Source organism: Sphingobacterium sp. IITKGP-BTPF85 (assembly GCF_001006065.1).
Classification (GTDB): domain Bacteria; phylum Bacteroidota; class Bacteroidia; order Sphingobacteriales; family Sphingobacteriaceae; genus Sphingobacterium; species Sphingobacterium anhuiense.
Map to the genome: position 1 here is coordinate 1 of NZ_ASZT02000001.1, position 57,671 is coordinate 57,671.

54 protein-coding genes and 1 pseudogene (1 of these 55 running past the window's edge) are annotated in these 57,671 nt (G+C 35.4%); 39 read left to right on the top strand and 16 right to left on the bottom strand.

Features of this window, described 5'->3' with window-relative positions; all coding sequences use genetic code 11:
* Window positions 1-419 (top strand): family 43 glycosylhydrolase (locus tag L950_RS00005; protein WP_021190013.1); only part of this gene is annotated, 419 nt, incomplete at its 5' end.
* 635 nt (window positions 420-1,054) lie between these two features.
* On the opposite strand, the gene L950_RS00010 is transcribed toward L950_RS00005, so the two are convergent.
* The 3 genes from L950_RS00010 to L950_RS00020 form a co-directional block, all read right to left on the bottom strand.
* Window positions 1,055-1,708 carry a TetR/AcrR family transcriptional regulator gene (locus tag L950_RS00010; protein ID WP_021190014.1) on the bottom strand — a complete coding sequence of 218 codons (654 nt, stop codon included), beginning with the start codon at window positions 1,706-1,708 and terminating at the stop codon, window positions 1,055-1,057.
* A gap of 1,348 nt (window positions 1,709-3,056) precedes the next feature.
* Complete coding sequence (locus L950_RS00015) at window positions 3,057-3,443, bottom strand: carboxymuconolactone decarboxylase family protein (protein WP_021190015.1); 387 nt, start codon at window positions 3,441-3,443, stop codon at window positions 3,057-3,059.
* A gap of 75 nt (window positions 3,444-3,518) precedes the next feature.
* Window positions 3,519-4,094, bottom strand: coding sequence for a Crp/Fnr family transcriptional regulator (locus L950_RS00020; RefSeq protein WP_021190016.1), 576 nt, complete (start codon window positions 4,092-4,094; stop codon window positions 3,519-3,521).
* 506 nt (window positions 4,095-4,600) lie between these two features.
* Between L950_RS00020 and L950_RS31260 the strand changes: the two genes are divergently transcribed.
* The 3 genes from L950_RS31260 (at window position 4,601) to L950_RS28285 (ending at window position 7,380) form a co-directional block, all read left to right on the top strand.
* Complete coding sequence (locus tag L950_RS31260) at window positions 4,601-5,320, top strand: hypothetical protein (RefSeq protein WP_084825324.1); 720 nt, start codon at window positions 4,601-4,603, stop codon at window positions 5,318-5,320.
* Window positions 5,321-5,361: 41 nt separating this feature from the next.
* On the top strand, window positions 5,362-6,774 hold the full coding sequence (locus L950_RS31265) for a glycoside hydrolase family 92 protein (RefSeq protein ID WP_231576726.1): 1,413 nt from the start codon (window positions 5,362-5,364) through the stop codon (window positions 6,772-6,774).
* A gap of 429 nt (window positions 6,775-7,203) precedes the next feature.
* Window positions 7,204-7,380 (top strand): hypothetical protein, encoded by a 177-nt coding sequence (locus L950_RS28285; protein WP_156169464.1) that lies wholly within the window; start codon window positions 7,204-7,206, stop codon window positions 7,378-7,380.
* Between the two features lie 12 nt (window positions 7,381-7,392).
* Here L950_RS28285 and L950_RS00030 read toward each other — a convergent pair whose 3' ends face one another.
* The 3 genes from L950_RS00030 to L950_RS29115 are packed head-to-tail and all read right to left on the bottom strand — an operon-like array spanning window position 7,393 to window position 8,986.
* Window positions 7,393-8,106 (bottom strand): LytR/AlgR family response regulator transcription factor, encoded by a 714-nt coding sequence (locus L950_RS00030; protein ID WP_021190018.1) that lies wholly within the window; start codon window positions 8,104-8,106, stop codon window positions 7,393-7,395.
* Window positions 8,103-8,402, bottom strand: coding sequence for a GHKL domain-containing protein (locus tag L950_RS36940; protein WP_197086153.1), 300 nt, complete (start codon window positions 8,400-8,402; stop codon window positions 8,103-8,105). Before L950_RS36940 ends, L950_RS00030 begins: the two co-directional genes overlap by 4 nt.
* Complete coding sequence (locus L950_RS29115; RefSeq protein WP_197086141.1) at window positions 8,354-8,986, bottom strand: histidine kinase; 633 nt, start codon at window positions 8,984-8,986, stop codon at window positions 8,354-8,356. Before L950_RS29115 ends, L950_RS36940 begins: the two co-directional genes overlap by 49 nt.
* Before the next feature lie 426 nt (window positions 8,987-9,412).
* Between L950_RS29115 and L950_RS00040 the strand changes: the two genes are divergently transcribed.
* Window positions 9,413-10,393, top strand: coding sequence for a DUF6268 family outer membrane beta-barrel protein (locus L950_RS00040; protein ID WP_021190019.1), 981 nt, complete (start codon window positions 9,413-9,415; stop codon window positions 10,391-10,393).
* A gap of 70 nt (window positions 10,394-10,463) precedes the next feature.
* Here the strand turns inward: L950_RS00040 and L950_RS00045 are convergent, their stop codons facing one another.
* From L950_RS00045 to L950_RS00055, 3 genes are all read right to left on the bottom strand, one after another.
* Complete coding sequence (locus L950_RS00045) at window positions 10,464-11,174, bottom strand: DUF2490 domain-containing protein (RefSeq protein WP_021190020.1); 711 nt, start codon at window positions 11,172-11,174, stop codon at window positions 10,464-10,466.
* Between the two features lie 194 nt (window positions 11,175-11,368).
* Window positions 11,369-11,950, bottom strand: a complete 582-nt coding sequence (locus L950_RS00050) for an outer membrane beta-barrel protein (RefSeq protein WP_084825327.1) — start codon at window positions 11,948-11,950, stop codon at window positions 11,369-11,371.
* A gap of 308 nt (window positions 11,951-12,258) precedes the next feature.
* On the bottom strand, window positions 12,259-13,311 hold the full coding sequence (locus tag L950_RS00055; RefSeq protein ID WP_156169465.1) for a hypothetical protein: 1,053 nt from the start codon (window positions 13,309-13,311) through the stop codon (window positions 12,259-12,261).
* A gap of 211 nt (window positions 13,312-13,522) precedes the next feature.
* Here L950_RS00055 and L950_RS00060 point away from each other — a divergent pair, with 211 nt between their 5' ends.
* The 15 genes from L950_RS00060 (at window position 13,523) to L950_RS00110 (ending at window position 27,503) form a co-directional block, all read left to right on the top strand.
* The gene (locus L950_RS00060) at window positions 13,523-13,903 is read left to right on the top strand and encodes a DoxX family protein (protein ID WP_021190023.1); all 381 of its coding nucleotides are present in this window, start codon (window positions 13,523-13,525) and stop codon (window positions 13,901-13,903) included.
* 245 nt (window positions 13,904-14,148) lie between these two features.
* On the top strand, window positions 14,149-15,246 hold the full coding sequence (locus tag L950_RS00065; RefSeq protein WP_021190024.1) for a mechanosensitive ion channel family protein: 1,098 nt from the start codon (window positions 14,149-14,151) through the stop codon (window positions 15,244-15,246).
* Between the two features lie 315 nt (window positions 15,247-15,561).
* Window positions 15,562-15,987 (top strand): carboxypeptidase-like regulatory domain-containing protein, encoded by a 426-nt coding sequence (locus tag L950_RS00070; RefSeq protein ID WP_021190025.1) that lies wholly within the window; start codon window positions 15,562-15,564, stop codon window positions 15,985-15,987.
* Complete coding sequence (locus tag L950_RS00075) at window positions 15,984-17,993, top strand: outer membrane beta-barrel family protein (protein WP_262506923.1); 2,010 nt, start codon at window positions 15,984-15,986, stop codon at window positions 17,991-17,993. Before L950_RS00070 ends, L950_RS00075 begins: the two co-directional genes overlap by 4 nt.
* 339 nt (window positions 17,994-18,332) lie before the next feature.
* Entirely contained in the window at window positions 18,333-19,364 is a 1,032-nt protein-coding gene (locus tag L950_RS25545) for a tetratricopeptide repeat protein (protein ID WP_052764262.1), read from the top strand.
* Window positions 19,365-19,426: 62 nt separating this feature from the next.
* The gene (locus L950_RS25550; protein WP_197086142.1) at window positions 19,427-19,954 is read left to right on the top strand and encodes a helix-turn-helix transcriptional regulator; all 528 of its coding nucleotides are present in this window, start codon (window positions 19,427-19,429) and stop codon (window positions 19,952-19,954) included.
* A 206-nt stretch (window positions 19,955-20,160) separates the two neighbouring features.
* Window positions 20,161-20,340, top strand: a complete 180-nt coding sequence (locus tag L950_RS31270) for a hypothetical protein (RefSeq protein ID WP_021190027.1) — start codon at window positions 20,161-20,163, stop codon at window positions 20,338-20,340.
* Window positions 20,319-20,924 carry a TonB-dependent receptor plug domain-containing protein gene (locus tag L950_RS31275; protein ID WP_231576715.1) on the top strand — a complete coding sequence of 202 codons (606 nt, stop codon included), beginning with the start codon at window positions 20,319-20,321 and terminating at the stop codon, window positions 20,922-20,924. Before L950_RS31270 ends, L950_RS31275 begins: the two co-directional genes overlap by 22 nt.
* Before the next feature lie 211 nt (window positions 20,925-21,135).
* A complete protein-coding gene (locus tag L950_RS31280; protein ID WP_231576716.1) occupies window positions 21,136-22,317 on the top strand; it encodes a TonB-dependent receptor domain-containing protein in 1,182 nt (393 codons plus the stop codon).
* Between the two features lie 49 nt (window positions 22,318-22,366).
* On the top strand, window positions 22,367-22,942 hold the full coding sequence (locus L950_RS31285) for a TonB-dependent receptor domain-containing protein (RefSeq protein ID WP_231576717.1): 576 nt from the start codon (window positions 22,367-22,369) through the stop codon (window positions 22,940-22,942).
* A gap of 131 nt (window positions 22,943-23,073) precedes the next feature.
* Window positions 23,074-24,291 carry a right-handed parallel beta-helix repeat-containing protein gene (locus tag L950_RS00090; RefSeq protein ID WP_021190028.1) on the top strand — a complete coding sequence of 406 codons (1,218 nt, stop codon included), beginning with the start codon at window positions 23,074-23,076 and terminating at the stop codon, window positions 24,289-24,291.
* A gap of 9 nt (window positions 24,292-24,300) precedes the next feature.
* Window positions 24,301-24,867, top strand: a complete 567-nt coding sequence (locus tag L950_RS34745) for a phytase (RefSeq protein WP_031288297.1) — start codon at window positions 24,301-24,303, stop codon at window positions 24,865-24,867.
* On the top strand, window positions 24,768-25,211 hold the full coding sequence (locus L950_RS34750; RefSeq protein ID WP_262506922.1) for a phytase: 444 nt from the start codon (window positions 24,768-24,770) through the stop codon (window positions 25,209-25,211). The genes L950_RS34745 and L950_RS34750 overlap by 100 nt, the downstream gene beginning before the upstream one ends.
* A 14-nt stretch (window positions 25,212-25,225) precedes the next feature.
* Window positions 25,226-25,375 carry a hypothetical protein gene (locus L950_RS31290; RefSeq protein ID WP_031288301.1) on the top strand — a complete coding sequence of 50 codons (150 nt, stop codon included), beginning with the start codon at window positions 25,226-25,228 and terminating at the stop codon, window positions 25,373-25,375.
* 1,519 nt (window positions 25,376-26,894) lie between these two features.
* A complete protein-coding gene (locus L950_RS00110) occupies window positions 26,895-27,503 on the top strand; it encodes an SGNH hydrolase domain-containing protein (protein ID WP_021190029.1) in 609 nt (202 codons plus the stop codon).
* 77 nt (window positions 27,504-27,580) lie between these two features.
* Here the strand turns inward: L950_RS00110 and L950_RS00115 are convergent, their stop codons facing one another.
* Complete coding sequence (locus tag L950_RS00115; RefSeq protein WP_021190030.1) at window positions 27,581-28,177, bottom strand: tyrosine-protein phosphatase; 597 nt, start codon at window positions 28,175-28,177, stop codon at window positions 27,581-27,583.
* 793 nt (window positions 28,178-28,970) lie between these two features.
* On the opposite strand from L950_RS00115, the gene L950_RS00120 reads away from it, so the two are divergent.
* Complete coding sequence (locus L950_RS00120) at window positions 28,971-30,764, top strand: nucleoside-diphosphate sugar epimerase/dehydratase (protein WP_231576718.1); 1,794 nt, start codon at window positions 28,971-28,973, stop codon at window positions 30,762-30,764.
* A 287-nt stretch (window positions 30,765-31,051) separates the two neighbouring features.
* On the opposite strand, the gene L950_RS00125 is transcribed toward L950_RS00120, so the two are convergent.
* Window positions 31,052-31,462 carry a copper resistance protein NlpE N-terminal domain-containing protein gene (locus L950_RS00125; protein ID WP_021190032.1) on the bottom strand — a complete coding sequence of 137 codons (411 nt, stop codon included), beginning with the start codon at window positions 31,460-31,462 and terminating at the stop codon, window positions 31,052-31,054.
* A gap of 453 nt (window positions 31,463-31,915) precedes the next feature.
* Between L950_RS00125 and L950_RS00130 the strand changes: the two genes are divergently transcribed.
* Window positions 31,916-34,054: a hybrid sensor histidine kinase/response regulator gene (locus tag L950_RS00130; RefSeq protein WP_021190033.1), complete on the top strand. Its 2,139-nt coding sequence runs from the start codon at window positions 31,916-31,918 to the stop codon at window positions 34,052-34,054.
* Window positions 34,055-34,111: 57 nt separating this feature from the next.
* Here L950_RS00130 and L950_RS00135 read toward each other — a convergent pair whose 3' ends face one another.
* The gene (locus tag L950_RS00135; RefSeq protein WP_021190034.1) at window positions 34,112-34,444 is read right to left on the bottom strand and encodes an anti-sigma factor; all 333 of its coding nucleotides are present in this window, start codon (window positions 34,442-34,444) and stop codon (window positions 34,112-34,114) included.
* A 326-nt stretch (window positions 34,445-34,770) separates the two neighbouring features.
* On the opposite strand from L950_RS00135, the gene L950_RS31295 reads away from it, so the two are divergent.
* From L950_RS31295 to L950_RS00180, 12 genes are all read left to right on the top strand, one after another.
* Complete coding sequence (locus L950_RS31295; RefSeq protein ID WP_231576719.1) at window positions 34,771-35,175, top strand: hypothetical protein; 405 nt, start codon at window positions 34,771-34,773, stop codon at window positions 35,173-35,175.
* A gap of 80 nt (window positions 35,176-35,255) precedes the next feature.
* Window positions 35,256-35,438, top strand: coding sequence for a hypothetical protein (locus L950_RS31300; RefSeq protein WP_231576720.1), 183 nt, complete (start codon window positions 35,256-35,258; stop codon window positions 35,436-35,438).
* A gap of 669 nt (window positions 35,439-36,107) precedes the next feature.
* A complete protein-coding gene (locus tag L950_RS00145) occupies window positions 36,108-37,397 on the top strand; it encodes a cryptochrome/photolyase family protein (protein ID WP_031288307.1) in 1,290 nt (429 codons plus the stop codon).
* 20 nt (window positions 37,398-37,417) lie between these two features.
* Entirely contained in the window at window positions 37,418-37,930 is a 513-nt protein-coding gene (idi, locus tag L950_RS00150) for an isopentenyl-diphosphate Delta-isomerase (RefSeq protein WP_021190036.1), read from the top strand.
* A 397-nt stretch (window positions 37,931-38,327) separates the two neighbouring features.
* The gene (locus L950_RS29120) at window positions 38,328-39,065 is read left to right on the top strand and encodes a TonB-dependent receptor plug domain-containing protein (RefSeq protein WP_052764264.1); all 738 of its coding nucleotides are present in this window, start codon (window positions 38,328-38,330) and stop codon (window positions 39,063-39,065) included.
* A 15-nt stretch (window positions 39,066-39,080) separates the two neighbouring features.
* A complete protein-coding gene (locus L950_RS00160) occupies window positions 39,081-41,306 on the top strand; it encodes a SusC/RagA family TonB-linked outer membrane protein (protein ID WP_262506924.1) in 2,226 nt (741 codons plus the stop codon).
* Window positions 41,303-41,545: a hypothetical protein gene (locus tag L950_RS29125; RefSeq protein WP_052764266.1), complete on the top strand. Its 243-nt coding sequence runs from the start codon at window positions 41,303-41,305 to the stop codon at window positions 41,543-41,545. The genes L950_RS00160 and L950_RS29125 overlap by 4 nt, the downstream gene beginning before the upstream one ends.
* Before the next feature lie 14 nt (window positions 41,546-41,559).
* Window positions 41,560-41,874, top strand: a complete 315-nt coding sequence (locus L950_RS29130; protein WP_197086143.1) for a hypothetical protein — start codon at window positions 41,560-41,562, stop codon at window positions 41,872-41,874.
* Between the two features lie 38 nt (window positions 41,875-41,912).
* Window positions 41,913-43,292 (top strand): RagB/SusD family nutrient uptake outer membrane protein, encoded by a 1,380-nt coding sequence (locus tag L950_RS00165; protein ID WP_231576727.1) that lies wholly within the window; start codon window positions 41,913-41,915, stop codon window positions 43,290-43,292.
* Window positions 43,293-43,671: 379 nt separating this feature from the next.
* Window positions 43,672-44,565 carry a hypothetical protein gene (locus tag L950_RS00170; RefSeq protein ID WP_021190038.1) on the top strand — a complete coding sequence of 298 codons (894 nt, stop codon included), beginning with the start codon at window positions 43,672-43,674 and terminating at the stop codon, window positions 44,563-44,565.
* Window positions 44,550-45,542, top strand: coding sequence for a hypothetical protein (locus L950_RS00175; RefSeq protein WP_021190039.1), 993 nt, complete (start codon window positions 44,550-44,552; stop codon window positions 45,540-45,542). Before L950_RS00170 ends, L950_RS00175 begins: the two co-directional genes overlap by 16 nt.
* The gene (locus tag L950_RS00180) at window positions 45,539-46,000 is read left to right on the top strand and encodes a hypothetical protein (RefSeq protein WP_021190040.1); all 462 of its coding nucleotides are present in this window, start codon (window positions 45,539-45,541) and stop codon (window positions 45,998-46,000) included. Before L950_RS00175 ends, L950_RS00180 begins: the two co-directional genes overlap by 4 nt.
* A 129-nt stretch (window positions 46,001-46,129) precedes the next feature.
* Here L950_RS00180 and gmd read toward each other — a convergent pair whose 3' ends face one another.
* From gmd to L950_RS00195, 3 genes are all read right to left on the bottom strand, one after another.
* The gene (gmd, locus tag L950_RS00185) at window positions 46,130-47,227 is read right to left on the bottom strand and encodes a GDP-mannose 4,6-dehydratase (protein ID WP_021190041.1); all 1,098 of its coding nucleotides are present in this window, start codon (window positions 47,225-47,227) and stop codon (window positions 46,130-46,132) included.
* Between the two features lie 36 nt (window positions 47,228-47,263).
* The gene (locus L950_RS00190; protein WP_021190042.1) at window positions 47,264-48,211 is read right to left on the bottom strand and encodes a GDP-L-fucose synthase family protein; all 948 of its coding nucleotides are present in this window, start codon (window positions 48,209-48,211) and stop codon (window positions 47,264-47,266) included.
* Window positions 48,212-48,616: 405 nt separating this feature from the next.
* Window positions 48,617-50,563, bottom strand: a complete 1,947-nt coding sequence (locus tag L950_RS00195; protein WP_021190043.1) for a polysaccharide biosynthesis protein — start codon at window positions 50,561-50,563, stop codon at window positions 48,617-48,619.
* A gap of 709 nt (window positions 50,564-51,272) precedes the next feature.
* On the opposite strand from L950_RS00195, the gene L950_RS00200 reads away from it, so the two are divergent.
* The 4 genes from L950_RS00200 to L950_RS00210 all read left to right on the top strand — a co-directional run bounded on the left by L950_RS00200 (window position 51,273) and on the right by L950_RS00210 (window position 55,379).
* Window positions 51,273-52,460: a chloride channel protein gene (locus L950_RS00200; RefSeq protein ID WP_197086145.1), complete on the top strand. Its 1,188-nt coding sequence runs from the start codon at window positions 51,273-51,275 to the stop codon at window positions 52,458-52,460.
* Between the two features lie 221 nt (window positions 52,461-52,681).
* The gene (gene hmpA / locus L950_RS00205; RefSeq protein WP_197086146.1) at window positions 52,682-53,719 is read left to right on the top strand and encodes an NO-inducible flavohemoprotein; all 1,038 of its coding nucleotides are present in this window, start codon (window positions 52,682-52,684) and stop codon (window positions 53,717-53,719) included.
* A gap of 413 nt (window positions 53,720-54,132) precedes the next feature.
* Entirely contained in the window at window positions 54,133-54,540 is a 408-nt protein-coding gene (locus L950_RS31305; RefSeq protein WP_231576721.1) for a glycoside hydrolase family 88 protein, read from the top strand.
* Window positions 54,541-54,560: 20 nt separating this feature from the next.
* Window positions 54,561-55,379: a glycoside hydrolase family 88 protein gene (locus L950_RS00210; RefSeq protein ID WP_231576728.1), complete on the top strand. Its 819-nt coding sequence runs from the start codon at window positions 54,561-54,563 to the stop codon at window positions 55,377-55,379.
* A 229-nt stretch (window positions 55,380-55,608) separates the two neighbouring features.
* On the opposite strand, the gene L950_RS00215 is transcribed toward L950_RS00210, so the two are convergent.
* Window positions 55,609-55,800, bottom strand: coding sequence for a cold-shock protein (locus L950_RS00215; protein WP_021190047.1), 192 nt, complete (start codon window positions 55,798-55,800; stop codon window positions 55,609-55,611).
* A gap of 256 nt (window positions 55,801-56,056) precedes the next feature.
* On the opposite strand from L950_RS00215, the pseudogene L950_RS00220 reads away from it, so the two are divergent.
* Window positions 56,057-57,671 (top strand): annotated as a pseudogene (locus tag L950_RS00220) (GH92 family glycosyl hydrolase); it runs 714 nt beyond the window's last position.

Sequence of the window (57,671 nt, forward strand, 5' to 3'; positions counted from 1 at the left end):
AAAGTTTAGTTCCTTTTGATGATGGAACGATCTATAAGGAGGTAACTCCTGAAAATTATGTAGAAGGTCCGTTTATGTTTATTCGCAATAATAAATACTACTTTATGTGGTCTGAGGGAGGTTGGGGTCTTCCGAATTATAAGGTAGCCTACGCTATTGCGGATTCTCCTTTTGGTCCCTTTAAACGAATCGGTACCATTTTGGAACAGGATCCTACAATCGCAACTGGGGCGGGACATCATTCGGTAATTAAAATTCCAAATAAAGATCAATATTATATCGTTTATCACCGCAGACCATTGGGAAAAACGGGCGCGAATGAAAGAGAAACTTGTATCGATGTGATGACATTTGATGCGAATGGTCATATTAATCCCGTAAAAATGACTTTCGAAGGTGTGAAGCATAAATTGAAGTAAGTTCAAGCAACCTCATTAAGAAATTTCTGATATAGAATTCCGGTAGTGCCTAACAACGCTATTGGGATTCTGCATTTATACACTTTTTTGTCTCTTTTTTGTAATAATTAATGTTTTTTATCAAATAGTAGAACGATATAGACACAGTCAGCAAATAGAAATTACATTTTTTCTGTCCAAATCAACGATTTGCATATGTCGAATTCCGATGTGAGGTCCGGCTTCTTAATGCAATAATTGCAATGTTGCGGGCTCACATTTCAGCAATATTAAATTATAAGGACATCTGTAATTGACATAAATTTCAATAAATTAAATGCCAGTGGTGACGAAAAATTTTTAATATGTTCCTTAGAAATATATGCTGCTTGAAAATATCAGTGATGGGACTATAAAAGTTAAATTGCACAATTATTGATTATTTTTGATGATTCGTCCTATTTTTTAAAATTTACCACTGTAAAAGAATTTGCTAAATTAATGAAATCTTAAAGTTGTAGGTCACATCGTAATGTTATAAAGAAGTTAGTAACTGCGAAGACGAGCACTTTCTTTTATTTCGTTAAGTGATTATTATGTGTCTTTTCATCCTTTGGAAGTGTGTCAAGTCAGTGATACATCTTTCTTCTATTTGTTCACATTTTCACTTTGCTGTTAACTGTATTATAGGTATTTTCTAAAATTTTTTTAAGTGTCGTTTTAATTCTTCCCATTCCTTGGTCTGTTGTAAGGTCTATTTCGCAAAATGTGCTATTAGTTGTTTTGGTATGCAGGACAAGATAATAAATACCGGCAATCAAGATACTGGAAATCGCTCTTAGATCTACATGTTGATCTTTGAGTTCCTGATCGGCTTTCGGAAAAAGCAAGGGGTAAATTTCCTCTCTGTTTGCTGTTAGGTGAGCCATGAGCTCTGCATTTTCACTAATCTGCCAGAGCACAACTTTTTGCATTTCTTCGTCGTTCGTGAAATGTTCAAGTTGAGTCAATAATAGATTTTCAAGAATGAGGCGTGTACTTGTTTCAGGAGCAGTAGTTAAGAGGTTTATCGCACTTTCGTTAATAGTATCCCAATAGTTTTTACTTTTAATATAGGTTTCAATGAGATTGTTTACGGAACCAAAATAAACAGAGACGAGTTTTCTATCTACACCAGCTTCGGCTGTAATATTACTGACCGTTAATCCGGTATATCTTTTATTTTTTAGAACAATTCCAACAGCCTGAATCAGCTTATTCATCGTTCTACTTTTATTGTTTTTTTCTCCTTGGTAAGTTTTTCTAGCCATTGAAATATCTTAGGTCCTCATCATATAGCTATGCAATATAAGTATTTTATCTGTACAAAAGTTAACCAATGGCTAATATTTTTTGGCTTAAAGCGTTTAAATTCTCGTAAAAGCGTCTATAGGTTCAAATAAGGCGGTTTATATGTGGCAACATGAATCTTGATGTTTTTAAAAATTATTGTAATTCAATCAGAATTATCCTTTATTTGAGATAATTTCGATTGTCGACCCCGATCCATAAGCACAATAAATTCTTTTTACCGACCTGTTTTTTTAGTGATTGCTTATTTTATCTCGATCATCATGCTTTAAAAAAAATGCATTCGATTTTATTTTTGGATTATACTAACCTTATATCGGGTATACGTTGCTATTAGTTGAAAATTTCTTTTTTAAATTTTATACATCTTATAGCTGGGCAGAATACACTATTTAGTAATGTTAATTACTTTTTCCACATGCTGTTCACAAAATGGTTAATTGACCCCTAATTTTCATTTTTTTGAATACCGTTATTTTTGTTTTATAAAGGATGTTTATAAAATGTGGATAACATGTTAATATAAGTGGAAAAATTGTACGATACAGGTGATAAATAATTTTGAGAACCTTTAATTGTAAATGATAAATGCCAAGATATCCACATATTGTGAGTAATAGTTGTTTTTATGTGAATGAAATTGGATGTTGAATAGGTGTGGATTACTTTTTCCACATAATATGCACAATGTTCGATTTTAGTGTTATTTGCGCATATTTTTGACGAATTCAAATTTTTCAGTAATTAGATATCGCTAATGTGTGGATAACATGTTGATAACTCAATAAATTGAAGTTTGGTGTTCGGTGTAAATAGTTTGAATCTCGTCTTTTATCTGCGTTTTATGTTCATAAGTGCATATCTTGTTGATAGAAATTGAATTTTTGTTAATTAACATTATTGAACTAACAATGTTAATTACTTTCTCCACATATTGTCAGTAAAACTGTGGAAAGCGGTTTTTTGAGTTTGTTTTAGTGCAAATTTCCATTTTGTCTTTCTGTGTTGTTAACAAAATGTGGAAAACGTGTTTAAATGTGTGAATAAGTGTTTCGAAGGAGACTGTATACTTGTTTAAATGTTTGAAACTTATGTGGTGAGTAGGTTTTAACAATTTACTACGTCGCTGGATTATTGTGTCACTTGCTAAGAGGTTAGCAAGTTAAGATGTTAGTAGTTGAGAAGGTAAGTGAGTTGAAAAGAAACCGTAGATAAGAAAATATACGGTTTCTTTTAAAGAGCTTTATCCGTGGGCTTCTTCGATTTTTAGATGGCCACTGATTGCAATTCTATTCCAGGCATTAATCACTACAACTGCATGATGATTTGAGCAATCTGATTATCGGAAAAGAACTTTAAAGCTTTGTCGTAGGTTTCGTCAGTTAATCCGTTTTTATGGATTAGTGTTACTTCTTCTGTAATTTTTAGCACTACCTTTTCCTCTTTGGTAAAAATATCATGTGTTTCATGCCATGCACTTAGCAGAAAAATACGTTGGTTTGTTTCTCCGTTTTTCAACGCATCCTTGGTGTGCATATCGATGCAATAAGCACATCCATTAATTTGAGAAGCACGAATTTTAATAAGCTCTTTTAGCGATTTTGAAATCGGAGCTTGAGAGATATACGTTTCAAGGCCCATCATTGCCTTTAATGCATTGGGTTCTACCGAACCGATATTAATACGATTTTGCATAGTTTTATTTTTTTTAATATTTATTGTTAACAGTACAAAAATGGGTATTGTAAAATTTTAAAAAGTTAAACTGGTTTAAGAAACACTTTTCTTCCGGATTTCACTTAAATATTCTGGCGTAAAACCAAGAAAAGAGGCAATAAGATATTGAGGTACTCTTTGTACAAATTCAGGGTGTTTATGCGCCAAACTTAAATAAAACTCCTCTTTAGATAATGAAAAAAGATAGTGTACGCGCAACTGTGCGGCGGCATATGCTCTTTGATAGATAAATCGAAAATAGCGTTCCATAACCGGAAATGCAGCTAAAAGTTTTTCTTGACTTTCCTGATCTATATATAGCACTTGCGTTTTTTCTACTGCTTGAATGTAACAGGACGTCGTTTGTTTATGCTCATATGCAATATTATCGGTGAGCCACCAGGTTTCGATAGCAAATTCTGTCGTTTGTTCGGTACCTTTTTCATTGATAAAGAATTTACGGAGTAAACCATAAACAACAAAATAATGGTGCTTGCAAACTTGGCCTTCCTGCAGTAAATTTTCTTTTTTGGCGACCTGTTTTGTGTGAAAATATTTCAATATTTCATGAAACGTCTCATCATCAATCGTAACGAATTTTTCTAAATGTTTTCTGAATAACTCCGACATGGTATGCTTATAGATTTTATATCTAAAGTTAGGAATTTAAATATGTACTCTTGCTCCCCGATAGAAGTGAATATATTATGATGTTTAACGCTAGTGGTTCTTTTAATAATCATGAAAATGTTAAACTCATTTGCGTGTTTATTGAGGAAGTTACAGCTATTCTATGGTAGGTATGTTTCTGGACAAGATGAATATTGATTGACCGTACCATACTCTGAAAGTTAGCAAATTTAATAATTGGTTACGATGAATAGCTATGGATAAGCTGGAATATATAAGGACGGCAGTTTAAAAAAGTAAAACAAACGGGACAGATCACAGTTTCTAAATAATACTGCTATAAATAGACCCTATATTGTCAAAATAAATTATCTTTAAGATCTTAAATGTTATTTTTCCTTAAACCGTTGATTCCTTAATTGTTTACCATGTTAAAAAAGATTATTAAACATAAATCGAATACATTATTACGAACAATATATTGCTGTTCTTTTCTTTCGATTTTTATGCTAAAAGGTTTTTCTCAGACCCAAGGCCCCAAAGAGTATGTGGATTATGTCAATCCTTATATGGGAAACATCAGTCATTTATTGGTGCCGACTTACCCGACCGTTCATCTACCAAATAGTATGTTGCGGGTTTATCCTGAGCGAGCGGACTTCACTTCAGATCGCTTATTTGGTCTTCCGCTTATTGTTACGAGTCACCGTGGAAAATCGGCTTTTAACTTGAGTCCGATGATAAAATTACCATCCGATCTGAAACCTGTGCAACTGTACAGTTATGATCAAGAAGAAATAAATCCCTATTCTTATTCGGTACAGTTGGATCAGGAGGATATCAAAGTCGATTATGCGGTATCACATCAGTCGGGTATGTACACCTTTACTTTTCCTACCAAATCAAACAAGTATCTGCAGTTCAATTCACATGAAGGAAAATTGCAGTGGGATGGTCAGGGGCTTTCCGGTTCCCAGGATATCGGTAACGGTACCCGTGTCTATATCTATGCTGTGCCTGAATCAAAACCAGTAGCGGTTAGTGGTTTGAAAGGCTCGAAATTGGAAAAAAGTACTGAAGTTGCAGGTAAAAATGCCTGTATCGTATTGCAATTTGACCAATCTGGATCAGCCTTACGGATGAAGTACGGTATTTCTTTTATCGACGTTGCACAGGCAAAAGCCAATCTGAAACGTGAGATACGGATTTTAACCAAGAGAAATTAGCCGCCAATGGACGAAAGATCTGGAATGAGGCTTTAGGGAAAATTGCTGTAGAAGGTGAAAATGAATCGGATAAAAAAGTGTTTTATACCTCTTTATATAGAACTTATGAGCGTCCTGTTAATATTTCTGAGGATAATCGCTATTACAGTGCATTTGACGGAAAAGTACATGATGATCAAGGGAAAGCATTTTTACAGATGATTGGATCTGGGACTCGTACAGGCGCATCATCGCTTCGGGTATTGCTCGATTCGGATAATGAAGCCTTGATTTTGAATTCATTTGTTCGGATGTCCGAACAAATGAAGGAACCTTGGTTGCCTACTTTTCCTGAAATAACTGGCGATAGCAGGCGAATGAATTCCAATCATGGTGTCGCCACATTGCTAGATGCTTACCGAAAAGGAATACGTAATTTCGATATTAAGAAAGCTTATCTGGCGGCGAAAGGTGCTATAACTGAAAAGACTTTAGCACCATGGTCAGGTAAACCTGCCGGAAAATTGGATGATTTTTTTAAAGAAAAAGGCTATATACCGGCACTATACCCTAATGAGAAAGAAACAATACCTGAGGTTAATGGTTTTGAAAAAAGACAACCTGTAGCAGTAACTTTGGGCACGTCCTATGATCTTTGGTGTTTGGCTCAATTAGCCAACGAGCTTGGTATGAAAGCGGATTATGAACTGTTTATGAAACAGTCATTCAACTATAGGAATCTATTCAATGAGCAAACTAAATTTTTCCATCCAAAGGACGATAAAGGAAAATTTATTATGCCTTTTGATTATGTGTTTTCAGGAGGACAGGGGGCGCGTGAATATTATGGCGAAAATAATGCCTGGATATACCGCTGGGATGTACAGCATAATATTCCGGATCTTATCAAATTGATGGGTGGTAATGAACTGTTTATTCAATATTTAGACGATATGTTCCAGCAACCTTTGGGCAGATCTAAATTTGATTTTTATGCGCAGCTTCCTGACCATACCGGAAATGTAGGACAATTCTCTATGGCCAATGAACCTTCGCTCCATATTCCATATCTATACAACTATGCGGGACAGCCTTGGATGACACAAAAACGGATTCACAAATTGGTAGGAGAATGGTTTAGAAACGACTTGATGGGAGTACCTGGAGATGAGGACGGAGGGGGTATGTCAGCGTTTGTTGTTTTTTCACAGATGGGATTCTATCCGGTAACTCCTGGACTTACTTCTTATAGCATAGGTTCTCCATTCTTCTCAAAAGCGAGTATACAACTTCCCAATGGCAAGTCTTTTGTTATTATCGGAAAAAATGCTTCGGAAAAAAATAAATATATTCAGTCGGCCAAATTGAATGGCCAACCTTTGAATACAGCACAATTAGATCATGCGGATATTCTTAAAGGGGGGATACTTGAATTTGTTATGGGTGATAAAGCCAATAAAAACTGGGGTAACTAAATCATCACATTTAAATATTTTCTGCATACAATTAGTACAAGAAAGCGTGGTCATTTATGCAGTGCTTTTCTGGTACTAATTGTATCTAACAAAAACTGCTTCCATCTTATTTCAGGCTGATATCGGATATTGGGGTGCTTGTCAAATTATATTTATACTCAGTATTAAATCTAATACTCTTAAAGCTAGCTGGAGCAGGTACTGGAGTATATTGCGGTTATTCTGCTGATATGACTATTTTCGTATAATAATCTAACCTTTTGGTATAAAATTCAAATCTGGTAAGTCCATATCGAGTAGATTTGTTTAACAATGCTCTATTCCGGTTTGATAGAGTCAGAATAATTTGGTTAAAACTAATTCAAAGAACATGGTTAAGCAGGTATTAATTTTTAAGAGTTCAATAAAAACAGTAGAGAGCAAAATTTTTTGATGCAATTATTGCAATTGAATATGCCGGAAGTGTTTTCCCCTACAGTAGATCTTGACGATGAAGATTCGATTTTTCGAGTAGAAACAGCTGACTGTTCTATTGACCGGTTAACCAATTTGTTGGACAGCCATAATATTCGAGTTGATTTATTGGAACGCTTTGATGTTGCCTAATCGAATGAACTCTTATAAAAGACCGCTTGTATATTTTTGGAAAAAATCGTTGCGATAGATTTCTCCTATTGGTATCTCTGCGTCGTCTATGTAAATGGTATGACTATCAAAAGAATCGATAAATGACATATTGATCAGGTAAGATTTACTTACCCGGATAAAGAGTTCGGAGTTCAGTTTTTGATGGATTGTTTTTAAGTTCATGGCTGTGATCAGTTTGTTGTTGCGAGTATAGATCACGACATAATCTTTTAGGGCTTCAATGAATTTGATTTCATCAAAGGTGATTTTATAATATTTTCGATCTGATTTTATCAGTATAGAATTGTCATTGCTGGCTTCAAATGTGTTTTTCTGTTCATGAAATGTCAACAGTTTTTGGTAAGCGATTGCTTTCGTTATCGCTTTTGCTAGTCGCTCCTTTTTGATCGGTTTTAAGAGATAGTCAATTGCGTCAAGTTCATACCCCTGCAATGCATACTGACTATATGCTGTCGTTAAAATCACTAATTTATCTGTAGGCAATGACTGTGCAAAATCAAGACCATTGATGGTCGGCATTTCAATATCCAGAAATAGCAGATCAACAGCATTATTTTTTAAAAATTCCATTGCCCCAATAGCGCTGGAAAATTCCCCTACAATCTCAAGGGCTGAAATTTCTTGTACCAGATTGCTCATTTCTTCACGAGCGAGAGGTTCATCATCAACTATAATACACTTCATATTGGGATCGTTAATTTTACGCTATATTCCGTTTCTTGAACAGTAATATTTAACTGATAATCATCTTGATATAACAATTCTAACCTACGTTTAGTATTGGTGAGGCCCAGCCCGCTATATTTTTTGTTAGGATTGAGGGCTAGTTTTGGATCTTTGGAATTGCGGCATTCAAAGTGAAGCTGCCCATCACTTGCCATAAAGGAAATATGAATAAAGGACGTTCCTTCTGTCGCACTTAAACTGTATTTTATAGCATTTTCGATAAAGGCCGTAAAAATATGCGGAGGTAAGAAAATATTTTTTTAACGAGTTCAGCTTCGCATTGTATGGTCGTTTTCAAATGATCTCTTCTTATTTCTTCCAATTTTAGAAAATTGGTTATAAAGTTTATTTCTCCAGTTAAAAGTGTTTTATCGTTATCATTTTCGTAAAGCTGGTATCTTAAAAAATCCGATAGTTTGATAATGACTTCCGTTGCCATTTCAGGATCTTTCCGTATCAGTGCTTTGACATTATTCAACATATTAAACAAAAAGTGTGGCTGTATCTGGTTTCTTAGGGAAGTTAACTCAGATGTTAGGGCCAGGTTTTTGAGTTCAGATATTCTCTTATTGTCTTTGATCCAACGATTAAAAAGTTTCAGTGTTGTGGTTGTCAAAATAATGGGAATACTGACTAAGATCCCGTTGAAAAAATTCATGTTTTGCCGCTTATCAACTTTTAAATTTGCAGCCGTTATAACATGCATATAATTGGAAACATACATGACGATCAGTAAACTTCCAATAACCAATAAGATTAATAATATTATATAGATCTCATACCTTCCCTTGAAAAAAAACGTGGTATCAGCAGATACATGTTGATGTAGAACATACATACAAAAACGATCCATACTGATAAATGTAGATAGGTTTTATATGGATCAGATAGCTCTGTCTTCATGTCTGAATTGAAAAAAAGCAAAAGGAGCCCCACTACAAATACGCTGTGGCGGAGGACCCTATATTTTTTTTCGGTCAAGTAACGTATGATTATTCCATTTTTAAAATCTTGCATCAGTTCTTAGTAATAATGTTACTGTATAGGAACAAAAGTAATTTTTTTTGAGCCTACTCTAATTTCTTTTATACCAAGAGTGCTTTTTTTATACCAAAGTAATTGAAAGTAGTATGGTGTGCGTTCTATATTATTCTAAGAAAGGATCTTTTGTATAAAATAAAGGGTGTTTCGTCTAAAATGTATTTTTCATATCCACATTTAGGATATTCTTGTACCGTTTTATCAACCATTTATCCATTGTTATATGTTAAAAAAGATTTTGCTCATATTTGGAATAGGCATTTACACTTTTGTTACCAAAGCCCAGACAAAAGACAGTATCCCAGACAAAGTCCGTGCTATTATTGCGGATAAATTTCCGGCGATCCGCGTACTGAATCTGGAGTACGAAATTGTTGGTGGGTTTAAATATGCTTCAAAGTATTTAAAGAATCCACTTCCTAAGGGAGAGGTTCAAAATATGCATCAAGCGAATGCCAGTATGAATGTCAACTTGATGAAGAGAAAAAATTGGACTTTAGGAACGCTTGTGGGTTATCGGCATCTTTCTGTAGAGCTGCTGCAACCTGATTTGAGTACACGGCAAATATATCAGGAGAAGCAAGATTATCACTATCACCATGAATCATTAAATTTTACTTACTACTCAAGATTATTTGGGAAAATGGCTATTTATAGCGCGAGTTTGATGACTGATGGAAGTGAGAAAGGCTTTGAACGTGTTCGTGGTATGCTGATGGGAAACTTGGTTCTAAAAGCTACCCGTGAGGTGCAGATGACCTTAGGTGTGGTCGGTTTATTGGACCAAGTGCTTGTACCTGTGATACCTACTTTTACATATAAGAGACAGTATCAACAGGGCTGGGTGGTCGATGTCGTGTTGCCGAAAGCCGTTTATCTTCGTAAAACTATTTTGGGTAATGGACGTGCATCTTTTGGATCGGAGCTTGATAATAACACCTTCTATATCTATGATTTTGCTGGATTATCGAGCGTCCAGATCTTCAATCAGATGAATTTGAATTCAGGGCTGCTTTATGAACACAATCTGGGCCGTTCTTTTATAGCTATGGTCAAAACCGGGATGAGAAATTCGTTAAGATCTCGAATATCAGAGAAAAACAAATCTCAGAATGATTTTATTTATGAAGCATCTACGGATCCATCTTTTTATTTTAATGCTGGTTTATCGTTTAATCCTTTTGCAAAAAAACGCGTTAATTAACGCGAATAATCCGTGAATGATATAAATGGAGCATCATATGCTACCTTTTTAAATCAAAGAGCACTATCGTTTATAATCTGAGATAAGCTGCGACCTGTATGATATTATTTACAGTCTTATTATTTCTGCCTAGGCTATATTGATTCATGTAACCTGCTTCTATATCAAATTTTGGATTTACCCGCCATCCTAATGCTAGGTAAGCTCTGTTTTGGTCAAATAACTTACCATTGGGGGCATTTTGAATATGTGCAAAAATTTCATTTTGCAGTGCAATGAAAGCACCATCAGTAAAACTAGTGGTTTCGGAAACAGGGACAATGGCACGGGTGAAATAGCGCAGTCTTTGGGCAAAATCGTCACGGTCCGTAACCAGCTCGTTTTGCTCAACAGTAGGTTGGCCCATAAAGCGCTGTTCTAATCTAAAACGGTGCTGCAGTGTGAAAGGTCGATTTAGAACGGTAAATTTTTGGTTTATAATAAATTGCTCCCATATGCGGTGTTCTGGTACCCAGCCATGGATAGCGCTAATATTTCTTTGGTTCCCGATGTAGGCATACCCTAAAGTGGCAATCATATTGTTCTTGATATGATAATTCAATCCCGGTCGGATAATAAAGGATTGTATGTCTTTGAGTTGATCTGTACTTCGAGCTTGTCCATCAAAATGTATGCTGAACATGGGATTTATTTTGTAAGTGAAAAATGCGGCACTCCAACCTGTAAATGTCTGCTGTGTCTGTGCTTTTAAAGGAACACTAAATATGAACAGGAAGATCATGCAACTCTGAAGAAGAAATAATTTAGATAGCATTATTATAAAAGTTTGAATTGGTTTATTAAGTTTAAAATTTAAATCTGTTAAGTATCCTTATCCTGAATGGAAAAATAAACAAATTTATTTTACATCCGATTGAAAACAATCACATTTAGATGAACTTTAACCGAGAATTTAGACACTTCTTTTTATAGCTTCTAGAAAAGGTTCCATTTAACGCCTATTTGATATTGCGAAATACTCGTATTCCAGTTGTGGTATACACCGGTTTTTCTTTCTACACTTCGATATCGGAAATACAATTTTCCCAATTCTAATCCAAAAGTGTAACCCATTCGGAAGCCTCTATTAAATGCCTCTTCTCCATTATTCAGTAGATATTTATCTTCATTCAATAGTTTATTGAATTCGAGGCCACCTAATAATGCAAAATTTGATGTCAGGTCTAACTTAAATAATACAGGGAAATCAAAGAACTGGAGGGCCTTGTTTCCTTTTGCAATACCGTTAACCTGATCCACAGTTTCAGCATTTGTTCTGACACGTGTTACATTATACGTGGGCTCTACTTGGATAGCCATGTTAGGTCTAAAATGATAACTTAGTATGCCTCCGACTTGAAAACCTATCCGATTTGCTGAACGGAATGATAGTCCATCTGCATGAGATAAATTTCCACCTAATTTTATTCCTGCTCCAATTTGGGAAAAAACCTTCTCAGTAGGTACTAAAAGTATTAATAGAAGCACTAGTAAAGTTAATCGTATATTTTTACACATATACAAAAGTACCTTTTCTAGATAGCTCAGCTTACTGACTTTTGTAAAGATTTGGTCAATAAGTTGGGTTTTTAATAGGTTATTTTCATTTTTTACAGTTAATAAAACGACAGGAATACCAGTTTAGTCACATGGAAAAACAACTGGATGACTTTGGATAACTGTTGGCGCTTTAGGCATTAATTTACTTCCCTTATAATCAATATAGTCTTATTGATAGGTATCACTTTTGTCAATAGGAGACCAGATCATGTTTAAACTTTCCAATTATGTGCTCATCCTTATTTAATTTCAATAATTAGTATTGTTTATTTCTTTCGTATTAAATACATACTCTGACTATTGGAAGAATAGAATGCGAACCCATGGGGTGAAATATAAAATGTTGGTTTAAAATGTAGTGCTGAATAATTTGCTTCTAACACCGTATAGAATCGATTTTTGTAATCGTCAAATCTTTCTTTCTCTACAGCGATATGGGGCTCAAAAAAATTAAAATCACGATCTCCAATCTTTGTTTTAAAGAAAGCTTTCCCGCGCCAGTTTTTAACACTATATCCTGGACTTCCACCACCGATATTGTGGCTGTATTTTAATTTTTCCTCAGGGTGAAAATGTAAAAAAGTAACGTTTTCGGGTAAATAAGGATCTTGCTCGCCGGTCCAAAAAACATCGTCACGGTAACGGCCGGCATCTTCACTGCTATCAATGCTTCTGTATGCTGGTATTTCTTGCCATAGTATCTGCCATTGTTCATTCTGGTAAAAGAAAAACTGCATGTAATAATGATCATTTCTAGTTACATTTTTTAAAAACCAATATTTGCCATCTTTTTTCGCGCTTGCAATTTTTTGATTTATTTTTTCTCCAGTCCAACTCAAATCTTCATTTAAAACTTTAAAAGCATGTGTGGTGGTATCGCCATCTTGTGGCCAAGTGGTGTAATAGGCTTTTTCGTCATTGGTGAAAATGATGAAATCATCAATAAATTCTGGCCAATATTTATTTTGGGACAAGTGTAATGTATCTTCTGTAATTCCTTTACTATTTATTTTATAATAAAGCATATCACCTTGGGTCTCATCATTTTTTTCTGCATCGCAGGATACGATCAGTTGGTCATTCACAGATGGAAAGATGCGAATGGGATTAGGTGAACTGGAACGAGTGACTTCAGTTTCACAGAACAGTTTCACTTCGAAAATATCGGAATGATACTTTTCGTTAATTTCTTCAAAATTAGCATATGCCGCATCTAAGGGGTCGTTGTTGCGCTCTATAATTCCGTCGCAGGAAGTTAAACTGGATATGAAAAGGATCATCGTGGTTAAAACTGAAGTGAAAAGGGTTGTTTTATTCATGTGATTTAATTTAATCATTATACCTGTCATTTAAAATGAAGCAAATCGTAGAAAAGAATTTTTTGGTTTTGTAAATTCGTTGTTCCCACTGTCGCAACTCACCCCTTATAATGTCGTTTTTGTAATCTGTTAATTTAAGCAAACCCTTGCATCTTTGTCATATCAATATAAACAATTTTGCAATATAAATAATTCATAAATCTTCAAAAACATGAAAAAGAATAAATTAATCTTTTGGATAGCTACAGCGATCCTTATTATCTGGGAAGGTATCATGCCTCTTGGTACGCTTTTATTTGCGCCACAGTATGTTAATGCTGGAACTAAACCGTTAGGATATCCAGACTACTTCGCTTATGCACTTATTATCTGCAAAGTGCTCGGAGTAATAGCCATTTCTTATCCTAAAATTCCAAGTAAATTGAAAGAGTGGGCCTATGCCGGATTAACATTTAACCTAATTTTTGCTTTTATTAGCCATGCAATGGTCGATAAAAATATTGGATTTATGCTGTTGCCACTTGTTATACTTGCTATACTTATTATTTCTTATGTATATGGCAACAAGACGTATGGTCTTGTAGTAAGGTGACAAATCTTATTACACGATATGTCAATAATAAGTGAGAACTGTATTTTCTTCAATAGTAGATAAGCCGATTTAAGTAATCGGCTTATTTATTATTGTCGGTTAATGCTTTTCGGTGAATTGAATATATTCGTTGCGATCTCTAAATCAGTTGGTTTTGTTCCTTTTTTAAAATAAAACAAACGTTAGGCCAAGCATACCGTTATACTTATAGTACATAATAATGGTAGCATAAAAAAAGAAAAATAATGATGAACGAAGAATTAATTAAACTTTCACAAAAATTTCCGGCTTGGATATGGAATACTGCATTTATACTGTTTTCTTTTGCACTCGGGATCCTCATTAAGATTTTATTTATCCCGATTTTGCGTTATCAGGCGATTGCACAGTCATCTTATTCCCTCTTTCGGTCTTTTATACGGCGATTTAATAAGATTTTGAGTCTTTTTATTCCCTTGGTCGTTTTTAACAGTTTGTTACCTTTTACGCGTTTCAATACCGCCACATTGCATATTGTCGGTAAAATAAATGAAATCTTACTGATCAGCTTTTTTGCTGTTGTTCTGATTCAGGCCATAAAAGTTTTTGAAGATTATTTATATCATCGTTTTGATATCAATAAAGAGAATAACCTGCGTGAAAGAAAAATTAGGACACAGATTGTTTTTATTCGAAAGGTCTTCATTACTATTATCATCGTTGTGTCTTTTGCCATTATTTTGCTAAGCTTCGAAAGTATGCAGAAGATAGGTGCTGGACTGCTGACGGGTGTCGGAGTTGGTGGTATAATCATTGGTTTTGCCGCTCAGAAATCTCTTGGAAATTTATTAGCAGGTTTTCAGATTGCTTTTACACAGCCCATTCGGATGGATGATGTGCTGATCGTTGAGGGCGAGTGGGGTAAGGTCGAAGAAATCAATCTGACTTATGTCGTGGTTAATATCTGGGATAAGCGCCGTCTGGTGCTGCCGATTACCTATTTCATCGAAAAACCTTTTCAGAATTGGACGAGAACTACGGCAGAGATTTTAGGAACTGTTTTTATTTATGTTGATTTCGCGATTCCTGTCCAACAATTACGAGAAAAATTAGGATCATTGCTTATGCATCATCCTTTGTGGGACGGTAAGGTCAATGTCCTGCAGGTCACTGATCTGAAAGAGCGAACGATGGAGATTCGTTGCTTAATGAGTTGCCGAAACTCGGGACAGGCTTTTGATCTTCGCTGCTATGTAAGAGAAGAGATGATGAGTTATATAAGGACAAATTTCCCAGATTGTCTTTCTAAATCGAGAATTGATTATGGCGCTGAAGTTAATAGAAGTGAACTAAGAGGAATGTAGCAGTTTCATTTTCTAATCTATTCTCTTTCGTGTGAGTTGACTATGGATAATTCTGAAAAATGAAGTTATCAAGGGTCAATAAACGATCGTTTATTGACCTTATTTATTTTAAATTTAATGGACTCATAGAAATCCAACTAGGATTTTTCATTCTTAAATGAAAGAAATGTGAATTGCATTTTCTTGCATTATTATGGTGTAGGTAGATGTTTTTATTATTGAAATACAAGTTTTTTTTGAAATTATATGCATTTTATTGCGTATTTTGATTTAAATTGTTACTCTTGCTGTAAGTTATAATCACTGAATAAACCAATGGTATCACCTCAATTTTTAAGAATTGTATTAATAGGAATACTTATTTTAACTGGTATAACGCTCTACTCACAGGTTAATGATAAATACATTACTGGAAAAGTGGTCGATCGTAATATGTCACCAATACCGTTAGCGACGGTAAGCTTACATGACCGGAACGATAAGCTCATTTTAAGCACCTCGACTGATAGTGTCGGACAATTTAATTTAAGATTTGGAGTAAAGGGGAAATATTTTGTTAAAGTGAGCCATGTTGGCGACAAAGATTATCAATCTGCAATTTTTGAATTAATTGATGTTAATTTAGGAACTTTAAAGCTTCTGCCATTGGAGAATATCCTGGAGGAAGCCACTGTTGAAGGTAGGAAAAAACGGTTCAGGTTGAAAGTGGAACACTTATTTATAATGTCGAAAATACACTGAGTGGACAGGATGTTTCTGTTTTGGAAGCACTGAAAAGAGCTCCCGGAGTATTTGTGGAAAATGAAAGCGATATTACACTCAATGGAAAAAGTGGTGTACAGATTTTATTGGATGGTCGACAGACGTTTCTTTCAGGAAAAGAACTGACAGATCTTTTAAAATCTCTATCTTCCAACAACCTCAAATCTATTGAAATTATCAATAGTCCAACGGCAAAGTATGAGGCAACTGGAGCTGCAGGAATCATCAATATCAATACAAAGAAAAATCAGGTAAGAGGGTTAAATGGTAATGTCAGCTCTGCTGTTGCCTATGGTATCAGTGCAAAACAACTTCAGAACGCGATGCTTAATTATCGGGTGGATAAATTAAATATATTCGCGAACTATAGTCATACATTGGGTAATTATCATTACCTGTATGGTACAAACAGGCAACAAAATGGTAAAGCTTATAATAGCCATACCAAGGATGTTGACAAACGTCAGAAGATGTCCAGTCAGGTTGGAATCGATTATTATCTGAATGATAAAAATACAATCGGTTTTCTGGCTAATGGTAATTTTATTTTTGGTGGAGGTATCACTGATACCAGAACGGAGATTAGCACGTTGCCATCCTTATTAATGGAAGAGTCGCTGGATGCGATTAACGATTATTATGGACAGCGCACTGCCAGATACAATTTTAATTTCAACTACAAATATGAAGATACGTTAGGACGAAGTTTAAATCTTGATGCTGACTATGGTTTTTTTGATAAATGGAATAAAAACCTACAATCTAATATTTACCGTGATCATCAGCAAAATATCCTTCAGGAAAATCTGTACCGTACGCTCAATGGGATAGATATTGATTTAAAGGGAATAAAGTTGGACTATGGGATGAACTTATGGCAGGGGAAATTGGAAACGGGTTTTAAGTATTCAAATGTAGGTTCCAAGAATAATGCTAGGTTTTTCCATGTTGATAAAGGCCCGGATAGCCTCGATAACAGACGCACCAATGATTTTCATTTTTACGAGCACACGACAAGTGCCTATATAGATTATAAAAGAACGTTAGGAAAATGGTCGCTACAGGGTGGAGTACGTATAGAGAATTCGAACTCTAAAGGAACGCTTTTTTATAACGAGAATGGGACAGAACTAGATGATGATATCAAAAGAAATTTCACCAATTTATTCCCCTTTTTTTCTGCTACGAGACCGTTAGGGGAAAACCAAACTGTTTCTTTATCTTATGCCAAGCGTATTGAGAGACCAGCATATCAGGATCTGAATCCCTTTATTTATATGCTTGACGAATTATCTTTTTGGCAAGGAAACCCCTTTTTAAGTCCCTCATTAACCCACCGCTTGACTGTTCTTTATTCATTAAAAAGCGCAACGGTAGTTTCGTTTAATTTTGCTTATACTGATCAGCTTAACGCGAAGGTGACCGATACGCTGGACAATGATAAAATAGTTATGATCAGTAGAAATGTAGGAATACAAAAGCACTGGTCTTTATCCCTGACACAGAATTTTACACCTAAATCCTGGTGGGATCTTACTTTTAATGGTCTTCTATATTATATTCAAAATGATGTTTCTTTTGATCAGTATAGAAATCTGAACTTACAACAAGCGGCAGGACGTGTCAGTTTGGTGCAGTCCTTTCGTTTACCGCTTAAAATGAGAGCAGAGGTAACGGCGGTTTATAATTCAAATCGCCTGAGTGGAGCAAATACGATAAGCAGGGAGATCAGTCAGGTGGACGTTGCTTTTCAAAAAATCCTTTTAAACGATAAAGCAACAATTCGATTTGCTATTAATGATATCTATAAAGGCAACCAGAGTAAGTACACTCAAAATTTTCCTGGCTTTGTGTCTAACAGTTATGGGTATTACGAGTCGAGACAGGTACGGTTAAGTTTTAGCTACCGTTTTAGTAATGGAACAACGAAAGCGCAACGTGCGCGAAAATCAGCACTGGAGAACGAAAGTGGAAGAATACAATAGTATTTACTTTGAAGAAATCGCTATTTAGATTGAAAAATTTTTATGCCATCAAAGTAATTTCCATTTTGTAATCCAACCAGTAAAATCCTTTCATTATTTGAATCATTTAAACCAGTTCTTCTATTGGGATGTGGTGTTTTTATTATTTAAAGGCATATATGTTCTGTTTAGAGATAGTTCCCTAGTGTCTTGTAATATGCTTTAACACATTTTTACACGATATGATAATCAATCTTTTTTGTTCTATGATGTTAAGTGGCCGTGCATGTAATGTGATTTAATATTCTGTTAACATGCTTCGTGTACATTTGCACATCAACATCAATTAGTTACTTGAATATGAGGATTTCTGATAAAATTATATTTTTAATACTATTTATAGCACAGGCATTTATCGGTGACACCGCAAATGCACAGGTAGAATCATTTAAAGATATTCGGGTGTTAAGTCAAAACTATCCTGATTCTGCGATTACGCTAGTCAAAAAGCGGTATGCTGAGGCGGTTGGTGATAAAGACTTGTTATTACAAGCTAATTGTTTACAGGCAATAGGGTGGTTATGTGTTAATCAAGGGCATTATGGACAAGCGCAAGATTATTATTTCCAAGCGGACCGTATCTACACCCAGTTAAATGCGAAACAATTACTCGCATCTAATTGGAGTGATATAGGCGAACTCAATATTTTTAATAAACAGCATGATCTAGCTAAAAATTACTTTAATAAAGCGCTCCATTCTTTCAGAGCCGAGAAAGATAAAAATGGTGAAGCTGGTGTATTGGGCAATATTGGTCATCTATTTGAAAAGGTCGCTGATTATGATTCGGCATTCGTATACCAAATGCGGGCCTTAGCGATTTATAACGAAGAAGGAAATAAAAATGGCGAAGCTAAGATTCATGAGAATCTGGGTAGTATTTATGAAGATTTGGAACAGTATGATCGGGCATTTGATCATTTTGAAAAAGCACGTGACTTATATGATGAAACGCAAGACAACTACGGAAAGATTGTAGTGGTGAATAATATGGGTGATATTTTCAGGAAGACCGGCAAGTTTTCGGAAAGCATAAAATTAACAAAGTGGGCTTTTGATATGGCAGAGAAATTGGGAGATGTGTATCAGATGTCGGCAACGACTAAAGATCTAAGCAAAACATATGCATTAAGCGGTCAAATGGATAGTGCTTATGTTTATGCAGAGCGAAGTCGGAAGCTTGTGCTGGAGTTATATAGTGTAGATGGGGCTAGGCATACTGCTTTTTTTCAGGCACTTTATGATATGAATCAAAAAACAGAAGAAATTGAACAATTGCAGGTCACTAAAAAGATCAACTCCATTTTATTGCTGGGAACTATTGTTTTTTGATCTTGTTAATTATTTTATCGTATGTGCTGTATAGCCGTCAAAAAATAAAGATCAATAATCAGATGACCGAGTCGCGAAAGCAAGAAGCGGAAAGGGAATTAGCAGAAATTGCACTTAAAAATCAGTTGCTCGAAGATAAACAGCTTAAGCAGGAGCTGACGCTCAAAGAAAAGGAGTTGACGTCGCATACTTTGAATTTAATCCGTAATAACCAATTTTTGGAACAGCTCCGAGATGAGTTAAAAGTAATGGTTAAGGATGAACGACGGGATCAAAAAAAGCAAATGCACGATCTGGTTTTGCAGATCAATGAAAATATTACACAGGGTATTCATTGGAAAGAATTTATGGTGACTTTTGAAAGAGTACATCATAGTTTTTTTAAAAAACTAGTACAACGGTTTTCAGATTTAACTGCCGCCGATATGCGCTTGATTGCATTGCTTAAAATAAATTTGAACAACACGGATATTGCTGTGCTTTTGGGGATATCACAAGATAGCCTTCGTGTGGCTAGACATCGCCTGAGAAAAAAGTTAAAATTGGAACAAGGTGAAGATCTTACAGGTTACCTACTCAGTATTTCATAATTTCTTAACATAACGATAACGGAATGGTAATGGCGTTTATTTTTCTATTAATCGATTGATTAATAGTTTGTTGATTGATTTTGTTTCCTTGTTGTATAGTCCGTAAATCTCTTTGTTTCCTTGTTGTAACGCTTGCTATTTTGTGAAACTGAAATTGGATGTCATATTTGCTCAACGATCAAAGATTCATATATAATCTAAGCAAAATGAAAAATTTTTTAACGGTATTACTTGCCTCCAGCATTTCGGTCAGTGCAGCATATGCAACCAAAATCAAAGGTAAAGTATTGGATGGTCAAACCGGTGAAGCCATAACTGGAGCCACTGTTTTTTGGAACAAAGCGGACTATCTACCAAAACACAATTGGATGGTTCATTTGAATTAAAGGGACTGTCCGCAGGAAAGGTCAAAGTACATATTAGACATATGGCCTATGCCGAATTTACCCAGGAAATCGAAATTAAAAAAGAAGATACTCCCCATTTTATTTTTCAACTTACTTCTACAGATCAAAAATTGATGGAGGTAACGATCAAAGGACAGCGAAACGGCGGTGATGATGATCCCAGTGCGAGACGGCTGGAAAAGAACGCATCGCAGATCATGAATGTTGTTTCGGCTAGAGCTATTGAGATTTCTCCAGATATCACGGTCGCAAACGTTGTGCAACGCGTATCGGGGGTTTCTATAGAACGGAATTCTAATGGAGAAGGGCAGTATGCCATTTTAAGAGGTATGGATAAGCGTTATAACACAACCTTGGTCAATGGTGTAAAAGTACCAAGCCCAGATAATAAGTATCGCTACGTACCATTGGATTTGTTTCCTTCAGATATGTTAGAACGTCTGGAAGTATACAAATCGCTTACACCAAATATGGAGGCAGATGCTGTTGGCGGTGTTGTGAATATGGTTATGAAAGCTGCGCCAAGCAAATTATTACTACAGGCTAATTTGGCGACGGGATAGTCAACGTTATTTTAATCAGGACTTCGGAAGTTTCGCTGCAGGTGGAACTTCATCCAAATCACCTTATGAACTTCATGGTAAAAATTACAATGCGACTGCAGCAGATTTTAATAAAGGGGTATTAGACTATACCTATAAAAAACCTTCGCCAGATGTCGTTGGTAATTTAACTTTCGGGAACCGCTATCTGGATGATAAGCTGGGTATAATCTTGGGGGCAAGTTATCAAAATCTGCACCGCGGAAGCCGCTCTATTTTTTACAAATCTGCTGTAGTCGGCGTAAATCCGAATGCAGTTATTACTGAGAAACAAGATCGTCAGTATGATGAACAGCAGCAACGCTTAGGTCTACATAATAAAATCGACTATCGTTTTAATCCCAATCATCGTTTGAGCTTCTATCAAATGTATGTGAATCTGAATAATACGCAACTTCGTGATGCGGTCAATACCATCTATAATGGGCAATATGATCCTAATATTGGAAAGGCAGAATTGACCTATGTAACGCGAAGTCGAAAGACACAGCAACAGATCTATAACGGAACTTTGCAGGGTGATCATCGTTTTATGGATAATAGATTGAATGTAAGATGGTCGGGTGCGCTGTCATCTGCTAGTAATCAATTGCCTCAAAATACCACGATAAGTTTAGATGGTATTCAAGAGAATTTTGAACGTAAGCGCACTTCTCTTGTTAATAAATCACCTGTTACCTACCGTTGGGAACGGAATACTGACAATGATTATGCGGGATACTGGGATGTGGCTTATAAAGTACCCATGACAGATGGTAAATTGGAGTTGTCTACAGGGGGGGTATACCGTGATAAACAACGGAGTAGTTTCTATAACAATTACAACCTTTCTCCTGCATCTGCGGAAGAGGCAAAGTATAAATATGGTGTAGATTTTCAAAATTATACGGAACTGAATTTGACCGTGACCAATCCCACCGGTGCCGTTGCTAATCCCTTGACTTATGATGCCAATGAGAAAACTACAGCAGTGTACGGGATGTTCAATTATGAAAGTGACAAACTCCAAATGATCGGAGGGGTCCGTATGGAACATACCAATCAAGATTATAAATTACTGTTTCCTGCAGGCGAAAAGAGACCAGAAGGATCTCAAGTCTACACGGAATGGTTGCCAAGTTTGACCGTCAAGTATCATTTGAATGAGAAACAGCAACTTCATGCCGCTTATTATCGCGCTTTGAATCGTCCCGGTTTTTATGAAATCGTTCCTTCCTCTGTCGTGAATGAAGAGTTCTTAGAAAGAGGAAATCCAGATCTAAAACATGCGCTTGCGGATAATTTTGATTTACGTTATGAATTGTTTCCTGAGGCTTCGTCACAATTTTTGTTGGCATGTTCTACAAAAGATTAAAAACCCGATCGAGTATACGTTTCAGCCAGATGAAGTCCGCAAGCAGGATGTGTATTACACACCGGGTAATTTTGGTAATGCAAATAATTTTGGAATCGAAGTGGATTACATCAAGTACATCCAAAAGTTCGGGATAAAAGCGAATTATACCTATACACACTCGCGTATTACTACCGCGAAAATGTCACGTAGAATAAACGAAACGACACAAGATCCAGAACCTATTATTGTTGACCAAACACGTCCTTTATACGGGCAGGCGGCACATATAGCCAATCTATCTTTACTGTATAAGGATGCGAATAAAGGCTGGGAGGGACAATTGGCTGGTTCTTACACTGGTGATCGCATCAATACCGTATCGCAGTTTTTGAATGATGATCTATGGCAAAAAGGATTTGTGCAGCTGGATGCTTCTATTGAAAAGAAATTTAAGGCGGGTTGGGCTATTTTTGCCAAAGCCAACAATATTTTGAATACTCCGATGGAACTGTATGTAAAGGGAGTGAATCCTGAAAATGAAAAGATTGCGGAGAAGCTAACGGAAGGTGGTAATACGCTTATCAGAAAAGATCTTTACGGTCAAAATTATATCCTTGGTTTGCGTTACTCATTTAATAAATAATCGGATAGCATCAATATTTTATTTAACAATCTTGACCTAATCGTGGTTAGAAAACAAATCAATTATGACAATTAAACAATTTGTTACAATGAAAAATAACATGATTTTATCGTGTCTAGCATGTTTTTCTAATGCTAACGGCATGTGAAAAAGCGAATATTGACGTCGATACGAGCGAGGCTGATGGCAGTGCTATCGGCGAAGTATCCGGAGTATGGAGTAAAGGCAGTGTGCAACATATAAAAGGAGATATTATTATTCCCGAAGGCAAAACATTGACCATCGAAGAGGGGGTTACAGTTTTGATGGATGCTGAGAATAAACCCGAAATTGTGGTCTTGGGCAACTTGTATGCACTCGGAACAGATGATAATCCAATCAGGTTTACCGTAGAAGAACAGTATAAAACTAAAACCAATGAATTTGGAAAACTTTGGGGTGGAATTTTAGCGGCTCCGAGTTGTCAAGAGCTGGTTTTAGATCATACCGTTCTGGAATATGGCGGTGCGATTACATCAGATGCTTCAACTTCTGTGAAGATGGGTTTGTATAAGAAAGTATCGGGAGAGGCACTACCTGCGCTTTGGTTTTCCAATGCTGACGGGAAATTAGTGGTCCAGAATAGTACGATCAGTCATTTTCATGAAGACTGTACATATATTGAAGGTGGGAAAATTATCTTTGCTAATAATCGCTTTTTCTCAAATGGTGTGACAGGTGGTGAGGCGATGAACTTTAAATCTGGTTCTATTGCCGATGTCGCCTACAATCTGGTTTACAGTGTGAATACGAATGCTTTAAAGCTTTCCAATTCGGGTGACAAGACTCCTCAAGCATACATTATGGTGTATAATAATACAATGCTTAATACGGGATGGCGCAGACCTACTGCCAAAGGTGGTTCAATATGGATAGAGGCATCTGTAAGAGTGGAGATCTACAATAACCTTTTTGCCAATACCCGATTTGGCGTCAAGCGGGATCCTAAAAAACCGGAAGATAATCGCTCAATATTTAGTAATAACTGGTACTTTGGTCAAGATCAATTAACTGTAGATCAGTTTCAGGTTGGAAAGAATGATATTGTAGCAGGATCAAATGATGTTAGAGGTAAACTAGCGGGAGAGAACAATCCGAAATTTGTAACTTATCCTTTGGAGACTTCGGTTAATAACTATGTGTTTGATTCGGCTTGGGACTTTCACCTTCAAGGGAATTCTCCAGCCCTAAAATCTGGAACTTTATCTTTTAAACCACATTTCATTACCGGACTGGTCATGTCAAATGGATTAACCTACAACTCGCCTGCACCCGCAGTTTATGCAGGTGCTTTTGGAACAAAATTTTAATTACTCAACATGATAACTTTAAAAACAACACTATCTATTTCTTTGATCGTATCAGCGATATTTCAGGTGGCTTGCAATAATCCACAAACTAATGCTGTTGCTACAGATACCATTAAGCCAATTTTCGTGACCGATGCGGTGCGTTATGATTCCGATGATCCTGCGATCTGGATCAATAAAGCTGATCCAAGTAAGAGTTTAGTGATCGCAACGGATAAAGATGCTGATGGAGCGCTTTTTGTCTACGACCTAGCAGGTAAAATTGTAAAGGATAAGGTCGTGCCCAATTTGAAGCGCCCGAATAATGTGGATGTAGCTTATGGGTTGATCTTGAATGGTAAGCCTGTTGATATTGCTGTAACAACAGAACGTATGACGCATAAATTGCGGATATTTTCGCTCCCTGATATGAAGCCTATTGATCAGGCGGATTGGATATGTTTGCAGGTGAAACAGCGCCTGATTTTAGGGATCTCATGGGCATTGCGCTGTATACTTCATCCAAAGGACAGATTTATGCTATTGTGGGGCGGAAAAATGGTCCTAAGGATGGCTATCTGTGGCAATACCTATTAGAGGATAATGGTTCGGGTGCAGTAAAGGCAACTTTTGTCCGCAAATTTGGTTCTTTTAGCGGAAAGAAGGAGATCGAGGCAATAGCGGTGGATAATGAACTTGGATATATCTACTATTCGGATGAACAGGTGGGAGTAAAGCAATATTATGCAGATCCTGCAAAAGGAAATGAGCAACTGGCTTTATTTGCAACTGAAGGTTTTAAAGAAGATCATGAAGGTATTTCTATTTATAAATTGACCGATAGTACGGGATATATATTGGTTTCGGATCAGGGGCAAATCGTTTTCAGATTTTTAGCCGAGAAGGAACTAAGACAAATCCATTTGAACATAAGCACTTGAAAACGGTGCCGGTCATGGCTACACAAAGTGATGGTTCGGAGGTTGTATCGGTTAAATTAAATGATACATTTAAACATGGTCTTTTTGTTGCGATGAGTGATGATAAAACTTTCCATTATTATCGCTGGGAAGATATTGCAGGTACAGATTTGAAAATGAAGTAGCTGGTTGGTCTTGGGGTAATGAGGCAGGTTTTTTGAACCGGTGGGAAATGCTCTTACGATACATCATAGAAAAGCTTATGTACAACGATTGGAATGAAAGGGTGAGTTGATATGACCTTAAAACATCCTTTTTCATCCGGTTTTTACATGGGAACCATTAATTTAGAAATTAGGGGTATTTCACAAAAAGTGAATTACCCCTTAAGTATTCTCTTCCATCTTATTATTGGTAGCAGTCCAAATACTCGTGGTTAAATTCTTGTTGAATATATATCGAAATCTATTTTACCACCGAACATCTAGCAACTAATATTAACTTACCAAATTAATTAACTTATGCAAAAAATAGTTTTTTAATCCTTATTGTTCTCTTTTCGTTTGATCTATTTGCTTATCAGGCAATAGGCATGGTCTGGGATGTCTTTGTAAATGTAATGGTCGGAACTACATTAAAAAATAGTTCTTTTCTTGGTCAAATCAAGATAGCACTTGTTTGTGGTAGCATGTAAATGAACACGGATAAAGAAGTGCGGCGATTGTCTCAGGTAAAGTGGAGCTATAGATGATCTGCGTTTTTCTATGAATGATAGTTTTAGAGAATATATTAAAAACTTATTCGAATAATTATATCATAGTCACTCCATAATATTTAGGTTAGATCTGAAGTCAGAGGTTAGGCCATCTTTGTGTAGCATCAAGGTCATGGTCTTATAGCGAACAAATTCTTTGGTCACATACATATAGCCTTTGTTAGGAAAATTGTTTTTATAAGTTTAAATGAATTTGATTTAAATTTTGTTGATAACTTAATATAATAGTTTTAAAGGTGCTTGATGGTTTATTCTGTATAAACCGTATAATCATCAATTGTATTTCTAGCACTTCTATATGTATAGAATATAGTTATTTACGTACCTGCTGAGTTTAGTATTAATTCATAATGAACTGCTTTAAAAATAGATGCTCTCTTGAGGTTATTATCTTCTTTATCTCTATAAAATGTTTTATTTTTTTGGAGATACTGCTACAGAAAGAAAAGTTATGTCCCAAAATTCTTTTCCTAAAAAGCTGCTGAAAAAACTTTTTTAATTAAAATCGACATTTAAATTCATACTGATTTTGATCTAATGGGTCAACATTATTGTAAGTCAAGGAGGACGCTGTTAGGTGATGTAATGATCTGAATAAATAATAAAATATTGCGACTCAATAATTTTTTATTGCTTTGATTAGCTATATTTTTGGAATCATTATGTTGTGTAGCAAACTATTCATATGTTGGGGAAAACACCTAATATACTGCACTAAAAGAGAAATTTAGAGCATATATTTTTTAACAATTTTAATATAATGATTGTAAAAAAGTATGAAGTGAGCTCTTATATGCTATTTTGTCTTTCGTATCTATCAACCATATTCTTGTAAAGACGCCTTCTGTACTTTCATAGATGAGCATTGTAAAAGTAATCCTCTTGGTCTATACTCTATTGAAAATTTGATGTTTTGATGCAATATTCTATTGATCGGGGATAGCCATGCCGTCCAGCTTTCTACGGCTTTTAGAAATTTCTTGACGGAAGATCAAAATCTGCTGGAGATGAGTTTAAGCTTAACTTTTTCTTTTCCAGATCCAAAAGGTTATGATAAGTCAGTTCAGTTATGGAACTATTTTTATACCGAGTTCCTGCCTAAAAATGAGAATAAAATCAATAAGGTGTTTATTTCTGTTCATTGGTTAATGAATACATATGAGGAAATGAACTATACACCTAAAGAAATAAAGCAAGGTTTAAGTCAGATGACTGCGCTCTTTGATAGTTATGGGCTACAGTATTATTTCATCGGACAAACCGAACTTTATCGGGTTCCTTACCGACAGGTTGCATTAAAAAAAATGTTTAACCCTGTTCTAGATGAGCAGCAATTTATTCTAGACGAAGGGCAACAAGTTAATGAATTTCTGAAACGAATTATCCCGGAGCAACATTATATTGATATTTATAAACATAGAGAAATAGAGCACAATTCTCAGGAAATGGGGATGTCTTACATGTTTGATAAACATCATCTTAGTGCATTTGGGGCTAGTCAGGTTGTGGATTATCTGCTACGGAAGGAATATCTGTGATCGCATATACGCTGTTAATGAAAAGGAGCTTTATACACGTTAGTATAAAGCTCCTTTTTATATGTTATTCAGATTATTTATCCGGCGATGATATGCTGCCCTTTGCCTGCATTGATATGATCAAGTAAGGTCGGGTTTAAAATTGTACAGGTTTTCAGCATTTCCCGTACAGGATATTTTTCAATAATATCTTTTAATGAACGAAGGTGCTTATCATGGTGAAGGTCAGTTCCGACAAAATCGTACATGCCCGATTTGACAAGTGTCATGGCAATGGCTTTTACATCGACACCATAATATCTGCTCAGAGATAAAAGGTTTAATTGTAAAAAACATCCAGCATCTTTTATCTGTTTGTAAATGTTGAAATTGCTGTGATAATAATTATAGCGTTCGGGATGTGCCAATATAGGTTTGTAACCTAATTTTTGAATATTCAATATGGTCTGAAATAAAGCCTTCGATTCGGAAAGGTATGACATTTCAATCAAAACATATCCGCCAGGCATTAAGCACAAATCATTGCTCTCAACCAGTGCATAAAGGCCGTCGTCGATCATGTGTTCTGCGGCAGCAAAAATCTCCACATCGCTTCCTGAATTTTTTAATCCTTCGCTTAGTGCATGGTGGGCTTGTCCAATGCTAAATTTAGTATTAGGATGTACACCCTCCATGATATGTGGAGTACAAATAAATTTTTGAAACCAAGGCTGCTTAATTCCTTAATATAGCCTAATGATTGCTGTACTGATGTGCTACCGTCATCAATGCCCGGTAGTAAATGATTATGCATGTCAACTTCAAGAAAATCCAATTGTGATATGGATCGGACCGAAGCGGTATTTTTATTTTTTGTGAATAGATTGCTAAAAAAAGACATCTGTGATTTTAGTAATAATTGTTTTTCGATAGTATAGATTAAAGTACGTTGCGATCTGACAAATATTCGCATATTAAGCAAAATTGAAATATGAGCTCAAAGCCTGTTTTCACAACGTTATTTTCCCCAATTTATTGTAAATAAATGTTCTCAATTAGTGTGCCAACATTACTTGTGAGGAAATGTGTTTGAAAAGATGATAATATAACTGTTTAAACAGTTAAAGCCTTGATAAAGAAATTTTTTAGAATTTTATTTAGTAAAGTTTTTAAATCAAAAACCTTTTTGTAAGATTTTTGTTATTAACCCTGCCACTTCGCTAGAAGCATAATAAAAGTGAACCGGTTTTATTAATAATTAATAAATATGTGAAAATGTATATACGAGGATTGTCAATTTTATAGTATTGGTGGTGTGAATTATAATATTGAATAGGAGCCATTTAAGGGTCATCTAAATACCCTTTACTAACCATATCCTATTAATAAAAGTGAACTGTTAGCAATAAGATTATGATAAGTTTTTTTGGAGATTTAAAAAGACATTTATATCGAGACCATCCGCGTTGGATTATTTTGATAATCGATATGTTTATTGTATTTGTCAGTTATGTACTGTCTATTTATGTACTCTATGACTTGAAAGGGTTTGCTGATGTTTCGATGATGTTGAAAAAGCTAATCATTATTCTTTTCGTATATTTTACTTTTTTTGTTAGCAACAGTACTTTTAAAGGGATTGTACGCCAGACGGGTATTCAAGATGTAATTAAAATATTTAAAACTACAGCAACTGCTTATATTGTGCTGATGCTATTCATGATTATCGTCAGGTCTGTTGTAGAGCGGGGAAGTACGGTGTCAGATTACCTGAGATTACCTTATGGACTATTGACCATGCAGTTCTGTATATTACTGGTGTTCATGATCGGTTCTCGTGTGGTTTACCGTACGGTATTTGAATATCTCTCATTATCTGCCAGAAAGTTGGAAAACGTCTTGATTTTTGGTGCTTCTCGTCCCGGACTCTCAACTTATTCTCTTTTGAAAGAAGACCCTCAAGTGAAATATCATGTAATTGCATTTGTAGAGGATCAGTTAAATCGAGTCGGTAAACGGCTTGCGGGTTTAAAAATTCTGGATATAACTGAAATTACATCAGATTTTATTAAAAGAAACCGTATAACGGATGTGATTATTGCTGTAGAAAATAATGATCCGGAACGTTTGCAATATGTTTCGGATTGGTTTCATCAGCTTGGTCTTGAACTTAAAATCATGTCTCCTGCGCGTATTCTACCTAATTCAAGAGTGAATCGTGAGATCAGACCTTTAGAAATTGATGATTTATTGGGACGTAAGCCTATCAAACTGGATCACCAGGAGATAGAAGCCGAGATGGAAGGTAAAGTAATTTTGGTGACAGGTGCAGCAGGATCAATTGGCTCAGAGCTTGCTCGGCAAATTGCCCGACGTTCTTATAAAAAATTGATTTTATTAGATCAAGCTGAATCTCCTTTGTATGATATACAACAATCAATAAAATGCAGCTATCCTGAACATTTACATTGTGTTGTTGGAGATGTGCGTAATTATTTTTTCATGCAAAAGATATTTGCAGAGTATCATCCGGATTTGGTATTTCATGCGGCGGCCTATAAACATGTGCCCTTAATGGAGGCTAATCCATACGAATCAATACAGACAAATGTGCTAGGAAGTAAAAATGTTGTAGACCTCTCGATGAAATATGGGGTTAAAAAAATGGTCATGGTATCCACGGATAAAGCGGTTAACCCGACTAATATTATGGGAGCAACAAAGCGCATGGCTGAAATATATGTGAGCAGTTGCAGTGGAAAATCCGATACTCAATTTATCATTACCCGATTTGGTAATGTGCTAGGTTCTAATGGATCGGTAATCCCACTTTTTGAGAAACAGATGGAGCAAGGCGGGCCATTGACATTGACTCATCCTGATATCACCCGATTTTTTATGACAATTCCAGAAGCTTGTCAATTGGTTCAAGAAGCTGGAGTGATGGGAAAAGGGGGAGAGATTTTTGTGTTTGATATGGGTAAGTCAATTCGTATCATCGATCTGGCAAAACGTATGATTAATTTGAAAGGTTATCGTTATCCAGAAGATATTGATATCAAAATCGTTGGGTTACGCCCCGGAGAGAAGATCTATGAAGAGCTTCTTGCGAATAATGAGAATACGATAAAGACTCATCATCCCAAAATTATGATCGCGAAGGTAAATCACGACGATTTGTCGCAAAAAGTAGAACGAATTAATTATTTGTGTCAACATATAGTAGGTCCGCATGCTATTTTACCCGATTTTATGAATCTCGTGAGACATATGAAAAAATAGTTCCTGAATTTAAGTCGCAGAATTCAGAATTCGAAATACTGGATAATGAAGTTTTGGACATGGAAATTATGGATAAAATAGTTTCTGAAGTACCGATCTATCCTATCGCTAGAAATGCTTGATGCGATTTCACCAACACAGGTCTATATGCTTTTAAAGGAGGAAAAGATAAATGAACTATTCCCTCTTAATAATAAGCCCCAAGAAAGTAATTACTTGTTGGGGCTTTGCATTTTCGGTTATGTATAAATAATGCAGGATAATTGAATTCGATGAATTATCGTGTTCTATTGCATAATATAGGCTTCGTATGCATTGGTAAGAATTTCTCCAGTTTCTGTGACTCGATGTAATGTTCGGTTGTTTACTAGTACGTATCTTAGAGAGGTTTTTTGTTCATTTTTTTCTGTAGTAAGGATAACATCTTTATTATCTGTAAGGGTATAAGTACCCTCTTCTTGGAGACTATTGACTTTATCAGCTTTAACCCGAACAATTTCATAATAATTATCTTTCTTAAATGTTAGTTTGAGGTAATTGTCACCACCACCATAAATGATTTCGGAAGCGATATCTTTCCTAAGCCAAAAAGTGCCAATTAATATATTTTCTTGTTCTGGTTCAATGGTTTCGCTAGAATTGCATGCTGTAAATAGTATGGCAATACTAGTCATAATGAGTAAAAAAAATATTTTCATAATTGTTCTATAAGGTTAATGATAATAAATGATTTTTGTTATTTAACAAGCTATAAATACATAAGAGTACAGTTTAGGATTGAAGTATCTATCTTATTAAGAACAAATATAAGTGTGTTTAAGGCTTTTTTAAAGGGACCCTGGGGTTCTATTTCCTTTGTGTTATATTTTTATTAAATGAATACATCCATAAGTCTAGAAATATCAGGTTTTACAAGTTTTGTTAATCTTATTGTGTACGTAAAAGTTTAAAGTGATTTATTATTATGTAGCGGGGTAGCTACAAATTTATAAACAATCACTTTTTTATCCAACGATCTTCATAGTTGTACAGTTATAATAGTTATTATTGTTACTATTTTAATGCTCACATAATTTGATGTCAGCAAAATATGCTGCATGGAGTATCGATGCCTGCGCTTGCCATACATCTGAAGAAAATATACTGAACTCTTGCCAACACTAAAAAAGAAAAAAACATTTCTCCTTCGAGCTTTATTGATCGGAGCACTTATTGCTTCTTTTATATACTTAGGAGTTATTTTTATTTACCAGTATTATGAACAGCAAAAGGTAAAAGAACGTCTTGATGCTGCATATGCATCTTCATATAAACAATCTTCTGGACTTGATCGATTATTCTCCGTATATAGTGAAGCCGAAAACCTTTTCAGGTTGTATACCGTGAATTTTGACAAGCCTACTTTTTCAGCTTACAAAAATAAATTGGATACAATTAGGTATTCTGTAGACTCATTGTCGAAATTGCCTTTGAAGGAAAATTTAATGCAGGTGAGTGCAGAAGATATGGAGCAAAAAAAGGTGCTTTCACAAGAATTTGCGACATTAAAGCAGACAGTAGATCAACTCATATTCTTTACAAAGGACTCCTTGTCTGTTTTATCTTCCTCCAATAAAACATTATTAAGGGATCCGAAGTTTGAGCAGGTCGATTCGATTGTGAAGAGGATAATGAGTGACACCTCCTTTAATACATTAACGAAAGATACGACAATCCGAAAAAAAGAAAATCTCTTTAAACGTATTTTTAAAGCTAAAAATGATACGCTTGTCCCTAGGACGATTACACAGGATTTTAATACGTTGCAAAAAGATGTAATTTCCCGTAATATAGCCTATCTGATACAGCAAAATAAAAAAGTTTACCGTCAAAATTTAAAGAACCTCCAAGAAAAGTTTGTTGCTCTTCAAGATAAAGAAAAGCAACTGGTGCTGGCAAATAGAAACTTACTGGATAATCTGAGGAAGGGAATTGATGTGATTAAAAGTCACGAGTTAGCGCTACTACGAAAAGCAGAAAAAAAAGACTTGGCATTATACAAAGAAAGTACACATAATTTTAGAAATCAGCTTATTGGATCTTTTATCATAATTGGACTGTCAATTATTCTGATTTTCTTCTATCAGTCGAATGCCGTTTCTTATGAACGGAAATTGCAGGAGGAGAAGGATTATGCATCACAGGTAGCTGCTGAGAAAACGACTATTTTAGCGAGTGTAAGTCATGAGGTAAGATCTCCTATCAATGCATTGCAGGGTATTATTAGCATATTGCGAAAAAATAATGATAGCAAACTGATTCATCCAGAGTATCTTAACTCGGCCTCGCACGAAATTGATGTTATCAACAGTACTGTCAATGATATATTAAACCTGAGTAAGTTGGAAGCTGGGGCAATGGATGTACAATATGATTATTTTGCACCGCACCAATTATTACTAAATATTCTCAATTTACACAACCATCAAGCCCAAAATAAAAATATTTCTATTGTTAAAAAAATAGAAATAGACCCTACATTATTAATTTATAGCAGTGAGTTTAGAATGAAGCAGATCGTTTCTAATCTGATCAGTAATGCCATTAAATATACTTCTCAGGGGGAAGTTAGTATCACCGCTTCTCTGAAGCTGAAAAATGGAAAAACAACGCTATTTGTGGCTGTTCAGGATAGTGGTATCGGTATTGTAGAAGAAGAGCAGGCGCTGGTATTTCGTCAGTACTATATGGCCGGAGCGAAGAAGCAAACAAGTAGTTTTGGGCTGGGGTTATATATATCGAAATTATTTGCCCAACAAATGGAGGGCAATATTGATTTGGTCAGCACATTAGGAAAAGGATCTACATTTACTTTGGTACTTCCTGTCGAAAAAACGAAAATATTAGAAACCACCGCTATACAGTATACATTGGAAGATCTTCCTCAAGAAATGAAGATTGTGATCATTGATGATAATAGGATTAATGTTCTTTACTTGAATCACTATTTTAAAGATTTTCCTAATGTACATATCTTTGAGCAAGGTCATGTTGCACTTGCATATATGGATGAAAATGACGTTGATGTCGTAATCACAGATTTAAGGATGGCTGATCTTGACGGTTGGGGAATTTTAAATAAGATACGAGCAAAAAAAGAATGGGAACTAGTTAGGGTATTTGTTTTTACGGCAGACAGTATGTATCTCGAAGCTGCTGAACAAAAGCAGGTAAATCTTTTTGATGCAAAATTGAAGAAACCACTGGATGCTCATGACCTAATTTCCTCTATTAAGAGGTCAATGGGATAACTAATGCTAGTACAATTAGTGTGACAGGTAACTTCTGTATTAAAATATAACGAAAGTTTATGTATTTCCCATCACATAAAGTTGTGATAAATTTAGTGTGGGATTTCCTCCCTTTGTCTCTAAGGTTATAGCAAAAGCTTGTGCTTTAGGTATCTGATTCATACTGGTGATCTGGTCAGTATGATCCAAAGGAAATACACCAGCATCTACTGGCTTACCATCAACGATCGCCCAAAGTTGATACTGCATACCTTCTGGAGCAGGAGGTAAATTTTCTAGACTCAGATAAACATCTGTTGTATTGGTGTTCCAGAAAACATGTGCTTTGAGTTTTGGATGTTGCTCTACTCCGGCTAAAGTGATCGTTTTAATCGCAGGATCTTGCAACATAGCCCATTTTTTAAAAAAGATGTTTCTAAATAAAATAAAAAGCTGTAAATCTATTTTCAAGATAGATTGACAGCTTTTTTATTGAGGACCGATTTTGTGATCCTGTACTATTGGTTTTAAAAGGGGAATTAATTTTTGAAAAATTATTCCTTAAAAGCTTCATGCTAAGTGGGAGATCTAGAACCTATTATCTTAGATTTTAAACATTATTATAAAAATATTTAGAACAATAATGAACTATATTTTAGATTTGTATTTTAAAAATGTACATTTATACAAAATAAATAGAGTAGTTTTAGCCTATTTGTTTATTCAATTAACAAAGCATGAATTATAATTTATTAAGAGATACTATTGAACTACTCGAAAATTTTGAAAAATATAAGCAAGAAAATGGAGGGTATAGCGAAGATAGTGAAGGCTTTCAACAATTTATAGTCGATAATTACAAAAGTGTAGCTACTATAGAACCGGACTGGGAAGGAAAGGAAAACGGTCGAAACCCTGATAGTGTCATCAATACATTAATTGTGCAGATGAACAGGTTTGCAAAAACTTACTCTAAAGCGGCTATACATGAGTCAGATTTTTCTACGCAGGAAGATTTTATTTATTTAATTAACCTGAAGGTTTTTGGGCCAATGATAAAAATGGAACTTATAAAACGTAATATCCATGATAAACCTTTTGGTATGCAGATCATTAATCGGTTGATTCACCAAAATGGGTAGGTCAGGTCGACTCGGAGGATGATAAAAGGAGTAAAGTCATTTCAATTACAGATGAGGGACTGCGCGTTCTTGAGAATCAGATGGATAAAATTCGTAAAGCCAGTCTAATTGTCACAGGAGATCTGACCCGTCCTGAAAAAATGGAATTAATACGTTTATTACAAAAATTGGAGAAATTTCATCAACCGATATATGATCAAAATATTGATGTTGCAGATTTGCTTACTTCTGTTGCTGAAAACTATCCTTTGTCAAAGAATTAGATCCGTTAGCAGAAAATTGCTTAGGTAAATAAGAGTGTTAAGATCGTTGTTTGGGGTTGCTTTTTGATCGTCAAAGCCAGTTTAATAAATATTTTCGAGCATTTTTAAGAACAAGTATTATAGTTTCGGCTCTTTTGATTTAATGGGATATAAATTTTACTAAAATGAGTGTTTGGTGAGTTTAAGTACAGCTTATACCATGCCTTTTCAATTATTTAGTTTGCCAATTAAAGAATGGTTATTTTATAAATACTATTTTCATATATTTTAACTATTTCTGTCTCGACAAATTTTTTAATCTTAATTGGTCAAATAAATTCAACACTTGAACAGAAAATATATCAAATTATTAAGGCATTGATAACTACTGGAACTGTATTTATTGCACTTTATAGCTAAAGTGAACGGGAGTGGAAAAGTGCCTTGTGTTTATCTGTTCTTTATACATGGTTTTTAAGGTAAATGGTGTACTCTCCACAACTGGATGGGAATCTTCTATAGCAATTATGGATCAAATACTCAATATTCGCAGATTGAACATTAAGTAGAAGATGCGATTTATGGTTATAGGCAGTTTATGCTCAATAATTATTCTTTTTAACGATTTCAAAAAAAATAATTAATCGCAAGCTATATATTAATCGTATGTACGGTGAAAAAATAAGAAATATGAAGGATAAGGTTGTTATATTTTGGTTCAGACGTGACCTACGTTTAGAAGATAATGTGGGATTACAGCAGGCTGTTGCATCGGGTTACCCTGTGCTCCCTATATTTATTTTTGATACAACTATACTTCAAAAGTTGGAAACTGACAAAGATCGACGAGTGGATTATATTCACCAAGCTTTGAATTCACTAAATAGTACTTTGCATAATTATGGATCAACGTTGCAGACTTATCACGGTAAACCACTTGAGATTTTTGAGATTATTACTAAAATTTATGACGTACAAGGTGTATACTGTAATAGAGATTATGAACCACAGGCAATAAAAAGAGATAAGCTGATAGAATCGTACCTGAGAGAGCGAGACATTCAATTTAATACTTACAAAGACCAGGTTATATTTGAAAAGTCGGATATTGTTAAAGATGACGGCAACCCCTACAGTGTATACACTCCCTATTCGAGAAAATGGAAAAGCCTATTGGTTCCTCAGAATTATGCCTCTGTAGTAGTTTCTGCAGAACATTTTTATAAAACTAATCCATTGAAAATTAAAGAGCTAGAGGTATTGGGCTTTCAGAAAACGGATATAATATTTGAAAAGCCTAATTTAGAACTGGAGATTATAAGCGATTATGATAAAAAGCGTGATTTTCCTGCATTAGATCATACAACACACTTAGGTATTGCCCTGAGATTTGGCACAATCTCAATCAGATCGTGTGTAGCGTTTGCTTTGAAATATAATGAGACATGGCTTTCTGAATTGATCTGGAGGGAATTTTTTATGCAAATACTGTATCACTATCCGCGCGTAGTCACACATAGTTTTAAACCAAAATATGATTCGATCATATGGCGAAATAATGAAGCTGAATTTCAGCTTTGGTGTTCCGGGAAAACGGGTTATCCGATTGTCGATGCAGGCATGAGGCAACTCAATGAAACGGGATTTATGCATAATAGGGTACGAATGATTACGGCTAGTTTTCTTTGTAAACATCTTCTTATTGACTGGCGTTGGGGTGAAGCATATTTCGCTCAAAAATTAGTGGATTATGACCTAGCTTCAAATAATGGTAACTGGCAGTGGGTGGCTGGATGTGGTTGTGATGCAGCCCCATATTTCCGTATTTTTAATCCCACAGCGCAAACTTTAAAATTTGATGCTGATTTGACTTATATCAAGACTTGGAATCCGGATTATGAAAAAAATATTCAGATACCGATAGTGTCGCACGAGGAAGCACGTGAAAGAGCACTGAGAGTATATAAGCAAGCATTGTAAATTTATTGTCTGTAAAAAATATGAAAAGAAATAAAGTAATATTGGTAGATGAACAGGATCACGTAGTAGGTGAAATGGACAAAATGGAGGCGCATGAAAAAGGAATTTTGCATCGCGCATTTTCTATTTTCATTTTTAACAGCAAAGGACAAATGCTAATTCATCAACGAGCGAATGAAAAATATCATGGTGGTGGATTGTGGACGAATGCATGTTGCTCTCATCCACAATTAGATGAAGATATTAAAGAGAGTGCCGAACAGCGCTTACAATTTGAAATGGGGCTGCAATGTGATCTAAAAAGAGTATTTGCATTTGTTTACTATACTCCTGTTGAAAATGAACTTATCGAACACGAATATGACCATGTATTAGTAGGATATACGGATCAACAGCCTGTGCCGAATACTAATGAGGTACAGGCCTTTAAATGGATTGATAAGTTAGAATTGTTCCAAAAGATAAATGATCAACCAGATATTTTTACGTATTGGTTTAGAATGGCTTTACCTCAGCTTATCGGACAAATATAATTGGATCTCATTCTCATTTTTTTTGAAAGTAAAACGCTTACTACAAGTTTATTTATGAATAAATACTGTTTTAATATACTAGAGTTAAATCATAAGTAACTATTAGATGTTGTGATTACTAATTTATTTAGATATCTAACATTTTGATGTGTAATATTAGCTTTTTCAATTAAGATTTTCATTCTTTAATTTTCCCTTGTGCGGTATAATATTGAGATTATACCGCATTTGTTTTGCATGTTCGTGCAAAATATATTTGACCCATATCTTTTCTACATCGTTTTCGTATGCAGTGCAATCGATGGCTTGATTTGAGCGATAGTATACGTGTTTTTTTTTGTTTAGACTTGTTTCACTATAACCAAAAGTTACACGAATAAAACCTAATACATTGAATATGGTTAAAAACAATTACTTAAAGAAGAAAGGCTGGTCACAATTATACTGTCGTCTTGCACTTTTAGCACCACTTTCACTTAGTGTATTGCCTAATCAGGCAACAGCAAGTATACTTTTCCCGGAAAGTCTGGTGTATGCTAAATTACGAACGCAACAAAACATTTCTGGTAAAGTGGTTGATGCAACTGGTAAAGCTGTCAGCGGCGTTACAGTAAGAGAAAAAGGTGGTAAAAACTCGACTTCAACAGATATTAATGGGAATTATAATTTAGCTGTGAGTACTCCGGACCCTATTTTGGTTTTTAGTTCCATTGGTTATATTGGCCAAGAAATACTAGCTTCTGCTGCTGAAAAAGTAATTTTAAAGCAAACTGAAGATGTTCTTGATGAGGTTGTGGTAGTTGGATACGGTAATCAAAAGAAAACCAATTTAACAAGTGCAGTGTCACAGGTCGATGCAAAAGTATTAAAAGATAGACCATCACCTACTGTAGTCAATATGCTTCAGGATGCAGCTCCTGGTTTAGTAATTAGCCGAAACTCGGGAAGACCAGGTGCCCAAGGTTTAAATATGGAAGTTCGTGGAGCTACTTCAGCGAATGGAGGCGTTGCGCCTTTGGTTGTTATCGATGGAGTTATAAGTTCTGAAGGTACATTCATGGCTTTAAATCCTAATGATATTGAGAATATTAGTATTCTGAAAGATGGTGGAGCTACAGCTATTTATGGAGCATAATCTGCAGGAGGAGTTCTGTTGGTTACCACGAAGAAGGGTGAAAAGGGTAAATCACGAATTTCATTGATGAGTAATATGGCCTGGCAAATGCCTGCTAATATTCCTGAAAGACTGTCTTTGATCGATGAAATGAACTATGTTAATACAGCAAGAGCAAATGCTGGATTAGCGCCAGAGTATAATGAAGAAGATCTGAATTATGCTATCAATGGTCCTACGTTTGTTTTAGGCTCTAACGGTCAGTGGAGAACATACAATCAGGAAAATTTGATTGATAAGGTGGTTAAAAAGTCTTATACAATGAATAATACGAATCTGCAGTTTTCCGGAGGAAATGAAAACGTAACTTATATGGCGTCATTGGGAAATATGAGCCAGGCAGGTATGTTTAAGATTGGAGAAGATCATTTTACGAGATGGAATGCGCGTGCAAATATTTCTGCAAAAGTAAACGAATATATCAAGTTAGATATTGGTAGTGCATTTATCGATCAAGCTACAGATAATCCGCAGGATGGTGGATATGGTTTAGATGGGGGTGGAAATGGAATACTACGTCAATTTTTTTCTTCACGAATGCGGTTCCCTATTTTTAATGAAGACGGAACATATTATCGTAGCGGTACTTCATCAGCTTTTGGTTATGCTTTGTTGAAAGACGGAGGATTTAACCGAGATCGTAGCAGTACTTATTTTAACAATGCAACTGCAACGATAAACAAGTTAGTAAAAGGACTTGAAGTCAAATTAATGTATAGTCGAGAGGATATTACTAAGCAAAATCGAAACTTCAGACGTACCGTAACCTTCTATTCTGGACCTGAAGCTACTACTGCCAGTCAATTGAATAATCCAAATAATTATTCAATAATGGACTATAAAACCCTGAGTCAGAATTATCAGGCTGTAGCAGATTATGATTTTAAACTTGGTTCAGATCATAATTTCCATATCATGGGAGGATATCAGTTGTACTCATATGACTATCAAACTTTGGGAGCAACAACCAAAAATCTATATGTTAATGATAATCCGAGTTTGAATTTCACTTCAGATCCAGTGAATAAGTCAAATTCACAATCAGCTTTAACAGAGAAGATGCAATCATACTTCGGTCGTTTCAACTATAATTATAAAGAGAAATACTTATTTGAAGCAACGATAAGAAGTGATGAAAGCTCTCGATTAACTCCTGGACAACGAGTGAAGGTATTTCCATCATTTTCTGCAGGATGGAATATGTCTAAAGAATCTTGGTTTGATGGTATTTCCACTGTTGTTAATGAGCTAAAACCACGTATTTCTTGGGGTAAAGTTGGCTCGAAGGTAGGAATTGGATATTATGATTTTATAGCGCAATTACAAACAGGGTCTAATGTCTTATTAGGTGATAGTAGACAGACATATTTATATCAAAGCATGATTCCTGCTGTTAACCTTTCATGGGAAACAATAGAGACACAAAACTTTGGTTTGGATTTTAGCTTTTTGAATAGAAAGCTGAAAGGATCATTTGATTATTATAATAAATATAATAACAATATGCTTGTAAGAGTAAGTTTGCCCGCAACGATCGGGATTGATGTTCCCAAATCTAATGTTGGAAAAATGAAGACCTGGGGATGGGAACTGGCTTTAGGATATCAAGATAAGATCGGTGACGATATTACTTTTGGAGCATCATTCAATCTTGCAGATAATCAAAATAAGCTTGTGAAATATGGTGGCGCGGATAATATTATTTATTCTGGTGTTAATAATTTGGTAGAAGGGTATGCGCTTAATTCAATTTGGGCGTATAAAACCAACGGTTATTTTCAGACAGAAGAGGATCTAAAAAATGCACCAAGCTATGCTAAGTTGATAAATAAAGCGGGCGTACCTGGGTTAGGTGATATTCGTTATGTAGATCTAGATGGAAATGGTGAAATTTCGCCAGGAAAAAATATCGTTGGTGATGCTGGTGATTTGCAGTATCTGGGAGATATTAATCCACGCTATCAGTATGGGTTCAACTTTAATTTTGGGTATAAAAACTTAGATTTCAGTATGTTTGTTCAAGGGATTGGTAAGCGTAAGTTTAAACCAAGTAATGAATTAATTCAACCTCAATTATATTCGTATTATCTGCCAATGAATTTTCATATGGATTATTGGACTCCTGAGAACAGAGATGCAGCTTATCCGCGCCCTTATTTAGAAGGAACTCAAAACTTCAAAATTCGGATAAATGGTTTATGAGTGGTGCATATGCACGATTGAAAAATATCCAGATTGGTTATTCTTTGACGCGGGAAACAGTTAAGAAATTACCATTTTCTCGTGTACGTATGTATGTTTCTGGAGAAGATTTATTGACAATTTCTAGATTGGGAATTTATAAAGGAGTGATCGATCCAGAGATGAAGCCTGAAGATGGTAAAGTATCTCCATATCCATTCGCAACTTCTATCTCTTTCGGTTTAAATATTGATTTATAATAAGAACAATGATTATGAAAAAAAGAATTTTATATCTATTATTAGCATCGGTCTCTTTTAGCTCTTTTATTTCTTGTGATATCAATGAAGTGCCAGAGACAACAATGAGTGATGCTAACTTCTGGAATACGGTGGCAGATATCAGGTTGGCGGCTAATTATTTTTATTCTACAATACCAGGATTAACATTAGCAGATGTAACTGTAGATAATTGGTCAACAGATGGTTACCCGAATACTTCATCAAATAATATAAGCGATGGTTCTCGTGCAACCCCGGCCACTAGTACAGATTATAATTATAATGGTATTTTCAAGCTAATAAACTAATTGAAAAATCTGAAGAGGTTATTAAAAAGGGTGGTGATCTGACGCAAATAAATTGGTATGTGGGTGAGGCAAGGTTTTTTAGGGCTTGGTATTATTTTGAAATGTTTAAACGTTTTGGAGGAGTACCATTGATCACAAAAACGATGACTGTAGATGATCCTGATATTTTTAAAGTACGCGCTTCAAGGGAAGAACTTTTTCAATTCATCTTGGATGACCTGGACTATGCAATATCTGTTTTACGATCTGCAGATGAACTAAATACCGCAAAAGAATATGGCAGAATTTCTAAAACTGCAGCGCTAGCATTTAAATCTAGAGTAGCTCTGTTCGAAGGAACGCGAGAAAAGTTTCATAATTATGGTGAGCAAAAGAAACATTTAACCATCGCCAAGGAGGCTGCCGAAGCTGTTATTAATTCTAGCGCACATGCTTTGTTTACTGCATCGGCTGTAGGAAGTCACGGTGAAGTTATTAATAATGCTTATTTTAATTTATTCCAAGAGGCTGGTGAAGGCCGATCGAATAAAGAAAATATTATAGTAAAGACATATGGGATTAATCGTGATAATAGTGTGATTTCTACTCCTGTACAACGCTATTATGAAGGAAATTCTGTAGTCCCAACTCAAAATTTTGTTGATAACTATTTGATGGCAGATGGCTTACCAATTGAAAAATCACCATTATATCAGAAACCTGATAAATCAATGACTCACGCTCAATATTTCAGTAAAAAAGATCCGCGTATGAGTTTCAGTATCTTTAAAAGGGGAGATGAGTTTATTTCCAGTAGTAATTACACGATACCGAATCCTAGTTATCAAAGAAGTGGATACGGTATACGAAAATATGCTAAAAAAGATTTTTGGACACTTCAAGCATCTTATATAGACCGACCTGTCATTCGTTATGCTGAAGTCCTTTTAAATTATGCTGAGGCTGTGTATGAGTTGGATGGAACAATCAGTGATATGGTATTGGATCAAACGATCAATGCACTTCGAGGCAGATTGCCACAAGTGAATATTGGTACAGATGCTGCACCAAATTATGTTTCAATGCCTAAATTAACGAATGCTTTTGTAAATAGTAATGGACTAAATATGAGGACGGAAATTCGACGTGAAAGAAAAGTTGAGCTGGCCTTTGAAGGGCATGGATATTGGGATTTGATTCGATGGAAAACAGCAGAAATTGAGTTGCCAAAAGCATTGTTAGGTAGTTATTTATTTACAGAATATCTAACAGCTACAGGTGACAAATGGTCGGATAAGACTCTAGTAAACGATCAGAATTATATAATTTTGCAACCTGCTACATTACGTAGATTTGATAAGGATCGAGATTATCTATGGCCATTGCCAACTTCTGAACTCGCTAAAAATGTAAAGTTAGAACAGAACCCTAACTGGTAGTATTGAAAAAAAGCACGGGATTTAATTCCGTGCTTTTTTACTTTTAGTGATACCCATTTAAATTCTTAACAGAGTAAAATCTGTTACCTTGCTTAGCAAGGATAGTATGACGATATCATATGTCATACAGTTTCTCAAGTAAATGTATTTTTTCTTTTATACTATTTTAGTCTTATCATTATCAGAAGAAAGATTGGAATTTAGACAAGATGAATTGCTAAAACCTTTATTATGAAGTGAGGTGTGAACATTAGTTGAAAATTCAAATTAAGATATTCTAATAGCTTAAAAATTTTATATTTAAGTATTATGATTTATTATTACTTTAGATGGGAATTGCTAACCATTCAATTTTATAAACCAAAGCCATAATAAATACATGAAAGTACTGCGCTTCATTACCTTTTTTAATTTAATTTCTCTTAGTCTTTTTACACAGGCACAATCAATCTCCAAAATAGCGATTCACTTGGATCGAACCGAGTATTTTCCTGGGGATACAATCTTGTTTAAGGGATATGTAGTGACAGATGGTGTTTTGGATAGTGCTACACGAAATGTCTATATTGATTGGGCTGATGGAGAGGGGGCGGTACTGGAAAATAATGTTTATGTTGTGGTTGATGGAGTTTTTGCAGCTCAGTATTTGGTGCCTAAAAACTATACAGAACATCGGATTTTATTGAATGCTTTTACAAAAAACACGGTTGATTTTCCTAATCTGATTTATGATAAAAGTATTGCAATTTATCAAAAAGAGGAGAAAATTGTATTGAATGGCGGAATGAGTCAAATACCCGAATTGATAATGTATCCGAAAATAAAACATATGCTGCTCCATGAACCAGTTGGATTCCTCTTTAAAAATCCAGCAAATACTTCTTTTAAGGGACAAATCAAAACAGCCGATGGAAAGGTGGTTGAAGAATTTGAAAGCGATAAAAATGGAGAAGTCAATGTATTCCTAACTCCTGAGTCCAACGAATATATTTTGGAATGGCAGATGGTAGGTGGTGAAAAAATTAAAACAGTATTACCTAACGTTGTTGATCATGGTTATAAGATAACTGTAGGAGAAAGTACAGATAAATATAAACTGACGGTTTCTAAAGTTGGAAAAACTAGCGATGAGGTTATTGTTCAAGCTTATCTCGATCACCAGAAATTATTTGATGAAAAAGTAATCATACAGGATGGGCAAGATGTAAAAACACTTGTATTGCCAAAGGATGGATTAGTAAATGGTGTTCTACAATTTTGTTGTACGATATAAATGGAAATCTATTACAAAAAGAAGGTCTGATCACTAAAAGTCAAGAAACTTTTATAACGCCAGATGTTAGCTTTGTCAATCGTTCTTCGGAACCATTGGGGAAAAATTTGTTACGTGTTCAATTGCCAGAAGGTGAGCTGGCGAATGTTTCAGTTTCTATTATTGATGGAATTTTTCCATTAGATAGCACTGCTGCGATGATATCGGATCTCTTATTTAAAAATATAGCAAAAAAGCCATTTGAAAATCAATTTGTTCAAGACATTACTAAAGATGAGCGATACATTGCAGCGTTATCCAAAGATGAATTTATTATACCAGATAATGGTAAAAGGAAACCAGATGATATATTACTATTACATGGTAAAATGGAATTAAAAGAAAAGGGTAAGAAAAAAATAGAAAAGACTTTAGACAAGTTAGCTGAGGATGGAAAAGCGAAGCGTGGTATTTCATTTGGGTATCAAGGTGAACTAGACCCGGTTATGCGATATATGGAAGTACCATTTGATGGCGAGAATAGTTTTAAAATAACGGACTATGTTCCATTTGATACCGTACAGTTACGTGTGACGCAGGTGGAGGATAAAATGAGGTTCATACCTTTTAAAGTGAATTATACTTTTTATGACCTGTCCAAGGTGGATACTTTGAGAAATATACCAAATGCAGGATCGTTATGGATCAATCCGGAAGTAGAAAAAAATCCGTTACTTGATAATTTTAGAACTCGGTATATGGCGACTTTGTTGAAAAGGGATATAACCAAACTTGATACAGTAAAGATTAGTGGTAAAATAATAAATGAACAAAGGGTAAAAGAGTTGAATAATAAATATGCTAAAAGTGGACTATTTTCAAAAGATGGAAGGGGCATAGATATTCAGGCGACAAAGAGGCCAAAGGTAGTTTTAACCTGTTTACTTATCTACAGCTGGGTAAGATTGCGGGATTACAGATTATTAGTCAACCCATGACAAATGTGCCAATCGTGAAATTTAAAAGTGATGTTGTTGCATATTATATCAATGAGATCGAAACAACGGCGGAGGAAGTAAGCTATCTGGCTATGAATGAAATTGCTTATGTGAAGGTAATTGAAGGACCTACGCCAACGGTTAGTCGTGGACCTGTGGTCGCCATTTATACGCTCCCGTCCTCTGAAGTGGTACGAGATAGAGGAAGGTTAGTTGATTTGCAGAAAGTTAAAGGATATACATCACTCCGCCCTTTTCAGAGTGTAAATGAAAATTTAAATTTAAGCGGTTTTGGAGATCGTATTACATTGTACTGGAATCCTATACTGGTTTACTATAAGAACGTTGCCGCAAAAGAGATCGAATTTTTTAATAATAATCGAGCAGGAAAGGTACAGGTCACGATCCAAGGTATTACAAAATCGGGAAAACTCGTGTATTTTCAAAAAGTAATGTAGATCGATAAGGACGTGTAAAGACTAATAGGAGATCGCTTGAAAATTTGTCTTCAAAATAAAATAGGGTAGTGCATCAACTCATTGCAATGCACTACCCTAATTTATTTTGAACGTTATGAGAGGTCGTATCTATTTAACCTGTGAATGATTGGCTAGTAAGAAATCTCTTTTGACTAAAGCAACATCACATTCCATCATTTCTTTTACTAAACCTGCAAGATCGTATTTCGGCTTCCACCCTAATTGTGTGTTTGATTTAGTTGGGTCACCTACCAATAAATCGACTTCAGTCGGTCTGTAATATTGTGGATCAACTTTTACAACAACTTTCCCGATTTCTAATTGATAATCGGGGTGATTACAGGCTTTTACTTTTGCAACTTCAGCAGCTTCACTGCCTTCAAATTCGAGTTCTATACCTATTTCAGCAAATGCCATACGTACAAACTCACGAACAGAAGTGGTTACCCCTGTTGCGATGACAAAATCTTCGGCTACATCTTGTTGCAAGATAAGCCACATGGCTTCCACATAGTCTTTTGCATGCCCCCAATCGCGCTGTGCATTGAGATTACCTAAGTATAAGCATTCTTGTTTGCCGTGTGCAATGGCAGCTGTAGCCATCGTAATTTTGCGAGTAACAAAAGTTTCACCTCTTCGTGGCGATTCGTGGTTGAAAAGAATACCATTGCAAGCATACATCTTATATGCTTCACGATAGTTTTTCGTAATCCAAAAACCATAGATCTTTGCGACTCCATAAGGTGATCTCGGATAAAATGGTGTAGTTTCTTTCTGAGGAACTTCTTGAACCAAACCGTATAATTCGGAAGTAGATGCTTGATAAATCCGTGTTTTTTTCTCTAGACCTAAGATGCGTACAGCTTCAAGAATACGTAATGTTCCGATACCGTCGACATTCGCTACATATTCTGGTGAATCAAAAGATACTTTAACATGTGACATGGCCCCCAGATTGTAAATTTCATCAGGTTGTACTTCTTGAATGATACGGATGATATTAGTTGAATCGGTCAAATCTCCATAATGCAACTTAAAATTGACATGGTTTTCATGTTGGTCCATATAAATATGGTCAATACGCTGTGTGTTGAAAGAGGATGCTCTACGTTTGATACCATGTACCATATAGCCTTTTTCTAATAATAGTTCTGCTAAATATGAGCCATCCTGTCCGGTTACACCAGTGATTAATGCAATTTTCATCTTAATTATATGCTTAATTTAAGTAGTATTGAATACTTATAATTTTACTTCTTTGTAGTTATCCTGATTTTCTAGAAACCATTGATAGGTAGTCTGGATACCATCCTTTAATTCAATTTGATGTTTCCATCCCAATTCATGCATCTTACTTACGTCCATAAGTTTGCGTGGGGTTCCATCGGGTTTACTGCTGTCCCAGTTAATTTCTCCTTGGTGACCGACAACAGATTGAATGAGAGTCGCTAAATCTTTGATACTAAGATCTACTCCTGTACCGACATTATATAGGTACTCGGGAAGCTTATTTTCTAACGCAAATGCAACAGCTCGCGCTAAATCATCCACAAATAAAAATTCGCGCATCGGACTTCCAGATCCCCATAAGTTGACTGTGGTATGTCCTTCTAATTTCGCTTCGTGAAATTTTCGAATCATCGCAGGCAGGACATGTGAACTTGTGAGATCAAAATTGTCATGTGTGCCATATAAATTTGTAGGCATAAGGCTAACATAGTCTTTTCCAAATTGATTACGTATCGCCTGACATGCTTTAACCCCCGCAATCTTTGCCAAGGCATACCATTCGTTTGTTGGCTCTAGACTATCCGTCAATAAACTGGATTCTTGTAAAGGCTGAGGTGCAAATTTGGGATAAATACAAGAAGAACCTAGGAAAATAAACTTTTCAACATCGTTTTGTAATGACTCGTTTATAAGGTTGTTTTGAATTTGCATGTTATCCATCAAGAACTGATAAGGATAATTGTTATTGGCTAATATACCTCCTACTTTTGCAGCAGCATCAATTACAATGGCTGGCTTTTCATTCCTGAAAAATTCCTGTACTTCGGACTGGTTTCTTAAATCCAGTTCAGCAGAACTTCGTAAAACGAAATTATGGTAACCTAAGTTCTCTAAATTTCTTTTGACTGCTGAACCAACCATACCACGATGACCTGCTATATATATATATTTGTCTTTCATCTTTGTTCTTACTCTTATTTACAGACTGGATGATATGAAAAAGGAAATCAGTATTGCTAAATAATGGCTCATTATATTGAACTCTTTGAGTACATATAAATTTGACTACCGGATTCTCATCCAAAATACTTGAATCGAATGAATTTATTTTTATAAATAGCAACCCGATGAAGAATTCGATGGCAAATTACGAAAGAATAATTGGAATTGTATGAGAAATAAATGTATTAAAATATTTGAAGAGAGCCTTTAGAGATGGGTAAATTCAATGTGAAACAAACAGGAGATTAAGACAACGACTGTGCAGCTTTTATTCACAGATATAAAACTCAAAAAAAATAACCCACCTATATGTAGTTAAGCGGGTTATTTATTGTTTTGTAACGATATTTAATTTGTCGCATATTAAGTGTTTAAAGTAACTTTTTCTTCAAGATGTTCGTCCAAATCTTTAAATATCGAATTCTGTGACTTAAATTCTGGAACAATTTTCTTAAGCTGTAGCACTAGTTGCATGTCATTGATATCACTTTTGTCAAACGAAGTAATGTCACGGCTCAACTGCTCAATTAGATGACATTTTTCAGCTATGTCTTCTCGATTTACTTGAGCGATCATAATTTTAGGATGATGCGTTTTTTGTGTATTCTCATCATTCGCCAATAATTCCTCAAATATTTTCTCGCCTGGTCTTAAGCCTACGATCTTAATATCAATATCTTCAGGATAACGGTAACCTTTCAGCTTGATCATGCGCTTGGCCAAATCTATAATTTTGACAGATTTACCCATATCAAAAACAAAGATTTCTCCACCATTGCCCATGACACCAGCTTCTTGAACTAATAGACAAGCTTCTGGTATAGTCATAAAATATCGTGTGATGTCTTCATGTGTCAGTGTCAATGGCCCACCTTGCTCCATTTGTTTTTCAAATAATGGAATAACGGATCCATTTGACCCTAATACATTCCCAAATCGTGTCACAATGAAATTGGTTTTTCCTAATGCGCTACAGCTGTTGACATATATCTCAGCCGCCCGCTTTGTTGCCCCCATGACATTAGTTGGGTTGACAGCTTTATCTGTAGACACCATGACAAACTTATGGATACCATATGCGACAGCCAAATCCGCCATATTTTTACTGCCAATTAAATTGGTCCAGATAGCTTCATATGGGTTTTGTTCCATTAAAGGAACATGTTTATACGCCGCCGCATGAAAAATCATCTGTGGGCGATAACGTTTAAAGATCCGTTCCAAAAATAGCTTATCACGAACGTCACCAACAATACACTTAACGCGATCGGGATGAGAAGCTTTTAGCGATTGTTGAAGATCGTAAAGTGGTGATTCGGCTTGATCCAATAAAATAAGGTGACGGTAATTGCGTTGTGAAATCTGACGGGATAATTCTCCTCCGATCGAACCGGCAGCACCAGTTATCAAAATTACTTTATTGTCCAATTCTGCATCAATTCCCGGATTTTCAATCTTAATCGCTTTTCTTCCTAATAAGTCCTCAATCTTTAGTGGACGAATCTCACGTTTGGCACCAGAATTTAACATAACCCGTGAATTCGGCATGATTTTCAGTTCAAGATTCAGTTGTTGAAAATGGTCTGTTACTTGTACTAACCTTTCGGGATCATTGTTTTCCACTGCAATAATAACTTCTGATATATTGAATTGGTCAATGAAGGCTTGATCTATTTTTTCTAGATAGAGTATACGTAATCCCGTAATACGTTTACCTACACGTGAAACTTTATCTTCGACAAACGCAACAACATGATTTTTGATACGGCGGTCTTCACGTAAAAGTGAGTAAGCTACTAATCCAGGTCTGGAAGCTCCAAAAATTAATACATTTCGATTTTTCCGATTGGGAAGAAAAAGCATGTCATAAATGCTTCTGTAAGTCACACGTGCTGCAACCAACATCACCATGGTGAAAAAGCTGTGCATAAAAAGTATGATGTACGAGAGGCGTAAGAAATCGCCAGCAATGGTTCCTTTTGGAATATAGTAACGAATAGCAATCGTTGGTATTGCTAACAACATAAAGGCCAACCAGATCGTTTTAAATATTTTTATAGCATCTTGAATACCAGTTTGACGAATAATGCCTTTATAGGTTCCCATTATCGAGAAAGCAAAGCTATATACCAGTAAAATAAGAATACTTTTCTTCAGCATCATGGCCATCGAATATTGTTCATGTATACTATTAAAAATGAAATTAGAAATAGCATAACAGACAAATACGATAAACAAATCAATTAAAAGAATAACCCATCTTGGATTGTCTTTTCGAAATTTTCTCTTTAGCAACGTAAGGTTAATCATGAAACATGTTTCAAATAGTAGGTGATTTTATTACAATAACTTTGATATAAGATAGATGTTGAAACAACTACCTAATTTTAAAAATTGTTGGTTTTAGTTGTCAGTAATACCCTATTCAAATTTCCCATCATGAAGTAAAAATCGTGCCAAGATATTCATGATAATAAAATATGATTAATAAAAGAAATACTGATTACAGCTAATTCGGCCGTTGGTCTACTAAATAAGTAAAAGGAATAAAAGATGTAAAAAATAATCTGTTCCAATTTATTCGAGTTCTTTTCTTTCATCATTTATTGTAAAATGATATATTCATTGTCCAATGGCTTGTAGCTACAAATCTACATAAATTTAATTGTTACAGTGATTTTTTTTCTCTTTCAAGGGATAATTTTTGTTAAATATTCGAGGAATAACTGAAAAATAATTCATTATACTGATTTAAATGGTTCAGTATTTTAGTAAACAATTTATATGTTACTGAGGTGTTCTTTGATTTTCTGTTTGTATGTACAGTTTTATGTTCATGGATTAACAATGATAGTAACCTAGATTTTGCACAGTTTTTCTTGCAAATACTTGAATTACTGCATTTTTTTATGGTAGCTTTGCGCCAGAATAGGAAATCGATCATGAAAGATAAAATAAAACTGTACAGTTATTTTAAGCTCATGATAGGCAGTATTATTGTCGCTGTGCTATCTGGACTTTGGCGTATACACTCAAACATCTCACTACCCATTGGCAAGATTATCTGTTCGAGCATGTGTCGCAAGTAAATCATTATCTCTATATTATCTTTCCGTCCATAGGTATTACTATCATTTATTTTTTGCGGAAATACGTATTTCAAAATAAGAAGAATAAAGGCATTCGTGAAATTTACCGTTCTCTGGATACACGTCAAGATCATCTTCCGTTTTATAAAATTCCATCACATTTTATCAACGGATTTCTTACGGTTATTTTTGGAGGATCCACGGGTATAGAGGTTTCTACAGTTGTCGCTACCGCTACATTGGGCAATCAAATGAGTAAAAAAGGCTGGGCACCGATGAAATATAAGCGTGAACTAATTTGTGCTGGCGTGACAGCGGGTGTCGCCGTGTTGTTTGGAACTGTTTTAGGCGGTTGGTTTTTTGCTATTGAGGTGATCGCTCGAGGATTAAAGAAAACTGTTTTATTGAGCTGTACAATAGCTGGAATTGTCGCTTATGTAGGGATACATTTTTTTGAAAAAGAACCATTGTTATCCTTTCCAGTTGTGGAGTGGCATTGGTATGGACTGCCGTTTATGATGTTGGTCGCTGTATTAGGAGCAGTATTGGCTAATTATTTTATGAAGCTGGTCTTGACTTCTAAAAAACTTTTTGCTCGAATAAATAGTAATTTTTTGAGAGTTAATATTGGTGCAATTACCGTTGGAAGCTTTATTTTGTTCTTTCCAGCCTTGTACGGAGATAGTTATCACGGTCTTCAGCAAATGATCAAATTGTCGACAGCATCACAGGGAGCAGTGATGATTCCGATATCATTACTGATTCTGGTCATGTTGAAACCCTTGGTCGCATCCCTTACTTTGGGCGCCGGTGGTGATGGTGGAGTATTTGCGCCAAGTATTGTTGCTGGGGCTTTTTTGGGTATGGCAGTGGCATTGTTTTGCAATATGATTTTTGGTTTAGATTTATTGATTTTAAATTTTGCCTTGGTAGGTGCCGCTTCGACATTAGCAGCTGCTATTCATGGTCGTTTCACTGCCTTGTTCTTGATCTGCAGTATGGCTCCGGGTGCATATATCCTACTATTTCCAGTAGCAATTGCAGTATTGATCGCTTATGCAGTAGCAAAAAAGATAAACCCTTACAATGTCTATACATATCCTGAAATAGCAAAGTAGTGGCTATATTTCGTGCTTGTGTCATATTTTTTAATAAAAGATGATAAAGTCTTTTATTGTTTTTATCTTTGTGAGACTTAGAGATGAGTTTATTTATTTTAAGTTTATCATATAAAAATGATTAAATATAGCACTTAGCCACGTTTCTAGTACTTTGTTTCATAAAGCATTTTTTTACAACAATAAAAGATGTAATTATCTTTTATTTATATTAATATAACATGACAGCAGATCAAAAACAATTAGTAAAGGCTACTGTGCCAATTTTAAAGGAGCATGGTGTGTTATTGACAACACATTTTTATAAACGTATGTTCGAGCATAACCCTGAATTGAAACATGTGTTCAACATGGGCAACCAGCAGAATAATAAACAGCAGACAGCGCTAGCAATGGCCGTACTGGCGTACGCAGAACATATCGAAAACCCAGGTGTATTGATGCCCGTTGTCAATAGTATCGGTCATAAGCATACCAGTTTATCTATCCGTCCGGAACATTACGTGATTGTGGGCAATCACTTAATTGCATCCATTGCTGAGGTTTTAGGCGATGCTGCTTCAGTGGAACTGTTAGAGGCTTGGACTCTGGCTTATGGGCAACTTGCTTCTCTGATGTCTGGTCACGAGCAGTCACTCTATAGCAAGCAAACAGCCAAAGTCGGAGGTTGGTCTGGTTGGAGACCTTTTGTTGTAAAGCAAAAAATTAAAGAATCGGAAGAGATAACCTCATTTTATCTTTATCCCAGTGATCGCGGACCAGTGGCTGATTTTCTGCCAGGCCAGTATATCAGCCTACGTTTATTCTTGCCAGAATTGGATCTTTTACAACCGCGACAGTACAGTATTTCATGTGCCCCAAATGGAAAATACTACCGTATTTCTGTGAAACGAGAAACCGGAACTAAACATCCTGATGGAATGATCAGTAACCATCTGCACAATCATGTGGAAATAGGTGACTTGGTCGATTTATCTGCACCGGCGGGAACATTTGTCCTCCAACTAGAAAATCAAAATCCAAAAGTATTTATAAGTGGCGGAGTCGGACAAACTCCTTTGATGGCGATGCTTGAACAATTGGTAAAAGATAAAGTAGAATCACCTATTCCAATTACCTGGATACACGGTTGTAGAAATGAGTCGGTGCATGCATTCAAGGATAGGCTTGCAGAAATCGCTATGGATAATAAGATCGATCGCCATATTTTTATGATCATATTGAGGAAACAGCAGCATTTGAGTATAAAGGCTGGGTAGAGCTTGCACAAATAAAAAATGAGGTATTGCAACCGGAAGCAGAATATTTTATTTGTGGTCCGGCTCCCTTCATTTCAAAACATTATCATTTTTTATTGGAACATGGAGTTGAGAAGTCAGCCATTTATTTTGAAGAATTTGGACCAGCATCATTACAGTTGAATTAATCAAAAAATATTTATTACATCAGTGATTCTTTTCAAATCAAAAAGATAATAATCGATAATATAAAAGACCAAGTTTCATTATGAAGCTTGGTCTTTTATATTCAACATAATTTTATTTACCGTCAAATAATTTGGAATGACTAGTATCCTTTGTGTTATTCTAAAGAATAGATAGCACAGATTATATTGAGATGCTATTTAATTAAGAGATTTTATGTGTTTACTATTTATATTATGATGATTCTTATGAAAAGAAAAATGTTGATTCCTTTATTGGGGCTTACAGTGGCAGGTTTAACACTAAGTTTTATACCTATAAAATTGCCATTTATCAAGAAAAGTTTTGAAGCTTCGGAAAAGCAATATACATATTTAGCAAAAGAAGCTGATAGATTGAGAAATTTTCCAAGAACAATAAATAAGAAAGGAGAGTTGGTCGTGAAGAGTGAGTGGGATTGGACAGGAGGTTTCTTTCCTGGATCGCTTTGGTACATATACAACAAAACAGGTGACGAAGAAATAAAGAACGAGGCGATAAAGTGGACCGAGGCTTTAGAGAAAGCGAAAAACCTTGACCAGCACCATGATATTGGTTTTGTGATGTACTGTTCTTATGGTAATGCGATCAAATATCTCAAAGATCCAAAAAGGTAGAAGCTTATAAAGATATTATCATTCACGCAGCTAATACGGCTTTAAAACGTTATAATCCAAAAGTAGGATTGATTAAATCGTGGAATAAAAAGAAGTCATGGGACGGCAAAACAACTTGGCAGTATCCTGTAATTATTGATAATATGCTGAATTTGGAGATGTTGTGTTATGTTTCGGATATTACAGGAGATCCTAAATTTAGAAATGTTGCGATCAGCCATGCAACCAAAACAATGCAGAATCATTTCCGTCCGGATCACAGTACCTACCATGTTGTGGATTATGATGAAAATGGAAAAGCCATCCATAGGCAAACAAATCAAGGCTATGCTGATAATTCGACTTGGGCGAGAGGCCAGGCATGGGCAATCTATGGTTTTACGATGATGTATAAAGAAACCAAAAAGAAAGAGTTTCTGGAGACAGCTAAAGCTGCGGCAAGTTTTTATATGAATCATAAGAATTTACCTAAGGATAAGATTCCTTACTGGGATTTTAATGCACAGCAGGAAGGGTATAAGTCAGATCTTGACTTTGCCTACTTGAAGCTTGATTATATACCGAGAGATGCTTCGGCGGCGGCGATTGTTGCATCAGCATTGGTGTATCTATCTACTTTTACTACAGGGAAAGAGAGTAGATCTTATTTAGACTTTGCTAAGTCAACTCTAAAAACATTATCTGGACCAGCTTATTTTGCTAACTATGGGACAAATGGAGGCTTTTTATTAAAACATAGTGTTGGAAGTATTCCTCACAACTCGGAGATTGATGTGCCACTGGCTTATGCAGATTATTATTATTTGGAAGGTTTGACAAGATTGTCCGAATTGAAATAAGAAAATCTGTAAAGGAAAATATATTTTTTATCGTATAGTTATGCTCAAGTATTTAAGTGTTCTTGAGCATATTTATGTTATCATTTTTTTAACGGTTGAAAAGAACCGTTAAAGAATCTTTTATGCTGGAGTTAAAAGATCGTATATCTGGATTTGAGTTTTTGCTGTTTGTAACAAAAAAAGCAGCTTCCTGTGAGGAAGCTGCTTTTGCAAGAAAATATAATAGTAATTAGTTTATTCTTACATTAACAGCATTTAAGCCTTTTTTTCCGTTTTCAATTTCGTAGCTAACGCTATCGCCTTCTCTAACTTGGTCTTTTAAGCCTGAAATGTGTACAAATACATCGTCTCCACCATTTTCAGGGGTAATAAAACCAAATCCTTTAGTTTCATTGAAAAACTTTACAGTTCCTTTATTCATTTTATTTAAAAATTATATTGATACAAGGATAGGCTAAATATGTGATAATTTCCCAAAGGTGAGTAAAAAAGACTTTCAGATGACATTTCTGTTTTTTGTTATACCTCCTTTGTAATAAATAAGATAGGATTTGCGAATTGCTGTGAATTTTATTTTTATTTATTGCTAAAAGGTTTTATCTTTAATCTCGTTAAATCAATTATTTCTTCGCTATGATGTTGAAATACCCAATTTATGTCAATTTAACTTACCACATATGATTTTTAAAACCCTAAAATGGGGGATAGCATGGAGTTTAAGCCTATCCTTATTTTGTACGAATACTGTTTCTGCCCAGAAATTAAATGGCAAAGCTGTTGATCCTGTTGATTTGGTCAACCCGCTTATGGGAACAGATTCAAAACCTTCGCTGTCAAACGGAAATACATATCCTGCAATCGGATTACCTTGGGGTATGAACATGTGGACTCCTCAGACCGGGAAAAATGGCGATGGCTGGCAATATACCTATGCCGCAGATAAAATAAGAGGGTTGAAGCAGACGCATCAGCCGTCTCCATGGATGAATGACTACGGACAGTTTTCTTTAATGCCAGTAACCGGTAAAGCCGCTTTTGATCAAGAAGAAAGAGCCAGTTGGTTTTCGCATAAAGCTGAAAAAGCAACTCCTTATTACTATTCCGTGTATTTAGCGGATCATGATGTAACGGCAGAATTAACACCGACAGAGCGTGCCGCTTATTTTAAATTTTCTTTTAATAAGACAGATTCAGCATTTGTTGTCCTTGATGCCTTTGATAAAGGATCTGAAGTACAGATTATTCCTGAAAAAATATGGTTATCGGTTATTCTACACGATACTCTCGTGGAAAATTGACAAATTTTAAGAATTATTTTGTCTTAATATTTGATCAACCTTTTGATAATTACTCAACATGGGAAGGTAAGGAACGTTTTAAAGGTAAATTAAAATCCACTGCAGATCAGACCGGAGCAATTTTAGGCTTTAAAGTAAAAGATAAATCTAAACCTGTTCAAGTTCGTGTAGCTTCTTCATTTATTAGTGCAGAGCAGGCACTGCTCAATCTCAATGAATTAGGTAACCGTACTTTGATCAAGTAAAGGCTGATGGAAGAGCGATCTGGAATGAAAAGCTAGGTCGATTAGCTGTAGAAGGTGATAATATCGATCAGATGCGTACTTTCTATTCGACCTTATACCGTACGTTATTCTTTCCAAATAAATTATATGAAATCAATGCCTCTGGAGAAAAGGTACATTACAGTCCTTATAATGGAAAAATATTACCAGGATATTTATATGGTGGTACAGGTTTTTGGGATACGTTCAGAGCGCTATATCCATTCCTGAATCTCATGTATCCATCCATCAATGTTGAAATGCAAGAAGGATTGAAAAACGCATATTTAGAAGGTGGATTTCTTCCAGAGTGGAGTAGTCCGGGTTTTGCAGATATCATGGTCGGTAATAACTCTGCTTCTGTAGTGGCTGATGCCTATATTAAAGGATTGAGAGGATATGATATCAATACACTTTATGAGGCTTTGAAGCATGGGGCTAACAATGAGGGACCAATGACTGCAGTAGGCCGTAAAGGAGTTGAGTACTACAACAAATTAGGTTATGTGCCTTACGACGTAGGAATCAATGAAAATGCAGCACGTACACTGGAGTATGCTTATGATGATTTTACAATTTATCAATTAGCCAAAGCTTTAAAAAAACCAAAAGCAGATATTGAACTTTATGCAAAAAGAGCACAAAATTACCGCCATCTATTTGATCCTTCAACAAACTTAATGCGCGGAAAAAATAAAGATGGCAAATTTCAGAGCCCATTCAATCCATTG

Bases quoted from the DNA above. Each gene is read 5' to 3' on its own strand.
- L950_RS00010 (WP_021190014.1), bottom strand. From the start codon at position 1,708: ATGGCTAGAAAAACTTACCAAGGAGAAAAAAACAATAAAAGTAGAACG.
- L950_RS00015 (WP_021190015.1), bottom strand. From the start codon at position 3,443: ATGCAAAATCGTATTAATATCGGTTCGGTAGAACCCAATGCATTAAAG.
- L950_RS00020 (WP_021190016.1), bottom strand. From the start codon at position 4,094: ATGTCGGAGTTATTCAGAAAACATTTAGAAAAATTCGTTACGATTGAT.
- L950_RS31260 (WP_084825324.1), top strand. From the start codon at position 4,601: ATGCTAAAAGGTTTTTCTCAGACCCAAGGCCCCAAAGAGTATGTGGAT.
- L950_RS00030 (WP_021190018.1), bottom strand. From the start codon at position 8,106: ATGAAGTGTATTATAGTTGATGATGAACCTCTCGCTCGTGAAGAAATG.
- L950_RS29115 (WP_197086141.1), bottom strand. From the start codon at position 8,986: ATGTATGTTCTACATCAACATGTATCTGCTGATACCACGTTTTTTTTC.
- L950_RS00040 (WP_021190019.1), top strand. From the start codon at position 9,413: ATGTTAAAAAAGATTTTGCTCATATTTGGAATAGGCATTTACACTTTT.
- L950_RS00045 (WP_021190020.1), bottom strand. From the start codon at position 11,174: ATGATCTTCCTGTTCATATTTAGTGTTCCTTTAAAAGCACAGACACAG.
- L950_RS00050 (WP_084825327.1), bottom strand. From the start codon at position 11,950: ATGTGTAAAAATATACGATTAACTTTACTAGTGCTTCTATTAATACTT.
- L950_RS00055 (WP_156169465.1), bottom strand. From the start codon at position 13,311: ATGAATAAAACAACCCTTTTCACTTCAGTTTTAACCACGATGATCCTT.
- L950_RS00060 (WP_021190023.1), top strand. From the start codon at position 13,523: ATGAAAAAGAATAAATTAATCTTTTGGATAGCTACAGCGATCCTTATT.
- L950_RS00065 (WP_021190024.1), top strand. From the start codon at position 14,149: ATGATGAACGAAGAATTAATTAAACTTTCACAAAAATTTCCGGCTTGG.
- L950_RS00070 (WP_021190025.1), top strand. From the start codon at position 15,562: ATGGTATCACCTCAATTTTTAAGAATTGTATTAATAGGAATACTTATT.
- L950_RS25545 (WP_052764262.1), top strand. From the start codon at position 18,333: ATGAGGATTTCTGATAAAATTATATTTTTAATACTATTTATAGCACAG.
- L950_RS25550 (WP_197086142.1), top strand. From the start codon at position 19,427: ATGACCGAGTCGCGAAAGCAAGAAGCGGAAAGGGAATTAGCAGAAATT.
- L950_RS31270 (WP_021190027.1), top strand. From the start codon at position 20,161: ATGAAAAATTTTTTAACGGTATTACTTGCCTCCAGCATTTCGGTCAGT.
- L950_RS00090 (WP_021190028.1), top strand. From the start codon at position 23,074: ATGCTAACGGCATGTGAAAAAGCGAATATTGACGTCGATACGAGCGAG.
- L950_RS34745 (WP_031288297.1), top strand. From the start codon at position 24,301: ATGATAACTTTAAAAACAACACTATCTATTTCTTTGATCGTATCAGCG.
- L950_RS34750 (WP_262506922.1), top strand. From the start codon at position 24,768: ATGGGCATTGCGCTGTATACTTCATCCAAAGGACAGATTTATGCTATT.
- L950_RS31290 (WP_031288301.1), top strand. From the start codon at position 25,226: ATGGCTACACAAAGTGATGGTTCGGAGGTTGTATCGGTTAAATTAAAT.
- L950_RS00115 (WP_021190030.1), bottom strand. From the start codon at position 28,177: ATGGAGGGTGTACATCCTAATACTAAATTTAGCATTGGACAAGCCCAC.
- L950_RS00120 (WP_231576718.1), top strand. From the start codon at position 28,971: ATGTTTATTGTATTTGTCAGTTATGTACTGTCTATTTATGTACTCTAT.
- L950_RS00125 (WP_021190032.1), bottom strand. From the start codon at position 31,462: ATGAAAATATTTTTTTTACTCATTATGACTAGTATTGCCATACTATTT.
- L950_RS00135 (WP_021190034.1), bottom strand. From the start codon at position 34,444: ATGTTGCAAGATCCTGCGATTAAAACGATCACTTTAGCCGGAGTAGAG.
- L950_RS31295 (WP_231576719.1), top strand. From the start codon at position 34,771: ATGAATTATAATTTATTAAGAGATACTATTGAACTACTCGAAAATTTT.
- L950_RS31300 (WP_231576720.1), top strand. From the start codon at position 35,256: ATGGATAAAATTCGTAAAGCCAGTCTAATTGTCACAGGAGATCTGACC.
- L950_RS00145 (WP_031288307.1), top strand. From the start codon at position 36,108: ATGAAGGATAAGGTTGTTATATTTTGGTTCAGACGTGACCTACGTTTA.
- idi (WP_021190036.1), top strand. From the start codon at position 37,418: ATGAAAAGAAATAAAGTAATATTGGTAGATGAACAGGATCACGTAGTA.
- L950_RS29120 (WP_052764264.1), top strand. From the start codon at position 38,328: ATGGTTAAAAACAATTACTTAAAGAAGAAAGGCTGGTCACAATTATAC.
- L950_RS29125 (WP_052764266.1), top strand. From the start codon at position 41,303: ATGAGTGGTGCATATGCACGATTGAAAAATATCCAGATTGGTTATTCT.
- L950_RS29130 (WP_197086143.1), top strand. From the start codon at position 41,560: ATGAAAAAAAGAATTTTATATCTATTATTAGCATCGGTCTCTTTTAGC.
- L950_RS00170 (WP_021190038.1), top strand. From the start codon at position 43,672: ATGAAAGTACTGCGCTTCATTACCTTTTTTAATTTAATTTCTCTTAGT.
- L950_RS00180 (WP_021190040.1), top strand. From the start codon at position 45,539: ATGACAAATGTGCCAATCGTGAAATTTAAAAGTGATGTTGTTGCATAT.
- gmd (WP_021190041.1), bottom strand. From the start codon at position 47,227: ATGAAAATTGCATTAATCACTGGTGTAACCGGACAGGATGGCTCATAT.
- L950_RS00190 (WP_021190042.1), bottom strand. From the start codon at position 48,211: ATGAAAGACAAATATATATATATAGCAGGTCATCGTGGTATGGTTGGT.
- L950_RS00195 (WP_021190043.1), bottom strand. From the start codon at position 50,563: ATGATTAACCTTACGTTGCTAAAGAGAAAATTTCGAAAAGACAATCCA.
- hmpA (WP_197086146.1), top strand. From the start codon at position 52,682: ATGACAGCAGATCAAAAACAATTAGTAAAGGCTACTGTGCCAATTTTA.
- L950_RS31305 (WP_231576721.1), top strand. From the start codon at position 54,133: ATGAAAAGAAAAATGTTGATTCCTTTATTGGGGCTTACAGTGGCAGGT.
- L950_RS00215 (WP_021190047.1), bottom strand. From the start codon at position 55,800: ATGAATAAAGGAACTGTAAAGTTTTTCAATGAAACTAAAGGATTTGGT.